Source organism: Aeromicrobium sp. NPDC092404 (assembly GCF_040684095.1).
Classification (GTDB): Bacteria; Actinomycetota; Actinomycetes; order Propionibacteriales; family Nocardioidaceae; genus Aeromicrobium.
In genome coordinates this window covers 168,209-223,999 of record NZ_JBFBFI010000002.1, presented here as the reverse complement: position 1 = coordinate 223,999, position 55,791 = coordinate 168,209, and the positions used below count along the sequence as shown (strand labels likewise).

Below are 55,791 nucleotides of genomic sequence, written 5' to 3'. Positions count from 1 at the left end.
GGCCGGCAAGTTCCCCGGCGTCACGTTCGATGACGCCACCCCGAACCACCTGATCGTGATCCTGCCGAACTGCGGCGGCGGTGGCCTCGGCACGGTCGGCGACTCGCTGAGCTCAGGGGGAAGATCCATCGTCGCGGTCCAGAACGGGATCGGGTTCCAGGTCGGTGCGCACGAGATCGGCCACAACGTCGGACTGGGGCACGCCAACCTCGAGCACTGCGACACCAACGACACCGCGTGCGCCATCGAGGAGTACGGGAACGCCTACAGCGTGATGTCGAGCGCCCTCGCCAGCGCGAACCCCCCGAAGCCTCCTGCCCTGGACTCGGTCTTCCGCAAGGCACTGGAGCTGTCGGACGCGTCGGAGGTCAGACCGGTCACCCTCCCGTACGGCGCCTTCGAGAAGGTCAGGACGGTCGTGCGTCTCGCCCCGCGAGAAGCGACCGCGGGAACACGCGCCCTCGAGGTCACCGATCCGGTGACCGGGCGGAAGCTCCTGGTCGAGTACAGATCCGGCAGCGGTCGGGACGGCCAGACGCTCTACGCAAGGGGCACGTTCTCAGAGGAGCTTGGAGACGACGACACCAAGGCACCGTTCCGTCCCGGCGTCGTGGTCTCGCGGCTCGCCGACTCTGGTGCGAGCAGTGGGCCGGTCAACCTGCTGATGACGGAGCGGATCAGCGACCAGCTGGTCCAGACGTCGATCCGTCCCGACGACGTCGTTCCGTTCGCCCTCGACAACATCGAGGTCGATGTGGAGGCCGCGACTCCGGCCGCGGGCGCCGACGTCGCCGTGACGCTGGACGCCCCGTTCCTGCCGTCCTCGACGCAGCCGACGATGAGCTCTCCCGTGCAGGTCGACAAGCCCGTGACGGTGAATCCGGGCACGTGGGGCAGCGCGACACTGAGCTATCAGTGGTTGCTGGACGGCGTGCCCATCCCCGGTGCCACCAGCAACCAGTACACACCCGCCGCGGCAGGTGGGCAGCTCTCGGTCAGGGTGACCGGACAGCAGGCGGGCTACCGCACCGCCGTCCGTACGTCCGCCAGCGTCGTCGTGGCGCCCGGCGCGTTCTCCGCGCCCATCCCGAGGATCGTCGGTACGGCGCAGGTCGGGCGGACGCTGACGGCCCTGCGCGGGACGTGGTCACCGGACGCGGCGTCCTACAGCTATCGGTGGCTCGTCGACGGTCAGCCGATCGCAGGCGCGACGAGCAAGACCTACGTCATCCCCAAGTCGCGCATCGGCAAGCGCATCAGTGTGCGGGTGACCGGCTCGCGTGCGGAGTACGCCACGACCTCGAAGACCTCCGCCCGGACCACGTACGTGAAGCGCTAGTCGAATCCCGGCGGACGCCGGTCGTGCCACGGCGCGGCTTGTTCCACCTGGGCGCACAGGCTGAACAGCGGTCCGTCCTGCCCGGGCAGCGCCGCGAGCATGACGCCGACCGGCAAGCCTTCCGCGGTCCAGTGCAGCGGCAGGCTGGCCGCCGGCTGCCCACTCATGTTGTAGAGCGCGGTGTAGGGGGTGAAGAGCAGCTCCCGGCGGTGATCCTCGATGGGATCGCTCGACTCGTTGAACCACCCGACCGGTTGCGGCGGCAACGCCAGTGTCGGCGTCAGGAAGGCGTCGTACGCCTGCAGGTTCGTCACGACCTGACGCGTCGTCAGCTCGAGGAACTGCAACGCCCGGGTCAGCTCGATCGCCGTCGAGGCCCGCCCCCGGTCGCGCCAGTAGCGGGTGTTGGCGCGCAGCAGCGGCTCGACCTCCTCCGGGATCGCCGCCGACGCGATGCCGCTGGACCAGATGACGTTGAACTGCGGCTCGAGCTCCCGCGGGAACGGGTTGTCGACGTCGACGACCTCGTGCCCCAGCGACTCCAGCAGGCGGCTCGCGGACTCCCACGCCTCGACGGCATCCGGGCCGGGCGAGACCCCGTCGAGGTGGGTCTGCGACCAGCGCGCGATGCGCATTCGCCGCGGCGCGCGTCGCGCCCACTCGGCGTACGGGACAGCGGGCTCCGGCAGGGGACGCACGTCGCCGGGCTCGGGGTGCGCCATCGCGTCCAGCAGCGCTGCGGCGTCACGGACGGTGCGGGTCAGCGGCCCGTCGCCGGCGAGCCCGCTCCAGTCCGATCCCGCCGGTCCCGCGCTGACCCGGCCGCGGCTGGGCTTGAAGCCGAAGATGCCGCACGCGCTGGCGGGGATGCGGATGGACCCCCCACCGTCGCTGCCCTGCGCGACCGGGACCAGGCCCGCCGAGACCGCGGCCGCGGCACCACCGCTCGACCCGCCCGCGTTGCGTGTCGGGTCCCACGGCGTACGGGCCGGCCCGATCACGTCGTTGTCGGTGTAGGACGAGAGCCCGAACTCCGGGGTGTTGGTCTTGCCCAGGCTGATGAACCCGGCCGCCTCCACGAGGTCCACGACGTAGGCGTTGAGGTCCGGAACGAAGTCCCGCATGCCCGCAGAACCCATCGAGGTCGGGACGCCGCGGGTGAAGGTCAGGTCCTTGAACGCCGTCGGCACCCCGGCGAACGGGGGAGCGTCGCCCGACGCGATCCGCTGGTCGGCGGCGGCAGCCCGCTCGAGCGCCTGCTCCGCCGTCACGGTGACGAACGCGCCGAGCGTGGCGCCGTGCGCCTCGATCCGGTCGAGATGGTGCCGGACGAGCTCGACCGAGGTCACCTCACCGGACCGCAGGGCGGCGGACTGCGCCGTCGCGTCGAGCTCGTGGAGTTCGTTCATGCGTTGAGGGTAGGCGCGCGGTCTCTAGAATTGCCCGGTGGCCACTCCGAAAGTCCTGCTGTTCTACGCGTTCACACCTCTGCCCGACCCCGAGGCGGTCCGCCTGTGGCAGCACACCCTGTGCGACTCGCTCGGTGTCCGAGGCCGCATCATCATCAGCAAGGACGGCATCAACGCGACGCTCGGTGGCGACGTCGTGCAGCTCAAGAAGTACGTCCGAGGCACCCGCGCCTACGCCCCGTTCAAGGAGATCGACTTCAAGTGGAGCGAGGGGCGCGCACTCGAGGACGGCACGACCGCGGACTTCCCGCGCCTCTCGGTCCGGGTGCGCGACGAGCTGGTCACGTTCGGCGCTGCGGGTGAGCTCGAGGTCGACGAGTCCGGCGTCGTGGACGGAGGGACCCACCTGACACCCGCCGAGCTCCACGCCCTCGTCGAGTCCAAGGACGTCGTGTTCTTCGACGGCCGCAACCAGGTCGAGTCGGCGATCGGGCACTTCGCAGGCGCGGTCCGGCCGCCGGTCGAGACGACCCGGGAGTTCATCGCGGCGCTCGACAGCGGGGCGTACGACCACCTCAAGGACCAGCCCGTCGTGACCTACTGCACCGGGGGCATCCGCTGCGAGGTGCTCACCCCGCTCATGAAGAAGCGCGGGTTCCAGGAGGTCTACCAGCTCGACGGCGGCATCGCGACGTACGGCGAGGCGTACGGCGACGACGGCCTCTGGAAGGGCTCGCTGTACGTCTTCGACGACCGGATCACGATGGACTTCTCCGATCACACGGAGCTCGTCGGCAGCTGCGACACCTGTGCGGCACCGACCAACCACGTGGCCGACTGCGGCGACGTCTCGTGCGTGCGCCAGATGGTCAGGTGTCCCGCGTGCTTCGCCGATGGCACGATGTGCGCGTCGCACGCCGCCGTGGCGTAGACCTACGGGCGAATCATGTGGATCAGGCCGACGATGTCGTCGACCACACCCCGGACACCGGGGAGCCGGGTGAGGCGCAGCATCCGGTCGATGATCGGCACGGTCTGGTCGACGAGGTCGCGGGTGCGCTGCTGACCCGTGCTGGTGTCGTGCACCCAGAACAGCACGATGCCCATCTGCAGCAGCCAGAGCAGCTCGGGCAGCTCCTCGCGCAGGCCCTTGGCGAGCTTCAGGTCCGAGCCGTCCACGACCCGGCGGTGCAGCTCGATCGCGGCCTCGCGTGCCGCTGACGAGTCCTCGCTGAACGGCGAGAGCGGGCTGCTGGGCTCGGCCGCGTTCTTGAAGAACTTGCCCGCGAACTCGTGGTACGGCTCCGCGACGTCGACCCAGGCCAGCAGCACTCCACGCAGCCGGTCCGTGAACCCGTCGGCGCCGGCCAGAGGAGCCTCGGCGGCTTCGGCGTGCGCCGCCTGGATCTGGTCGTAGTAGGCCTGGATCAGATGTTCCTTGGACGAGAAGTAGTAGTAGGCGTTGCCCACCGACACACCGGCCTCGTCGGCGATCGCCCGCATCGTCGCCTGGTCGTAGCCACCGGACCGGAACAGTCGCATCGCCGCGTCGATGATCGACTGCCTGGTCTGCTCGGCCTTGCTCGAGCGCGCGGAAGTGTCGGTCACGGTGGCCAATCTAGTCGTCGCGTGAGACTCAGCGCTGGGGCGCAGGCGGGTAGGTCATGTACGGCGGCGGCACCTGCTGTGCCTGCTGGGGGTGCGCGGCATCCCGGCGGCCGCGGCGACGCATCGACGAGAAGACCAGCACGTTGACGAAGTGCACCGCGCCGAGGACGAGCATCACGATGCCGATCTTCAGGCTGAGCGTCTCGAGCAGCCCGGTCAGGTCGAGCACCTCGCCACCCCCGCGCAGGTAGAGCATCACGAACCCGAGGTTGAGCAGGTAGAACCCGACGACCAGCAGTCGGTTGACGGCGTCGGCCAGTGCGTGGTCGTCGTCGAACACGTCGCCGAGGAACACCCGGCCGTTGCGCGAGAGCGTCGAGGCGACCCACACGGTGATCGGGACTGCGACGAGGAGATAGGCGAGGTACGTGATGACGGTCCAGCTCATGATGGCTCCTTGGTATTTGAACGTGTTCAACTCTGACTCTCAGAAGCGTACGCACATTTCTGAACATGTTCAACTCCGCCGGTGAGCCTCAACGGGGACGGCGCCGAAACTTCCCTTGGTGCTGTGTCGAAATCCGGCTTCGCCGGACGACGTACGGGTGAAAGGCTGGCCACCAGGCCGCCACCGACACAGGAGACACCCATGCGCTTCCTCAGCTACATCGAGTCCGATCCCGCCCAGGGCCCGCCGCCGCCCGAGCTGTTCCAGGCGATCGCCGAGTTCGGCGAAGAGCTGTTCAAGAGCGGCGTCGCGATCGACCAGGGCGGCCTCGCCCCCATCGAGGCGAGCCCCCACATCCGGGTCTCCGGCGGCGCGCTCACGATCATCGACGGCCCGTTCACGGAGTCAAAGGAGGTCATTGGCGGATACGGCATGTACGAGGTGCGGTCGATCGAGGAGGCCGTCGAGTACTCGCGCCGATTCATGCAGATCCACCTCGACACCTGGCCGGGCTTCGAGGGGACGAGCGTCGTCCGCCAGGTCTTCGGCCCCGACGACACGGAGGCCTGAGATGCGCTATCTCGTGCTGATCCACGTCGACGAGAACGTCGGTGGCGAGCCTCCTGCGGAGCTGATGGACGCGATGTCCGCCCACGTGGCGGACGAGCGGCACGCGAAGCTCGTCACGGACGCGGGCCTGATGCCGACCTCGGCCGCGACCCGGGTGGCCTCGCGCGGCGGCGACGTCCTGACGACCGACGGGCCGTTCGCCGAGACCAAGGAGGTCGTCGGCGGTTTCATGCTGATCGAGGCCCCGACGCACGACGACGCGCTGGCCTGGACGCGCGGATTCGTCGGCCTGCATGCCGAGCACTGGCCCGAGCTCGAGGTCGTCACCGAGCTGCGACAGGTCGCCGGCAGCCTCAGCGAGGGCTGACCGCGACGCAGCAGAGCGCTGCACACGGCTGCGGCGGTGGTGGTTGGATCGGTGTCATGCCCGATCACGACCTCCACCGCTCGGTCGAGGCGGTGTGGCGGGTCGAGTCGACCCGGCTCGTCGCCGCGCTCGTCCGCATCACGCGTGACGTCGGGCTCGCAGAGGACCTCGCGCAGGACGCGCTCGAGGCGGCACTCGCCCAGTGGCCCGAGTCCGGGGTGCCGGACAAGCCCGGCGCCTGGCTGATGGCGGTGGCGAAGCGGCGTGCCGTCGACACCTTCCGGCGCCGCGAGCGGCAGGAGCGCGCGTACGGCGAGGTCGAGCAGCGGCACGTCGACGTCGTGGCAGGCATCGAGTCGTCGATCGACCACGTCGAGGACGACGTCCTGCGCCTCATGTTCATCTGCTGTCACCCGACGTTGTCGTCAGACGCCCGGATCACGCTGACCCTGAGGCTGCTCGCGGGACTCACGACCAAGGAGATCGCCCGGTCGTTCCTGACCTCCGAGGCGACGATCGGGGCGCGCATCACCCGGGCCAAGAAGGCCCTCGCGGCGGTCGACGCCCCGATGGAGGAGCCGGCGGAGGACGAGCGTGCCGAACGCCTGTCCGCCGTGCTGGGGGTGCTCTACCTGCTGTTCAACGAGGGCTACTCCGCCACCACGGGCGACGACCTGCTGCGCCCGGGGCTGTGCGACGAGGCGCTGCGACTGGGTCGCATCCTGGCGACGCTGGCTCCCGCCGAGCCCGAGGTGCACGGGCTGGTCGCCTTGATGGAGATCCAGTCGTCCCGCACCGCAACCCGTACCGATGGCGCCGGCGCCCCGGTGCTCCTGCTCGACCAGGACCGCTCGCGCTGGGACCATCCGCGGATCCGGCGCGGCCTGGCGGCGCTCGAGCTCGCCCGGTCACTCGGTCGCCCGCCCGGTCCGTACGTCCTGCAGGCCGGCATCGCCGCGTGCCACGCCCGGGCGCGTACGGCGGAGGAGACCGACTGGTCGAGGATCGCCGAGCTGTACGAGTCGCTGGCGGTGCTGTCGGGCTCCGCGGTCGTCGAGCTCAACCGGGCCGTCGCGCTGTCGATGTCCGAGGGCCCGGCGGTCGGTCTCGCCCTCGCCGACCAGCTCCTGGACGTCCCCGCCCTCGAGGAATACCACCTGCTGCCGAGCGTGCGCGGCGACCTGCTCGCCAAGCTCGGTCGCACGGCCGAGGCCCGCGCAGAGCTCGAGCGGGCCGCTTCACTGACGCAGAACGAGCGGGAGCGCGACCTCCTGCTGCGGAGGGCTGCCGAGATGCCTGATTGACCCTCGGACCGCAGGGTATGAGAGACCGCATGTCAACCTCGGCGAAGTCATCGAGTCCTGAGATCGGTCGCATCACCACCGACATCCCCGCCCGCATGGACCGGCTGCCGTGGGCGCGTTGGCACTGGCTCATCGTCATCGGGCTGGGCACGGTGTGGATCCTCGACGGGCTCGAGGTGACGATCGTCGGCAACTTGTCGGACGTGTTGAAGGACCCGGACACGGGACTGGGCCTGTCGAGCTCCGACATCGGACTGGCCGGTGCCATCTACGTTGCCGGCGCCTGTCTCGGCGCGCTGTTCTTCGGCCAGCTGACCGACCGCTTCGGTCGCAAGAAGCTCTTCATCCTCACGCTGCTGGTCTATCTGATCGGCACCGTGCTGACGGCGTTCTCGATGAACCCGGTGTGGTACTTCGCGTGCCGCTTCATCACCGGTGCGGGCATCGGCGGCGAGTACGCCGCGATCAACTCGGCGATCGACGAGCTCATCCCTGCCAAGTACCGGGGCCGCATCGACATCGCGATCAACGGCTCGTTCTGGGTCGGCGCCATGGGCGGCGCGCTGCTGACGATCCCCTTGACGGATCCCAACATCGTCGACCAAGGCATCGGGTGGCGCTTCGCCTTCGGCCTGGGCGCGATCCTCGGGTTCGCGGTCCTGTGGGTTCGCAAGAACGTGCCGGAGAGCCCGCGCTGGCTGTTCATCCACGGCCGCGAGGAGGAGGGCGAGCGGATCGTCAAGGAGATCGAGCGGACCGTCGAGGAGGAGGACCACCTCGAGCTCGGGCCGGTCGACGAGACGATCACGATCCGCCAGCGCAAGACGATCCCGTTCACGACGATCGCGCACACCGTCTTCGCGCTCTATCCGCGTCGCACGATCCTGTGCCTAGCGCTCTTCGCCGGCCAGGCGTTCCTCTACAACGCGTTCTTCTTCACGTACGGCGACACGCTCTCGACGTTCCTCGACGTCAAGCAGACCGGTTGGTACATCGCGGCTTTCGCGTTCAGCAACTTCGTCGGCGCGCTCGCCCTCGGGCCCTTGTTCGACAAGGTTGGTCGCGTGCCGATGATCGCCGGCACGTACATCATCTCCGGGACCCTGCTCGGCCTCGCCGGGCTCAACCTGGACAACTTCACGGCCACGACGCTGACGATCGCCGGCTCCGTGATCTTCTTCTTCGCCTCTGCCGGCGCCAGCGCGGCCTACCTGACCGCCAGCGAGGTGTTCCCGATGGAGACCCGTGCGCTGTGCATCGCGTTCTTCTACGCCGTGGGCACCGCGATCGGCGGCATCGCCGGCCCGCTCCTGTTCGGCCGGCTGATCGACGACGCGACCGAGGCCAAGGACATCACCCAGATCGCCACCGGCTACTTCATCGGCGCGGCGCTCATGGTGGGCGCCGGCATCGTCGCGATCTTCCTGGGCGTCAAGGCCGAGGGCCAGTCGCTCGAGAACATCGCCAAGCCACTCACCGCCGAGGACGCCTGAGGTACGCCGAACGCCTCGTCAGCCCTTGTAGGTGACGCAGGGTGCGACCCCCTCCAGGACACCTTCGCGGAACGCCTGTACCCGGCCGTAGCCGGCGCCCTGACGATCCACGTCGCCGTCCCCACGGAAGACCAGCAGGGCCTTGATGCCCTCGTCGAGGTCGCCCGGCGAGATGCTGAAGGTGCTGGTCTCGGCCCGGTCGTGCAGGATCACGCTGGCGGTGTAGGCGCCGGCGAAGCAGTCGCCCTTCAGGGTGGAGAGCTTGGCGTCCGACTCGTCGCCGAGACGCGTGAGCGCGGCCAGTCCCCACTGGGTCGCGAGCAGCGTCGTCACGGCGTAGTCGCCGCCCTGGCGATAGACCTCCGGCATCGTCGTGACGTTGTCGAAGCCGATGTAGTCCTCGGGCACGCAGTAGAACAACGAGAAGTCCGCCGTCGACTGCCCGTTGCAGGTGGGTGCGCTGGCCGGGTCGAACGGCTCGTAGCCCTTGAGCGGCGTCCACTTCTTGCCGCCGGAGATCTTGGGGAAGACCTGCGTCCAGTAGTCCTCGATGTCGTACGGGACCTTGTTGACGATCGTGTCGTAGTCCTCGTTGCCGCCCGACGCGGCGTCCTCCTCGTCGGAGAACGGCAGCTCGAGGACGATGGGCGTGCCGTCCTTGTACGACGCGCATGTCTCGAGGCCGTCGTCGAAGCCGTCCTGGAAAGCGCTGACGCGGTCGAACCCGCTGCCGTGCGCCGACGCGTCGGCGCTGCTGGTGCCCGGGGTGTCGCGCAGGTCGAGGATCCCGGCCAGGGCGGTGTCGAGATCGGCGGCCGTGACCTCGAACGCCCCGGTCTTCTGGGCGTGCTTGGACCAGGCGCCGGCGAAGCAGTCCGCCTGCAGCTCCGAGGAGACCGTCAGCTCGGTCTCGTCGAAGAAGCCCGAACGCTGCTGCATCGCGTGCCCCCACTCGTGGGCCAGCACGACCGGGATGACGAAGTCCCCGTACTTCTTCTGCAGGCCGGGCAGCAGGTTCTCGGCGTCCCATGCGACGGAGTCGTCGAGCTTGCAGTAGAAGGCGTTGCCCTGGACGTCCGCATAGCCTCTCGCACACTCCGGGCCGGCGGTCGACTCCGACGTCGACGCGAACAGCCCGCCCTTGATCGGCCGGTACTTCTCGCCGTACAGGTCGGGGTACGCGTCGGTCCAGTACGCCTGGAGGTCGGCGATGGCCTTGATGGCCAGCTTGTTGACCGGATCCGAGGCGTCGCCGTCGATCTTGACGCTGTCGATGTCCGGCTTCGTCGCCGTGGGTTCGGCCTTCTCGGCCTTCCCACCGCCGCATCCGGCGACCAGCACGAGCACGGCAACGGCGGACAGCAATCTCCTACGCATGGCCGAGAACCTAGCGGTGGGCGCGATTGCGTGGGCCGGTTTTCGGCATTCGCGCTAGCTGTTGCGGTCGTACTCCGGGATGTCCTCGGCGTCCGACTCGTGCCCGTACGTGCGCTGCATCGCGGCGTTGAGCGACGACACCATGTGCGCGATGACGACGGCGACGTAGTCGTTGACGCGGCTCCGGGCCTGGGTGCTGGGCTCGGGGTCCAGGTCCGAGGCCGACAGCTCGAGCACCCGATCGCTGCCGGCGCGGGTGAGCATCACGGCCGGCTCGTTGGGCTCCTTGGCGACCCAGACGGCAACCCGCGTCTCGACCGACGCCTCGGGGACGTCGCGCGAACGAGCCAGCACGTGCGTCGTGATGACGCCGGACGGCGGCGCCTCGTAGCCGTCGGGCGGGGTCACCGCGTGGATGCCGTGGCCGTCGACCTCGATCTGGGCCAGGTGCGCGATGTCGCGCGAGATCTGGCGCGATGCCGTCTCGGTGACGAGCTCGTGCGCGGTGCGTGCCCAGGCGTCGCTGCGGTCGTCGGCGTTCATGCGGGTCACAGTAGACCCCCCCGCGGGGCAGCGTCAGCCGCCCAGCCTCAGGATTCCCACGTCCACGTCGTGAGGATCGACGTGCTGATGTCCCGACGTTCGGCTGCCGGGACGTCCGGGCTGAACGACAGCGTGATCACGAACCCCTTGTCGTCGTGGGACACGACATACTGCTCCGCCCGGTACTTGGGGGTGCCGAGCTCGAAGTACGCGCTGGTGTGGACGGCCTCCTCGCCGTCGATCTCCACCGCTTCGTGCGTCGTGATGCGGGTGGCGCTGGCGTCGCCGAGGATGTCCTCTGCAGCGTCCTCCAGGTCGGCACCCTCGAGGTCGAGGAAGGTGTCGTCGCTGACGACGTTGATGTTGTCAGGGAAGCCGTCACTGTCCTCGACGTCGACCGCCAACGAGACCGCTCGGGTCTCGGACTCCTCCCAGCCGTCGGGCACGGAGAAGCTGAAGTCGTCGTTCGACACCGCGTTGCCGTCAGCAGGCTCGGAGCTGAGCGGCGTGGACTCGACGGTCGTCGGGGTGCTGGCGCTCGGCTTCGGCTCGCCGCCGCCCTCGGACTCGCACGCGGCGAGGGTCGCGAGCAGCACGGCAGCGACGGCAGTTGCCGCGCGGGCAGGTGACCTCATGTCTGCAACGTATCGGATTCGTCCCCGGGACCCGGAATGAATGCGGCTTGGGCAAAGTTGATAACATCAGACTCAAGTCATTTGACACACATTCTTGAAGTCATCATCAGCACCCAACAGCAGGAGGAAACACCATGGCCAGAGCGGTCGGAATTGACCTCGGCACGACCAACTCGGTCGTCGCCGTACTCGAAGGTGGCGAGCCCACCGTCATCGCGAACGCCGAAGGCGCCCGGACGACCCCGTCGGTCGTGGCCTTCGCCAAGGACGGCGAGGTGCTGGCTGGTGAGGTCGCCAAGCGTCAGGGCGTGACCAACGTCGACCGGACGATCCGCTCCGTCAAGCGTCACATCGGCACGGACTGGAAGACCGAGATCGACGGCAAGTCGTTCAACCCCCAGCAGATCTCGGCGTTCATCCTGCAGAAGCTCAAGCGGGACGCCGAGGCCTACCTCGGTGAGCCCGTCACCGACGCGGTCATCACTGTGCCGGCCTACTTTAACGACCACCAGCGCCAGGCCACCAAGGAGGCCGGCGAGATCGCCGGCCTGAACGTCAGCCGGATCATCAACGAGCCGACCGCGGCCGCGCTGGCGTACGGCCTTGACAAGGGCGACGACCAGACGATCCTGGTGTTCGACCTCGGTGGCGGCACGTTCGACGTGTCCCTGCTCGAGATCGGCGACGGCGTCATCGAGGTCAAGGCGACCAGCGGTGACAACCACCTCGGTGGTGACGACTGGGACGAGAAGATCATCGACTGGATCGTCACGCGCTTCAAGAGCAGCACCGGTCTCGACCTGACCAAGGACAAGATGGCGATGCCCCGCGTCCGCGAGGCTGCCGAGCGCGCGAAGATCGAGCTCTCGAGCTCGTCGTCGACGTCGATCAACCTGCCCTACATCACGGTCGACGCCGAGAAGAACCCCGTGTTCCTCGACGAGACGCTGACCCGGTCGGAGTTCGAGAAGATCACGGCCGACCTGCTCGAGCGCACCAAGGCGCCGTTCAACAGCGTGATAAAGGACGCCGGCGTCGCGCTCAGCGCGATCGACCACGTCGTCCTGGTGGGTGGCTCGACCCGTATGCCCGCCGTCTCGGCCCTGGTCAAGGAGATGACCGGCGGCAAGGAGCCCAACAAGGGCGTCAACCCCGACGAGGTCGTCGCGATCGGCGCGAGCCTCCAGGCCGGTGTCCTCAAGGGCGAGGTCAAGGACGTGCTCCTGCTCGACGTCACCCCGCTGAGCCTCGGCATCGAGACCAAGGGCGGCGTCATGACCAAGCTCATCGAGCGCAACACGACGATCCCGACCAAGCGGTCCGAGGTCTTCACGACGGCTGACGACAACCAGCCCTCCGTGGCGATCCAGGTCTACCAGGGCGAGCGCGAGATGGCCGCCGGCAACCAGCTGCTGGCCACGTTCGAGCTCACCGGGCTGCCCCCGGCGCCGCGCGGCGTGCCCCAGATCGAGGTCACGTTCGACATCGACGCCAACGGCATCGTCAACGTGTCGGCCAAGGACCGCGGCACGGGCAAGGAGCAGTCGATGACGATCACCGGCGGCTCGGCCCTGTCCAAGGACGACATCGACAAGATGGTCAAGGACGCCGAGCAGTACGCCGAGGACGACCGCAAGCGTCGCGAGGCCGTCGAGGCTCGCAACCAGGCCGAGTCGCTGGCTCACTCCACCGAGAAGTTCCTCGCGGAGAACGGCGACAAGGTCGGTGACGAGGTCAAGACCGAGGTCCAGGCCGACCTCGATGCCCTCAACGAGGCGCTCAAGGGCGAGGACAGCGACGCCGTCCAGGCGGCCGTGACCAAGCTCGGCGAGTCCAGCTCCAAGATGGGTGAGGCGATGTACGCCGCTGCCGCCGCAGAGGCGCAGGCCGCCGGCGCGGACGCTCCGACGGCGGACGCAGCCGACGATGACGATGACGTCGTCGAGGCCGAGATCGTCGACGACGAGCCGGCTGACGGCGAGTCGAAGGGTGATGCGAAGTGACCCAGCCCGACGAGGGCTCGGTCCCCGAGCAGGGGGCCTCGACAGGCTCAGCCGGCGAGACGCCGGCCGAGCCCGTCGAGACCCCGGCCGACCCGACACCGGACGACGCCCCGCGGGAGCCCACGCCGGAGGAGCAGCTGGCCGAGCGCACGGCTGACCTCCAGCGGCTCCAGGCGGAGTACGTCAACTACAAGCGACGCGTCGACCGCGACCGTGAGCTCGTACGGGCTCAGGGCGAGGCTGCCGTGCTGCAGTCCTTGCTGACGGTGCTGGACGACATCGCCCGTGCGGCTGATCACGGTGAGCTGGAGGGCGGCTTCAAGGCCGTCGCCGACTCGCTGCAGCAGGCCGTGGCCAAGCACCGCCTCGAGGCGTTCGGCGCCAAGGGCGAGGCGTTCGACCCGTCGCTGCACGAGGCGGTGTTCCACGCGGGCGAGTCCGCCGATGTGGACACCACGACGGTCGACAGCGTCATGCGTACCGGCTACAAGATCGGCGACCGCGTGCTGCGGGCGGCGACGGTCGGCGTGGTCGACCCGGCGACGACGCCGGCCGAGCCGGCCGCAGCGAGTGATACTGAGCAGGACGTCCTGACGGACGAAGCGCCTGACGAGTAACCAGGAAGGAGGACGGGATGGCAGCCAGTGACTGGGCGACCAAGGACTTCTACAAGGTCCTTGGCGTCAAGAAGGACGCGTCGCAGGACGAGATCAAGAAGTCGTACCGCAAGCTCGCGCGCGACAACCATCCCGACTCCAACCCGGGCAACAAGGCGGCCGAGGAGCGCTTCAAGGAGGTCTCCGAGGCCTACGCCGTGCTGTCGTCAAAGGACAAGCGCAAGGAGTACGACGAGCAGCGCACGCTGTTCGGCCAGTTCCGCGGCGGCAACGCCGGCTACCGCCCGCCCGGTGGGCCCGGCCAGCCCGACTTCGACGTCAGCGACCTGTTCGGCGGCCTCTTCGGTGGTCGTGGCCGGGGCCGGCAGCGCCAGCCGCAGCCGCGCAAGGGTGACGACCTCGAGACCGAGGCGACGATCACGTTCGAGCAGGCCGTCGAAGGGGCGACCCTCCCGCTGCGGATGACGAGCGACGAGCCGTGCGGCAACTGTCACGGCACCGGCGCCCGTCCGGGCACGGTGCCCAAGGTGTGCGGCAAGTGCGAGGGCAGCGGCATGCAGACCGGCGCCGCAGGTGGCCTGTTCGCGATGACCGAGCCGTGCGACCAGTGCCGCGGCCGCGGGCTCATCGTCGAGCACCCGTGCGACGTGTGCCGCGGCTCCGGCCGTGCGCCGTCGAGCCGGACCCTCAACGTCAGGGTGCCGGCGGGGGTCAAGGACGGCCAGCGCATCCGGCTCAAGGGCAAGGGCGGCAAGGGCGATGCCGGTGGTCCGGCCGGCGACCTGTTCCTGGTGGTGCACGTCGAGCCGCACCAGCTTTTCGGCCGCAAGGGTGACCACCTGACGATCACGGTGCCGGTCGCGTTCGACGAGGCCGCGCTGGGCGCGCAGATCCAGGTGCCGACCCTCGACGGGCCACCCGTACGCATCAAGATCCCGGCCGGCACCCCCAACGGGCGCACGTTCCGCGCCACCGGCAAGGGCGGTCTCAAGAAGGCCGGCGGGCACGGCGACCTGCTCGTGACGGTCGAGGTGCAGGTGCCGACCGACCTCACCGACGAGGCCCGGGCCGCGATCGAGACCCTGCGAGAGCTGCGCGGCGCGACGTCGCCGCGTGATGGACTGTTCGAGGCGGTGACGACATGAGCTCGAGTCCCTTCAGCCCACCCGGCCCCGAGGCCAAGGTCTTCGTGATCAGCGTGGCGGCCGAGCTGTCCGGCCTGCACCCGCAGACGCTGCGCACGTACGACCGGCTCGGCCTGGTCGAGGCCGGCCGCACGGGCGGCGGCGGGCGTCGCTACTCGCTGCGTGACATCGAGCTGCTGCGCACCGTCGCGCGCCTCACCGCCGAGGGCCTCGGGCTCGAGGGCGTCAAGCGCGTGATCGAGCTCGAGAACCAGGTGCTGGCCCTGCAGGAGAAGGTCGCCGAGCTGCAGGCCGAGCTGGCCCAGTCCAAGCTCCCGCAGAACCTGCCGGCCCTCGTCGCCGACCAGCACGTCGTGATCTGGCACCAGAAGCGCCGCTAGGGTCAACCCAGAAGCAGCGGACGCCGTCGACCACCGTCTCGCTCAGGTGCGTCATGGGTCTCCCTGGTCTGTGCGCCGCACAGCGCGAACGCGAGCCCAACCGCTCGGAGAGCAGCTGTCGGACGATCGTGACGGGATGTTCCGAGACGACCCACGGGCGACCCGTGCGCCGGTACGGTGTGGGTCCGACCGCGATCAGATCGAGGACCACGATGACCGAGCACGAAAGCTCCAGCCAGACGCGTCTCGCTCCGTGGCACGAGCGAGTGCTCGCCTACCTCGTCGACGTGGCGCCGCTCGTGGCGCTGTTCGTCGTTCTCGGCCTGGTCACCGACGACCCGAAGTCGTACGCGCCGATCGGGATCCAGATGACGCTGAACTCGTCGAGCTCGTCCTTCATGATCAGCGGCGTGACATCGCTCGTCTACCTCGCGATCACGCTGGTGTGGTTCGGCTACAACTGGCTGCGCCGCCAAGGCTCCACGGGCCAGACGATGGGCAAGAAGGTCATGGGAATCGCGGTCCAGGACGCTGCCCGCCAGCCGATCGGCGCGGGGCTGACCTTCGCCCGGCAGCTGGCCCACGTGCTCGACCTCCTGCCCTGCTTCCTCGGCTACCTGTGGCCGCTGTGGGACCGCGAGAAGCGGACGTTCGCGGACATGATCATGCAGACCCGCGTGCACCGCGTCTGATCCGAGGTCCTCTGCGTCGGCGCCGGCGGCGTACAGGGCAGACTGTCTCCACCGCACCAGTTCTCTCGGAGGAACCGCATGGCAGACATCTCGAAGCGCCCGTTCGTCAACCACCTGAGGTCGGACCCGACCTCGTTCGTGCTGCAGCTCCGGGCCGGCAAGGTGAAGCGGTCGGGAGCGGGCGTGTCGTTCTGGTTCAGGCCGAGCTCGGCGGCCCTGGCCGAGGTGCCGCTCGACGACCGTGAGCAGGCCCTGATGTTCCAGGCCCGCACGTCGGACTTCCAGATGGTGTCGGTCCAGGCGACGGTGACCTACCGGGTGTCCGACCCCGCGGTCGCGGCCACCCGCATCGACTTCGGCATCAGCCCCCGCACCGGTCAGTGGAACGCGCGTCCGCTGGAGCGCCTCGGCGGCCTGCTCACTGAGCTGGCGCAGCAGCCAGCGCTCGAGTACATCGCCGGGATCTCCCTGGCGGAGGCGCTGTCGCACGGCATCGGTCCCGTACGTCAGCGCGTCGCCGAGCAGCTCGCGGCGGACGAGCGGCTGGTCGAGCGCGGCCTGTCGGTGACCGACGTGCGAGTCGTGGCGATCCGCGCCGAGGCCGACCTCGAGCGCGCGCTCCAGACCCCGACCCGCGAACAGGTGCAGCAGGAGGCCGACCGGGCCACGTTCGAGCGTCGTGCCGTGGCGGTCGAGAACGAGCGGGCGATCGCCGAGAACGAGCTCCGCAACCAGATCGAGCTGGCTCGCCGCGAGGAGGAGCTCGTGCTGCAGCGCGGCCAGAACGAGCGCAAGCGCGCCGCCGAGCAGGCCGAGGCCGACAAGATCGCCACCACGGCCAAGGCCGAGCGGCAGGGCCTCATCGCCAAGGCCGACGCCGATCGCACCCGCGAGCTGGGCGACGCCGACGCAACCGCGGAGACCGCCCGGTTCGCCGCCTACGCCGGGATCGACCAGGACAAGCTCGTGGCGCTGGCCCTGCGGGAGCTGGCCGCCAACGTCCCGCCGATCACGCACCTCAGTGTGACCCCGGAGCTGCTCAGCCCGCTGCTCACGCGCCTCGGTGACCGTCAGGAGACGCCGGACCCGGTGTCCGAGTGAGCCTGCGCCCCCGCGCCGTCGTCGTCCATCGGCGCTCGGAGTACGACGACCTCGTCGCCCGGCACGGGACGCACGGGCAGGCCGAGTTCTACCTGTCGCAGCGCGGTCGCGACATTGCGGAGGTGCAGCAGCGGCATGCCGCCCTGGACGAGGCGAAGGCGACCGTCTCGGCCGGCATCCCGACCGAGTGGCGAAGGGCCGAGGTCGAGAGGTCCGAGCTCGACCGCTTCGTGTTCGGGCCCGAGGACGTCGTCGTGGCCGTCGGCCAGGACGGTCTGGTCGCCAACGTCGCCAAGTACCTCGCCGGGCAACCGGTCGTCGGCGTCAACCCCGAGCCGATGTGGAACCCGGGGATCCTCGTCCCGCACGCACCCGAGGCGTCCGGCGCCGCCATGAGGGCGTACGCCGGAGGGACCGCGGCGCTCGAGGAGCGCACGATGGTCGAGGCGGTGACCGACGACGGGCAGGAGCTCCGCGCTCTCAACGAGCTGTTCATCGGTCATCCCACGCACCAGTCCGCGCGCTACGTCGTCCAGACCGCGGAGCGCCAGGAACGGCACTCGTCCTCGGGCATCCTGGCCGGTACGGGGACGGGCGCGACCGGATGGTTGCGGTCGAGCTGGCAGGAACGGCAGAGCAGCCTGCCGCTGCCCCCGCCGACCGCTCCTGAGCTGTGCTGGTTCGTGCGCGAGGCGTGGCCCTCACCGGCGACGGGCACCTCGTTCACCGAGGGCATCATCGGCGAGGGGCAGGCGCTCGTGGTGGCGTCGGAGTCCGACCGGCTGGTGTGCTTCGGCGACGGCATCGAGCAGGACGCCCTCTCGCTGTCGTGGGGCCAGCGCCTGACGATTCGGCGATCGGCCTGGCGGCTGCGCCTCGTGCGCTGACACCTCGTCCGCAAACATGAGGGAACCCTCGCAATGTGTTCGTGACATGCGAGCGATAGGTTGACCCCGACGTTTCCGCCGAGCAAGGACGATCCGTTGTTCCAGAAGATTCTCGTCGCCAACCGGGGTGAGATCGCGATCCGCGCGATCCGTGCTGCCCACGAGCTGGGCGCGCAGACCGTTGCCGTCTTCCCGCACGAGGACCGGGGCTCGGAGCACCGGGTGCGCGCCGACGAGGCGTACGAGATCGGCGAGCGCGGCCATCCCGTGCGGGCCTACCTCGACCCCGAAGCGATCGTCCAGGCCGCGGTCAGCTGCGGAGCGGACGCGATCTATCCCGGCTATGGATTCCTGTCGGAGAACCCAGACCTCGCCGAGGCTTGCGAGCAGGCCGGCATCACGTTCATCGGCCCGGCCCGCGAGGTCCTCGAGCTCACGGGCAACAAGGCATCGGCGATCGCCGCTGCCAAGGCCGCAGGCGTCCCGACCCTCAGCTCGGTCGAGCCGTCGTCCGACGTCGACGAGCTGCTCGCCGCGTCCGACGTGCTGACATACCCGCTGTTCGTCAAGGCCGTCGCCGGTGGTGGTGGCCGTGGCATGCGCCGCGTCGACGACCCGGCCAAGCTGCACGAGTCGATCGAGGCCGCGATGCGTGAGGCAGACGGCGCCTTCGGTGACCCGACGTGCTTCATCGAGGAGGCCGTGGTCGACGCGCGGCACATCGAGGTCCAGATCCTCGCCGACCAGCGCGGCAACGTCGTGCACCTGCGCGAACGGGACTGCTCGGTGCAGCGGCGCCACCAGAAGGTCGTCGAGATCGCTCCTGCGCCCAACCTCGACCGCGACACCCGCAAGGCGATGTGTGCCGACGCCGTGAAGTTCGCCGAGTCGATCAACTACTCGTGCGCCGGCACCGTCGAGTTCCTGCTCGGCGCCGACGGCCGCTACGTCTTCATCGAGATGAACCCCCGGATCCAGGTCGAGCACACCGTGACCGAGGAGGTCACCAACGTCGATCTCGTGCAGGCGCAGATGCGCATTGCGGCGGGCGACACCCTGGCCGATCTCGACCTCGCCGACCAGTCCGCGATCAAGGCCCGTGGCTTCGCGCTGCAGTGCCGCATCACGACGGAGGACCCCTCCAACGGCTTCCGGCCCGACACCGGCACGATCACGTCCTACCGCTCCCCGGGCGGTCCGGGTGTCCGCCTCGACGGCGGCACGACGTTCACCGGCGCGGTCGTCAGCGCCCACTTCGACTCGATGCTCTCCAAGCTGACCTGTCGTGGCCGGGACTTCGAGGCTGCGGTGACGCGGGCCGAGCGCGCCCTCCGCGAGTTCCACGTCGGGGGCGTCTCGACCAACATCCCATTCCTCAAGGGCCTGCTCGCCAACGCGGACTTCCGCGCCGGTCACGTCACCACGACGTTCATCGAAGGCCACCCCGAGCTGCTCGATGCGCACGGCGCCTCGGACCCGGCTGGCAAGATCCTGTCGTGGCTCGCCGACGTGACGGTCAACAAGCCGAACGGCGCCGCGCCGACGTTGATCGACCCGCGAAGCAAGCTGCCCGAGGTCGACCTCTCGGTCGCCCCGCCCGACGGCTCCCGCCAGCTGCTCGCGCAGCTCGGCCCGGAGGGGTTCGCCGAGGCGCTCCGCCAGCGCGACACCGTCGGCGTCACCGACACGACCTTCCGCGACGCCCACCAGTCGCTCCTCGCGACCCGCGTACGCACGCGTGACCTGGTGACGGTCGCACCGTACGTCGCGCGGACGACGCCGCAGCTGTTGAGCATCGAGGCGTGGGGCGGTGCGACGTACGACGTGGCGCTGCGGTTCCTCAAGGAGGACCCCTGGGAGCGCCTCGCGGCGATGCGCGAGGCGGCTCCGAACATCTGCCTGCAGATGCTGCTGCGGGGGCGCAACACCGTCGGCTACACGCCCTACCCGACCGAGGTCACCGACGCCTTCGTGCACGAGGCCGCGGAGACGGGGATCGACATCTTCCGCATCTTCGACGCGCTCAACGACGTCGACCAGATGCGGCCGGCGATCGAGGCCGTCCGGGCGACCGGCACGGCCGTCGCGGAGGTCGCGCTCTGCTACACCGCCGACCTGTCGAACCCCGACGAGAAGCTCTACACGCTCGACTACTACCTCGAGCTCGCCGACCGGATCGTCGACGCCGGCGCCCACGTGCTGGCGATCAAGGACATGGCCGGGCTTTTGCGCGCGCCCGCCGCCCGTACGCTCGTCCGCGCGCTGCGCGAGCGGTTCGACCTGCCGGTGCACCTGCACACCCACGACACCCCCGGCGGCCAGCTCGCGACGTTGGTCGCGGCGATCGAGGCCGGGGTCGACGCCGTGGACGCCGCCTCGGCGGCGCTGGCCGGCACCACGAGCCAGCCGCCGATGTCTGCCCTCGTCGCGGCGACGAACCACTCCGAGCGCACGACCGGCCTCGACATCGATGCCGTCAACGCCCTCGAGCCCTACTGGGAGGCGACCCGTCGCCTCTATGCGCCGTTCGAGTCGGGCCTGCCGGCGCCTACCGGTCGCGTCTACCGCCACGAGATCCCGGGCGGCCAGCTGTCCAACCTCCGTCAGCAGGCGATCGCCCTCGGGCTCGGCGAGAAGTTCGAGCAGATCGAGGACATGTACGCCGCGGCGAACGACATCCTCGGCAACGTCGTCAAGGTGACGCCGTCGTCCAAGGTCGTCGGTGACCTCGCGCTGCACCTCGTCGCGGTCGGCGCCGACCCCGAGGCGTTCGCCGACGACCCGGCCTCGTTCGACATCCCCGAGTCGGTCATCGGCTTCCTGTCCGGCGAGCTCGGCGATCCGCCCGGCGGGTGGCCCGAGCCGTTCCGCACCAAGGCGCTCGAGGGTCGCAGCACCAAGCCCAAGGTCACCGAGCTGACCGACGACGACCGCCGAGGCCTGGCCGACGACCGCCGGCACACGCTCAACCGCCTGCTGTTCCCCGGACCGACGGAGGACTTCGACAGGGCTCACGTCGAGTTCGGCGACCTGTCGGCCGTACCCACCGGCGCCTTCCTCTACGGCCTCCGCAACGACGACGAGACCGAGGTCGAGGTCGCGGAGGGCAACCTCCTGCTGTTCGGCATCGAGGCCGTGGGCGACGCCGACGAGCGCGGCATGCGCAACGTGCTCGGCACGATCAACGGCCAGCTGCGGCCCACCGAGGTCCGCGACCGGTCGGTGGACTCCAAGGTCGCCTCGTCCGAGAAGGCCGACACCGGCAACCCGCAGCACGTCGCGGTGCCGTTCGCCGGCGTCGTGCACGCGACCGTCGCCGAGGGCGACACCGTCGAGGCGGGCCAGACGGTCGCCACGATCGAGGCCATGAAGATGGAGGCCTCGATCACGACGCCCAACGCCGGCACCGTCGCCCGGCTGGTCATCCCGGACACCCGTCAGGCCGAGGGCGGCGACCTGCTCCTGGTGCTGGGCGACTAGCCCGAGACCGACAGCGTCCGCCCGGTGCCGTGCCGGCCCTCGGCGGCGTCAGCCAGCACGCGAGCGACGCTGAGCCGTGAGATCTTCCGGGCCCCGATCGCGCCATCGGTCGTGACCCGGGCCTCGGCCTCCGGGCCATAGGTCAGGTGCACCGGCTGCACCAGCGTCCACTCCAGGTCGCTGTCCCGCACGACCTGCTCCTGCAGCTCGGTGTCGGCGATCTGCGGCTTGAGCAGCAGCGCGAAGATCGCCCTGTCGGCGGCGCCGAGCAGCGGCCGGGTCGGGCCCACGCCGTACGAGGACTGGACCACCAGCCGGCCCACACCCGCGGCACGCGCCGCGTCCACCGCGACGGCAGTGCCGCGTGAGCGTACGTCCGACGGTGTCGCGGCGGGCCCGCGCAGCCGGACCCGGATGGCCGACTCGCTGATGCCCAGCGTGATGACGATGGCGTCCTGACCGGCCGTCGCGGCGGCGAGCGCGTGGCGGTCGGTCGCGTCGCCGTCAACCGTGATCAGGTCGCCGTCGAGCTCGAGGCTCGACGCATGGCGCGAGAAAGCAGTGACGGTGTGGCCGCGACGGAGCAGCTCGGCCGTGGCCGCGCGGCCGGATCCGCCGGTGGCGCCGATGACGAGGATCTTCATGATGTCTCCTGTGTGGTGAAGGGGTGATGTCTCGACGCTAGATCTGCCGGCCGGGATGATCTATCGTCGAACAACCGCTTGTGTTGATCGATCGTCCGGAGACTGCCATGACTGCCACGCTCGAGTCGCTCACCGCCTCCACCCCATGGACCCCGGTCGAACCGCTCACCGAGGCGCTGTTCCGCGTCCGCATGCACGGGGTCTTCTACTCCTGGACCCGTGCGACCGAGCCGCTCGCGGTGGACATGCCACGGCTGCCGGACTGCCTGAGCTTCCACGTCGTCACGGCGGGAGACGTGTGGATCACCGTCGCCGGTCACGACCCGGTGCGCCTCGAGCCCGGCGACATCGCCCTCGTGCCACGAGGTCTCGGACACGCCCTGGCCAGCGATCTCGGAGTGCCGTCGGCCGGTCAGGTCGACACGCTGCCGCAGGAGATGGTCAGCGACCACTACTCGGTCATGACGATCGGCGACCCGGACCTCCCGGTCCGCACCGCCATGTTGTGCGGGGTCGTCGGCTTCGACTCACCGGCCGTGCACGAGGTGCTGCAGCTCCTGCCGCCGTTGATCCACGTGCGGCGCGACGAAGGGCTGAGCGGGCTGGTGGCGTTGATGGTCGACGAGCTGGAGCGCTGGCGACCGGGCGGCGAGGCCGTCACGACGAGGCTCGCCGACGTGCTGGTCGTCCAGGCCATCCGCACGTGGCTCGAGAGCGACCCGCACGCCGAGCAGGGCTGGATCGCCGCCCTGCGCGACCCCTGGGTCGGCCGCAGCGTGGCCGCCATCCATCGCGAGCCCGGCCGTCCGTGGACGCTGGGCGATCTTGCCGCCGAGGCGGCGTTGTCGCGGTCGGCGTTCGCCGAGCGGTTCACGCGGGTCGTCGGCACCGCTCCGATGCAGTACGTCACGACCTGGCGGATGAACGTCGCCGCGGTGCGTCTCGCCGAAGGTGCCTCCGTCGCCGAGGTCGCGGCAGCCCTGGGCTACGGGTCGGTCGCAGCGTTCAGCCGGGCGTACAAGCGCACCCGCGGCACCAACCCGGGGTCCGACCGCAGTCGCCGCTGATCGGTGCGTGCTCGCTGACCAGCGGCGACGCCCTTCTCGCAAAGTTCACAGGTTCTCCGAAGCGCGCCCGGCCCATACGCCTGCCATGATGGAAGGGCGTAGACAGTCCGTGGCGGTAGGCCCCGATGATGCGTGCACGGTCCTCAAAGGGAAGGGGCCGCACATGACGCAAGAAGCCCAGATCGACACCGCTCCGAACGAGCGGTATGTCAGCCACTTCACCGAGCTGATGCACGACGTCAAGGCATCCGGGCTCCTGGAGCGGGCCCACGTCTACTACTGGCTGCAGATCGGCGCGCACGTCGGTGCGTTCTTCACGATCTGGGCTGGGTTCTTCTGGCTCGGCAACTCGTGGTTCCAGCTGATCCTCGCCGCGGCGCTCGGCGTCATCGTGACGCAGTTCGGCTTCCTCGGCCATGACGCGGCGCACCGGCAGATGTTCACCTCGCCGGCGTGGAACTCCTGGACCGCCCGCATCATGGCCGGCGCGTTCGCCGGCCTGAGCTTCGCGTGGTGGCGGGCCAAGCACAACATGCACCACAAGGGCCCCAACCTCGAGGGCTACGACCCCGACATCGGTCCCGGCGCGATCGCGTTCACGCCGGGCATCGTCGCGCAACGCACCCAGGGGTTCGCCGGCTGGTTCGTCAAGCGGCAGGGCTGGCTGTTCTTCCCGCTGCTGACCCTCGAGGGCCTCAACCTGCACGCCGAGTCGATCCGCGCGGCCCGTGACAAGAGCTCCAACCAGCCCTGGCGCCGGCTCGAGCTGTTCCTCGTCGTCTCCCGCCTCACGGCGTACGTCGCGATCCTGCTGACGTTCCTGCCGCTCGGCAAGGCCGTGGCGTTCTTCGCGGTCCAGATGGCGGTCTTCGGCTTCTGCCTCGGCGCATCGTTCGCGCCGGCGCACAAGGGCATGCCGATCATCCCGCCGGAGATGAAGCTGGACTTCCTCCGCCGGCAGGTCATGGTGTCCCGCAACGTGCGCGGCAACCCCGTCGTCGACTGGGCGATGGGCGGGCTCAACTACCAGATCGAGCACCACCTCTTCCCCAACATGCCGCGCTGCAACCTCAAGAAGGCGCAGCCCCTCGTCCGGGCGCACTGCGAGCGCGAGGGCATCGACTACATGGAGGTCGGGCTCTTCCACTCGTACGCGATCGTGGTCGACTACCTCAACAACGTCGGCCTGCGCGCCCGCGACCCGTTCGACTGCCCCCTGTCGGCCCAGCTCCGCGCCCCCAGCTGACGGCCAGCTTGTGAAGCCTTGCGGCCCACGTCCGTCCGAATCCTGGGCCGCAAGCCTTCACCACGTGGGGTCGGTCAGTTGACCTGGCGGTCGTGGCCCTTCCAGTAGGGCTCGCGGAGCTTGAACTTCTGGAGCTTGCCGGTCGCGGTGCGGGCGAGCTCGTCGCGGAGCTCGATCTTCTTGGGGCACTTGTAGCCCGCGAGGTGCTGCCGGCAGTGCGCGATGAGCCCGTGCTCGTCGACGGGGTCCTCGTCGGGGTCCAGCACGACCAGGGCGGTGATGAGCTCGCCCCACTTCTCGTCGGGGATGCCGATGACGGCGACCTCCTTGACCGACGGATGTGACATCAGGGCGTCCTCGACCTCGATCGACGACACGTTCTCGCCGCCGGTGATGATGACGTCCTTCTTGCGGTCGGCGATCGCGATGTAGCCGTCCTCGAACGTGCCACCGTCACCGGTGTGGAACCAGCCACCGGCCTGCGCCTCGGCCGTGGCCTCGGGGTTGTCCCAGTACGCCTCGAGGTTGTGGTTGGACTGCGCCAGCACCTCGCCTTGGTCGTCGACCATCATCCGTACGCCGAGGGCGGGCGCACCGGCCCGGCCGAGGTTGAGCGCCTGCTGGTGGGGGTCGAGGCCGTCCCACTCCGCGCGCATGCGCGACATCGTCAGCAACGGGGCAGTCTCGGTGAGGCCGTAGATCTGGATGAACTCCCAGCCCAGCTCCTCACGTACCCGCTCGATCGTGCGGGTCGGCGGCGGTGCGCCGGCGACGATGATCCGCACCCGGTCACGACCGGGGATCTCGCCGTCCCACGTCTTCGCCGCGTCCAGGGCAGCGGTCACGACGGCCGGGGCGGCGCAGAGGTAGGTGACGCTGTGCTCCTTGATGCGATTAAGGATCTCGGTGCCGTCGATCTTGCGGAGGACGACGTGCTTGGCGCCCATGCCGGTCGCGGCGAAGGGGTGTCCCCACCCGTTGGCGTGGAACATCGGCAACGTGTGGAGGTAGACGTCACGGTCCGACACCGACGCCTGCCATCCGAACACCGTCGCATTCAGCCAGTTGTTGCGATGCGTCAGCTGAACGCCCTTGGGCCGGGCCGTCGTGCCCGACGTGTAGTTGATCGTCGCGGTCGCGCCCTCGTCGCCGTCCCAGGGCTGCGGCTCGGCCGATGATCCCCAAATCTTGTCGTCGTCCTCGCCGAGCACGAAGGTTCGCTTGCAGTCCACCTCGTCGACCAGGTGTCGCAGCTCCGGGTCGACCATCAGCACCTCGGCGCCCGAGTGCTCCACGATGTAGCGGATCTCGGCGACAGCGAGCCGGAAGTTCACCGGCACCAGCACCCGGCCCCAGCCCGAGACGCCGAAGAACGAGGCCAGCATCCGCGCCGAGTTCTGCGACACGATCGCCACCCGGCCACCGACCGGAACGCCCATCTCGTCCAGCGACGCGGCCTGGGCCCGAGCCCGGCGACCCAGCTCGGCGTACGTGATCTCACCCCACGACTCCGCCGGCTGATCCGGCTCGTCGACCACCGCGACCCGGTCCGGATAGACCGTCACGGCACGATCCAGGAAGTCCATGACGGTCAACGGGTAGAGCACGGTGCCTCCTGGAGTGGCGCGGTCACGTCATGTCTATCCTGCACCCGGCTGCGTGAACGTTGCACTCCCGACGAGGGCGGGTCGCGGTGGGTGACCCGGCGCAGATGTTCTCGCCCGAACGGCGCGACGAGATCTGGGCCATCCAGCGTGGGCTCAACTACTTCTCGTAGCCGTAGAAACCCTGCTGGGTCTTCTTGCCGAGCAGGCCGGCGTCGACCATGCGGTCGAGCAGCGGCGGAGGTGAGTAGAGGGGCTCCTTGAACTCCTCGTACATCGACTCGCCGATCGCCTTCAAGGTGTCCAGCCCGATCAGGTCGGACAACGCCAGCGGCCCCATGGGGTGGCCGCAGCCGAGCACCATGCCGCGGTCGATGTCCTCGGCGGAGGCGTAGCCCGCTTCATACATGCGGATGGCCGACAGCAGGTAGGGCACGAGCAGGCTGTTGACGATGAACCCGGCGCGGTCGGTGGCGTCGATGGGCTTCTTGCCCAGGGTGCCGGTGACCCACGAACGCATGCGGTCGAGGGTCTCGGCTGAGGTGGTCAGCGACGGGATGAGCTCGACCAGCTGCATGACCGGGGCCGGGTTGAAGAAGTGCACGCCCATGACGTGGTGGGCCCGTCCGGAGACCGCCCCGAGCTTGACGATCGGGATCGACGAGGTGTTGGACGCCAGGATCGCGTCGTCCTTGACCAGGATCTGCCCGACCCGACGGAACAGGTCGAGCTTGGTGGCCTCGTCCTCGGATGCCGCCTCGACGACGAGGTCGCGATCGGCCAGGAGCTCCAGGTCCTCGGTGAACCGGATGCGGTTGAGCACGGCGGTGACCTCGGCGGCCTCGATCTTGCCGCGCGACTCGGCCCTGCGGAGCGAGGCCTCGACCCGTCCGGCCGCAGCCTTGGCCGCCTCGGCGTTGATCTCGATCACGATGACGTCGAGCCCGGCCCGTGCGGCCACCTCGGTGATGCCGGAGCCCATCAGCCCTCCGCCGATGACCCCGACTCGATCGATCCCGCTCATGGTTCTCCTCAGTTAGTAGGACGTCATAGTATCTCGCTGGTCCAGCGGTCTCCGAGGCCGCATCCACCGGGGCGCGCCTTCGGCCGGCTCGCCCACGAGCGTGATGGGATGACCTCATGCGTACGTTCGCGGTGGCTCTGTTCCTGGTGCTTGCCGCCTGCGGCGGATCGGGTGACGAGCCGACCAAGGCGGCCAAGACGTCCGCGACTCCGGGCGCCACCACGACCAAGCCGACCGTCGCGCCTCCCGAAGGAACGCCGGCGCCGGAAGCGCTCTCGCGCTTCCGCTGCGCCAAGAACGCCAAGGGTGCCTGGAGCTCGTCGGGCCATCTGGCCAACCGCACCAAGGCCAAGGTGACCTACCAGGTCACGGTCTACATCGGCGAAGCGGCCGGCGGCGTCGAGCAGGCCAGGACCCGTCAGGTGCCCGACGTCGCGGCGGGCGGCTCGACGCGATTCGTCATCAGCAACGTGCCGGCGCCCGACGACGGCGGCACCTGTCACGTGCAGGTCCTCGCGCAGGGCTGAGCCCGACGGCGACCTCACCGTGAGACGGAGACACCCCGGTCGAGGCCATGCCCTCGCTGATGTGCAACCTGCAGAGCCGTCGGGCCTGACCGGTCGTCACGGCCGGGCGTCGCGGCGCCAGTGCCAGATCGCGCCGGCATCCGGGTCGTCGATCGTCCCGACGATCTCGAACCCCAGCTTGCGCAGGACGCCGACCGAAGGGTTCTCGGCTGCCAGCGTGTGCGCGCCGATCTGCGTCGCACCGCCTGCGGCAGCTCGGTCGATGAGCAGCGTCGCGGCCTCGGTGGCATAGCCGTGACCGCGCAGCGCCGGAGCGATCTCGTAGCCGATCTCGGCGACGCCGTCGATCGGTGGCCCCTTGAGCCCGCCCGATCCGACTAACGTGCCGGCAGTGGTGTCGACGAACAGGTACGTCCACCAGTCGGCCTCGTCCGGCTTGTCGCGCAGCACGCCGAGGCTGAAGGGGATCGTCTGCGGGAACTCCGGCCAGCCTTCCGGCACGGCGAGGCCGAGCTCTCGTTCGAGCTCGCCACGGGAACGCGAGGCTGCCTCGAGCAGGGCGACGGTGGGCAGCACCAACGAGACGCGCGGCGTGGGCTGACCTGGCACGGCACTCCTCGAGCGAGGCGGATGGACCGACCCACGATAGCGCCCTGGAGGGAGCGCTAGCTGCGCGAGATGCGCACCATCTCGTCGCGGGGGACGACCTTGACGCGCGTACGGCCGGCGGCCTCGCCCAACGCGAGCTCGTGCTCGTCGAGCTTCTCCCAGCCCTCCCATGTCGTGAACTCGATGCCGCGGCCGGCGAGGTAGCGATCGACTGCCTCGCGCTCGGGCTCCGGGGGCGCGACGAGGCGGTCGACGTCGGCGAGCAACAGGTCGATCGTCTGGGCGGCGTCGGACTTGGTGTGCCCGATCAGTCCGACCGGCCCGCGCTTGATCCACCCGGTGACGTACGCGCCGGGGAGTGGATCGCCCTCGATGTCGATGACCCGGCCGCCGTCGTTCGGGACGATCGCCTGGGTGTCGTCGAACGGGATGCCGGCGAGGTTCTCCGAGCGGTAGCCGACGGCGCGGTAGACCGCCTGGACCGGCCAGTCGACGTGCTCGCCGGTGCCACGGACGTTGCCGGTGCCGTCGAGCTCGGTGATCTCGGTGCGGAGGCCGACCACCTGACCGTCCTCGCCGAGGACCTCGACGGGGTTCTGGCAGAAGTGGATGTGGATGCGGTGCGGCGCGCCGGACGGCTCCTTGGCGAGGTAGTTCTGCAGCACGTCGACGACGAGCTTGACCGACTTGGAGGCCCGGATCGCGTCCATGGAGCCCTCGTCGAGCTCGAAGCCCTCGGGGTGGATGATGACGTCGATGCTCGGTGAGTGGGAGAGCTCGCGCAGCTCCATCGGGGTGAACTTGACCTGCGCCGGTCCGCGACGGGCGAACACGTGGATGTCCTTGGCGGCGTTCGCCTTGAGCCCGGCGTAGACGTTGTCCGGGATCTCGGTGACCAGCTGCTCGTCGGCGGTCTTCGCGAGCATGCGGGCGACGTCGAGGCCGACGTTGCCGACGCCGAGGACTGCCACGGTCTCGGCGCGGGGGTCGAACGGCCAGTCACGGGGAGCGTCGGGGTGCCCGTCGTACCAGGACACGAAGTCGGCCGCGCCGAACGAGCCCTTGAGGTCGATGCCGGGGATGTCGAGGTCGCGGTCGGCGCGCGCACCCGTGGCGAAGATGACGGCGTCGTAGAACTGCTGCAGGTGATCGAGCTTGAGGTCCGTGCCGTAGTCGACGTTCCCGAAGAACCGGATGTCGTCGTTGGAGAGCACGCGCTTCAGCGCCTTGACGATCTCCTTGATGCGCGGGTGGTCGGGCGCGACGCCGTAGCGAATCAGGCCGAACGGGGTGGGGTCGCGGTCGAGGATGTCGATCGTGACGTCGACCTCGGACTTGGTGAGGATGTCGGCCGCGTAGATTCCCGCCGGTCCGGCGCCGATCACGGCGACACGCAATTGCCTGCTCATTCACAACTCCTGGGGGAAGAACGCCACCTGTCTTAGGCAAGGCTAAGGAGGTCGATCAAGGGCTCTGAGCGCGTCTTGCCATGCGAACGGTCATCCTGTGGTGGGGGTCACACGAGGGCGGGCACTAGGTTGAGGGCATGACCACTGCCGTCGTCGTGGGGTCCGGCCCCAACGGGCTGGCCGCCGCCCTGGTGCTCGCCCGCGCCGGCGTCGACGTGACCGTGCTGGAGGCCGAGGACGAGATCGGCGGTGGCACGCGTTCGGCCGAGCTCAACGTGCCCGGCGTCGTGCACGACATCTGCTCCGCGACGCACCCCACGGCCGTCGCGTCACCGTTCTTCCGGTCGCTCGACCTGGCCCGGCACGGCCTCGAGTGGCTGTGGCCCGAGGTCGACGCGGTCCATCCCCTCGACGGCGGGCGGGCCGGGGTGCTGTTCCGCGACCTCGACCGTACGGTCGAGGGCCTGGGCGTCGACGGCAGGGCGTGGCGCAAGCTCTATGCGCCACTGGCCGAGTCGGGCGACGACCTCATCGGTGAGCTGTTCCGGCCGATCCTGCACGTCCCGAAGCACCCGATCCTGATGGCGCGGTTCGGCCTGCGCGCGCTGCAACCGGCGTCCTGGATCGCCCGCCGCTGGCAGACCGACGAGGCGCGGGGCCTGTTCGCCGGGCTCGCCGCGCACGCCCTCCACCCGCTCAACCGGCCGACCACCGGAGGCCTCGGCCTGATGTTCGGCCTGACGAGCCACGCGTACGGTTGGCCGGTCGCCAAGGGCGGGTCCGCGGCGATCGCCCGCGCGCTGGCCGCAGACATCACCGAGCACGGCGGCCGCATCGAGACCGGTCACGAGGTCACCGAGCTGCCCGACGCCGACATCGTCATCTTCGACACGTCGCCCCAAGGTGCCCTGCGGATCGCCGGCGACCGTCTGCCCGGTCGTGTGCGCCGTCCCCTCAAGCGCTGGCGCTCCGGCCCGGGGGTGTTCAAGGTCGACTACGCCGTCGAGGGCGGTATCCCGTGGACCAACGAGTGGGCCCGCAAGGCCGGCACCCTGCACCTGGCCGGGACCTTCGAGCAGCTCAACGCCGCGGAGCGTGAGGTGCACGCCGGCCGCATGCCCGATCGCCCGTTCGTGCTGCTCTGCCAGCAGTATCTCGCCGACCCGGGACGTTCGGCCGGCGACGTGCACCCCGTGTGGTCGTACGCTCACGTCCCGCACGGCTACACCGGTGACGCCACCGAGGCGATCACGAACCAGATCGAGCGTTTCGCCCCGGGCTTCCGCGACCGGGTCGTCGCCAAGACCACGGCGGGACCGGCACAGCTCGAGGCCCACAACGCCAACTACGCCGGCGGCGACATCGGTGGCGGCGCCAACGACGCGTGGCAGCTCGTGATGCGCCCCCGGTTCTCGGCCAACCCCTACTCACTGGGTGCCAAAGGGCTGTACATCTGCTCGGCGTCGACGCCGCCCGGCGGCGGAGTGCACGGCATGGGCGGCTTCCACGCGGCGACCTCGGCCCTGGCCGAGCTGTCCTGAGGCTTGCTGTGCAGAACCTGTGAGTGTGCGCGAAACCCCACAGGGAGGAACTCGGCCTCCCGAGGTCCCGTTCATACGGTTGAACGTTCAGCCAGCCTGTTCCGTTCTCCACATTGCACGCTGATTCCATACCCTCGAGCTCAGGAGCCCGACCGATGAAACTTCCAGCGCACAAGAAGATGCTCTCCGCCGCCGCAGCGGCCTCCGTCCTGCTGCTGACCGCCGCATGTGGCAGCAGCGACGAGCCGACGAGCGAGACCTCGACCTCGTCGGCGCCCGAGGCCGGCGACGCCTCCGGCGACGACACGTCCGCCGACGACGGCGCAGCGACCTACAAGGACGGTGACTACGAGGCTTCGGCGGGCTACTCCAACCCCGGTGGCGAGTCCGAGGTCAAGGTCGAGGTGACCCTGGCCGCCAACAAGATCACCGAGGTCACCGTCACGCCGTTGGCCGAGAACGGGACCTCGAAGCAGTACCAGGAGAAGTTCGCGGGCGGCATCTCCGACGAGGTGGTCGGCAAGAGCCTCGACGAGCTCGACGTCTCCAAGGTCGCCGGCTCGTCCCTGACCTCGTCCGGCTTCAACGCGGCGATCGACGACATCAAGGCCGATGCCCAGGCCTGAGCCGGCTGCCTGGCGGTTCGAGGCGATCGGCACGGCGTGGCAGATCGACACCGCCGTGCCGCTCGCCCCGGACACCGCTGCCGCCGTGACCGGCCGCATCGAGGACTTCGATGCGGTCTGGTCGCGCTTTCGCCCCGACTCGGTCGTGGCCCGGATCGCCACGGACGGCGGGACCTGGGTGCTCGACCCCGACTCGCGCGCCCTGCTCGACCTCTACGTCGAGCTGCACGACGCCACCGAGGGAGCAGTGACGCCGCTCGTGGGGCGTACGCTCGCCGATCTCGGCTACGACGAGACCTACTCGTTGCGCCCGGGTCCCGACCCGGCGGCCGTGCCCGCCTGGGGTTCGTTCGACTGGGCTTATCCGACTCTGACCGCTCATGAGCCCGTGCTGCTCGACGTCGGTGCCGCCGGCAAGGGGCACCTGGTCGACCTCGTCGCGCGCGTCATGGCCGACCACGGCGTGCCCGACTTCACGATCGACGCGAGCGGTGACCTCCTGCACCTGCAGGCCGCGCCGTTGCGCGTCGCGCTCGAGCACCCGGCCGACGCGACCCGCGCGATCGGCATCGCCGAGCTTCCCCGCGGCCGAGCACTCTGCGCGTCCGCGACCAACCGCCGGGCCTGGGGCGAGGGCCTGCACCACGTGCTGGACGGGCGTACCGGCCGGCCGGCCGACGACGTGCTGGCGACGTGGGTCGTCGCCGAGTCCTGCCTGCTTGCCGACGGGTTGGCCACGGCCTACTTCTTCGCCGAGCCGGAAGCGCTGGCCGGCATCTGCCCGCACGAGTTCGTCCGCATGTACGCCGACGGCCGCGTCCAGTGGTCGCCGGGTTTCCGAGGAGAGGTCTTCGCATGAACCCCCTGACAGGCATCCGTGACCTGCTGGACCGCCAGCTCGGCCGGGTGACGATGTACCGGCTCGTCACGATCGTCCTGACCGTGCTGGCCGCGGTCTACGTCATCTTCACGGCGACCGGTGTCATCGACGGGCTCTCGGTCTCCGACCAGCTCATCACCCTGGCCGTCCTGCTCGTGGCGTCCTATGGGAGCAGCCGCATCCTCGGCGCCGTCTGGCGGGTCCGCCCGCACGGGGAGTCGGCGATCATCACGGCGCTGCTCCTGTTCTTCCTCTACGTCCCCCTGCTCGAGACCGATGCGACCAACCTCGCCTGGCTGGCCGGCGCCGCGGTCCTCGGCAACGCCTCCAAGTACGTCCTGGCGTGGCGCGGCCGGCACATCTTCAACCCGGCCGCCGCGGGCGCCTTCCTGGTGCTCCTCGTGCAGGACCTCGTCGGCCGGGAGAGCCCGATCAACGCGATCTGGCAGACCGCCGCGACCGAGAAGCTGTTCCCGTTCGTCGTCGTCGGCGCGTTCGTTGTGCTGTGGCGCACCCGTCGTCTCGACATCGGCATGCTCTTCATCGTCATCGCCGGTGTGCTGATCGTCGTGTGCCTGCTCGATGTGAGTGCCGACCAGTCGTTCGTCGACGTGCTCAAGCTGGCGTTCTACTCGTACCCCATCGTCTTCCTGGCCGGATTCATGCTCAGCGAGCCCTTGACCCTGCCCCCTCGCCGGCACCAACAGCTGGTGGTCGCGGCGGTCACGGCGGTCGTGTTCGCCTACCCGAGCTGGGTCTACCTGCTCACTGACTCCCCTCCGGATTTGGGTGTCTTCGCGATCACCCCCGAGCTGTCGCTCCTCGTCGGCAACCTGCTGGCGTTCGCGTTCGCGCGGCGCCGTGGCGTCACGTTCGTGCTCCAGGAGAAGCGGCAGCTGACCCCCGAGACCCGGGAGCTGACATTCCGCGCCAAGCGGCCGGTGTCCTTCCAGCCGGGCCAGTACGCCGAGCTGACGGTGCCGCATGCCGGGCCTGACGGCCGTGGGAGCCGCCGCTCGTTCAGCATCGCCTCGCCACCGGACCCCGAGGGCCGGGTCTCGTTCGCGCTGCGGGTGCCCGAGAGCTCGTCGAGCTTCAAGAAGGCCCTGCTGGCGCTGGAACCCGGCGACACCGTGCAGGCCACCGGCATCGGCGGCGACTTCCTGCTGCCGCCGGACCCGTCAGTCCCGGTGCTGCTCGTCGCCGGCGGCATCGGCATCACCCCGTTCCTGAGCCAGCTGCGGCACGAGTCGTCGCGTGACGCCGTCCTGGTCTACGGCGTCTCGTCGCCCGACGAGGTGCCGTTCGTCGAAGAGCTGTCGGGGGTGCAGGTCGTGCTCGTCGGCCCGGCGCGCCCCTCGGAGCTGCCGGAGCGGTGGACGTACGTCGAGGCGCCCTTCCTGTCGGCCGAGCTGATCGCCGAGGCGGTGCCGGACCTCGCCAAGAGGCGGGCGTACGTCTCGGGTCCCCCGGCGATGGTCAATGCCGTTCGGGTCGGTCTCGCCAAGCGGAGCAAGGGCGTGCGGACGGACTACTTCACGGGCTACTGACCGGCCGTTCCTTGCTGTTCATCGGCGTCCGACCTAGTGTGATGCAGGACACATCGTGCCTCGCGAGGAGTGGTCGCATGACCGAGATGGCAGCAGAGTTCCTGGAGCCCGACCGCCAAGGGCCTGACGTGCCCAGCGTGCGTGATCGCGGCGCAGACGAGCCCGTGAGGGACCCGCGCACGTCGAGCCAGCCTGAGTCGGACGGACCCTACGGCGACGGTTGAGCCGCCGAGTGGAGCAAGAACGGCAAAGTTGATAGGAATGGACTCAACTTCACCAGCGTTGAGGTGAGTGACACTCGTTCCATTCCAGGAGGACCATCATGGACCTTGCCACGTTCACGACGCGCAGCCAGCAGGCGCTGGGCAGCGCGATCTCCGCAGCCGCTGCCGCTGGTCATCCCGCGGTCGAGCCGGCACACCTCCTCTCGGCCCTTCTCGACCAGGACGGCGGGACCGCTGCGCCCCTGATCCGGGCCGCGGGTGTCGACGTGCAGGCCGTGCGGGCGGGCCTGAAGTCCGCGCTCGAGTCGCTGCCGTCCGCCAGCGGGGCCAGCGTGCAGAACCCCGGCCTCTCGCGCTCGAGCCACGAGGTCCTGCAGCGCGCCAAGGACCTCGCCGACCAGCTGGGCGACGACTTCGTCTCGACCGAGCACCTGGCTGTCGGCATCGCCACCGTCGAGTCGTCCGCCAAGGCGGTGCTCATCGAGGCCGGTGCGAGCCCCGAGTCGCTGCAGGCTGCATTCGCCGCCGTGCGTGGAACCGCGCGGGTCACCAGCGCCGATGCCGAGGACACCTATCAGTCGCTCGAGAAGTACGGCGTCGACCTGACAGCCGTCGCCCGCGAGGGCAAGCTCGACCCGGTGATCGGCCGCGACAGCGAGATCCGCCGCGTCGTCCAGGTGCTGTCGAGGCGTACGAAGAACAACCCCGTGCTGATCGGCGAGCCCGGCGTCGGCAAGACCGCCGTCGTGGAGGGTCTCGCCCAGCGCATCGTCGCCGGAGACGTGCCGGAGTCGCTGCGCGGACGACGACTCATCTCGCTCGACCTGGCCGCGATGGTCGCCGGGGCGAAGTACCGGGGCGAGTTCGAGGAGCGGCTCAAGGCCGTCCTGACCGAGATCAAGGAGTCCGAGGGTCAGGTCATCACGTTCATCGACGAGCTGCACACCGTCGTGGGCGCGGGCGCCGGCGGAGACAGCGCGATGGACGCCGGCAACATGCTCAAGCCGATGCTGGCACGAGGCGAGCTGCGGATGATCGGCGCGACGACCCTCGACGAGTACCGCGAGCGGGTCGAGAAGGACCCAGCCCTCGAGCGTCGCTTCCAGCAGGTGTTCGTCGGCGAGCCGAGCCCGGAGGACACCATCGCGATCCTGCGCGGGCTCAAGGAGCGCTACGAGGCGCACCACAAGGTCTCGATCGCCGACGCAGCGCTGGTCGCCGCGGCGACCCTGTCCGACCGCTACATCCCCGGCCGGCAGCTGCCGGACAAGGCGATCGACCTGATCGACGAGGCCAGCAGCCGACTCCGCATGGAGATCGACTCCAGCCCCATCGAGATCGACGAGCTGCGTCGCGCGGTCGACCGGCTGCGCATGGAGGAGCTGCACCTCGACAAGGAGCAGGACGAGGCCAGTCGTGACCGGCTCGACAAGCTGCGCGTGGAGCTCGCCGACAAGCAGGAGGCGCTGCGGGCGCTCGAGACGCGCTGGGAGCGTGAGAAGCAGGCGCTCAACGCGGTGGGCGAGATCAAGGAGCGCATCGACGAGGTCCGCAGCCAGGCCGAGCGCGCCCAGCGCGAGGGCGACATGGACACCGCGAGCCGCCTGATCTACAGCGAGATCCCCGCCATGGAGCGCCAGCTCGAGGACGCCCAGGCCGCCGAGGCGGCCCACGAGGGCGACGCCATGGTGCACGAGGAGGTCGGTGCCGACGACATCGCCGAGGTCGTGGCGTCGTGGACCGGCATCCCGACAGGGCGCCTGCTCGAGGGCGAGACCGGCAAGCTCCTGCGCATGGAGGACGAGCTCGGCAAGCGGCTCGTGGGCCAGCGGACCGCGGTCGCTGCGGTGTCCGATGCCGTACGCCGCTCGCGGGCCGGCATCTCCGACCCCGACCGGCCGACCGGCTCGTTCCTGTTCCTCGGACCGACCGGCGTCGGCAAGACCGAGCTGGCCAAGACACTGGCCGAGTTCCTGTTCGACGACGAGCGGGCGATCATCCGCATCGACATGAGCGAGTACTCCGAGAAGCACTCCGTCAGCCGGCTGGTCGGGGCACCTCCCGGCTACGTCGGCTACGACGAGGGTGGTCAGCTCACGGAGGCCGTGCGGCGCCGACCGTACTCGGTCGTCCTGCTCGACGAGGTCGAGAAGGCGCACCCGGAGGTCTTCGACATCCTGCTGCAGGTCCTCGACGACGGCCGGCTGACCGACGGCCAGGGACGTACGGTCGACTTCCGCAACGTGATCTTGATCCTCACGTCCAACCTCGGCTCGGTGTTCCTGTCGGACGCGACCCTCGACGAGGCTGCCAAGCGTTCGGCCGTGATGGACGTGGTGAAGGCGTCGTTCAAGCCGGAGTTCCTCAACCGGCTCGACGAGATCGTCACGTTCGACGCGCTCGGGACCGACGAGCTCGCGCACATCGTCGACCTGCAGGTCTCGGCGCTCGCCGCGCGGCTCGCGACCCGGCGCATCGCGCTGGACGTCACACCGGCCGCGCGCGAGTGGTTGGCCCTCACCGGGTGGGACCCGGCCTACGGTGCCCGACCGCTGCGACGGCTCGTGCAGCAGGCGATCGGTGACCGGCTCGCCCGGTCGCTCCTCGGCGGCGAGGTGCGCGACGGTGACACCGTCGTGGTCGACCGGTCGCCTGATGCGGACGAGCTGACGGTGACGGCGGGCTGACCCGCCCACATCGTCGGTGGTGGCGGCCGCGTGATGGGATGGAGCAATGAGCGAACGCCCGAGCAGGCCTCAGCGACTGGCGCGGGCGTGCGTCTACCTGGGTGTCATCGGCGCGGTCCAGCTCATCCAGGCCATGACCGACATGATCGGCTGGTACTCCGACGGCGGCCAGACCAAGGTCGAGCAGTTCACCGATCCGCTCGTGAAGGAAGGCCTCGCGCGCGGCGACGCCGAGACGGTCTACCGCGTCTACCTGGCCATCGTCGCGGTCGTCGCCGCGTCCGTCCTGGTCTTCGCGATCTACACCGCGATGGGCCAGGCCGTCAGCCGCGTCATGCTGACGATCGTGGCACCCGTGATGGTCGTGCTCGGGCTGGGGCTGGGCTCGTTCCTCGCGACCCTGCTGTGTGCCGTCGCGCTGTTCTTCGTCTTCCAGCTCTGGCACCCGGAGGTGAATCGGTGGTTCGCCCGGCTGGCGGGCAAGGAGCCGCCCGTCCCGGTCGCCGCGGGTGCGGCACCGCCGGCACCCTCCCTGCCACCTCAGCACCCGGGACCGGACCCGTCGACCCAGCCGGCCGCTCCACCGTCATGGCAGCCGGGCCCGCAGCCGTACGCCCGGCCGCACCAGCCGCCCGCTGACGCCGTCAAGATCCTGTCGATCCTCACCCTCGTCATCTCGTCGGTCATCGCCCTGGGCTGCGGGTTCTATCTCCTGGTCTACGGCTTCGCCCGCGAGGCGCTCGTCGAGGAGATGCTCAGGTCGGACAGCAACTGGATGGATCTGGGCGAGGCCGAGATCCGCGACAGCATCCAGGACCTGGCCGTGATCTCGTGGGTCATGCTGCCGCTGTGCCTCGTGGCCACCGTCGTCGCCACGGTGCTGCTGGTTCGCTGCCGCCGCCGCTGATCTCCCTGCATTTTGTCCGGACATGAGAGTGGTCACAGCACCCCTCCGCGATGTGCGTCATGGCAGTGCGACTCGATAGACTGAAGGCATGCCAGACAGCACCGCAGCCGGTCAGAAACGTCCTCACGTCGTCGTGGTCGGAGGCGGCTTCGGAGGCATCGCTGCAGTTCGCAAGCTCAAGCGCGCCGACGTCGACGTGACGCTGATCGATCGGCACACCTACAACACGTTCCAGCCACTGCTCTACCAGGTCGCGACCGCCAGCCTCAACCCCGGCGACATCACCTGGTTCCTGCGCGCGATCCGCGCCAAGCAGAGCAACGTGCGCTTCCTCAAGGGCCTCGTCGAGTCGATGGACCACGAGACCAAGACGCTCAAGCTCGACGGCGGCGTCGAGGTCAAGTACGACTACCTGGTCATCGCCGTGGGCGTCACCGCCAACTACTTCGGCATCCCCGGTGCTGCAGAGCTCGCCATGCCGCTCTACCGCCGTTCGCAGGCGCTCGCGGTGCGCGACAAGATGTTCGCCGCCCTCGAGGACGCCGCGGTCAACGGCCAGGACCGCGACCTGCGCATCATCGTCGTCGGTGGCGGCGCCACCGGCGTCGAGACCGCCGGTGCGTTCGCCGAGCTGCGCAACAACGACATGCCGGTGACCTATCCCGAGCTCGACCGCAAGCGCGTGCACATCACCTTGATCGAGATGATGCCGCACGTGCTGGGGCCGTTCCATCCCAAGCTGCGCGACTACGCCCGCAAGTCGCTCGAGAAGCGCGATGTCGACCTGCGCCTCGAGACCGCCGTCAAGGAGGTCCGCGAGGACGGCGTGCTGGTCGAGCACGACGGCAAGCAGGAGTTCTTGCCCGCCGGCATCGTCGTCTGGGCCAGCGGCATCACCGCGCACCCCACGGTGCAGGGCTGGTCCGTGCCCCAGGGCCGCGGCGGGCGCATCGAGACCGATGAGCACCTGCGGGTCAAGGGCATGAGCAACGTGTTCGCGATCGGCGACGTCTCCGTCAGCCCCGACGAGCCGCTACCGCAGCTCGCCCAGCCGGCCATCCAGGGTGGCAAGCACGCCGCGAAGGTCATCCGGGCCGAGCTCGGCGGCAAGACGATCAAGCCGTTCAAGTACAAGGACAAGGGCACGATGGCGACGATCGGCCGTTCCTCGGCCGTCGCCGAGATCAAGTTCCTGCCGCGACTCACCGGGTTCCCCGCGTGGATCATCTGGGTCGGCCTGCACGTCGCGACCCTGCTCGGCAACCGCAACCGGTTCGCCACGATGATCAACCTCACGGCCAAGTACCTCGTGTGGGGCAGCCACAACGCGATCGTCGGCGAGACGCCACCGGTCGTCGCGCTCAAGCCCGTCACGGTCGACGCCCGGGAGCCTCGCAAGGCCGTCTCACGCGCAGCCGCCCGCAAGGCCACAGCGGCCAAGGCCGCGGACAAGAGCTAGTCGAGCGTCGACTCGAGCTCGGCCCGCGCCGTCAGCATCGACGGTCCGTACCAGGTCAGTGATCGTCCTGAGACCAAGCGGGTCGGCGTGTGCTCGAACGCCTCGGGGCCGTCGTCGGCGGTGAAGACGTACGGCTCGTCCGGCAGCAGGACGAGGTCGACGTCGAGGGAGTCGATGTCGGCGAGGTCGACCCTCGGGTATCGCTCGGTGCCGCCGTCGAAGGCGTTGACGAGTCCCAGACGGGCGACGAGGTCGCCGGTGAACGTACGCCCTCCCACGACCATCCAGGGGTCGCGCCAGATCGGGATGGCCACGCGGCGGCCCGACTCCGGGGCCGGCTCGGCCCACACGGCACGCGCCTCGTCGAGCCACGACGGTGAGTCCCACCCGAGGGCGTCGACGAACATCCGCTCCATCGAGGCGAAGGCCTCGTCGACCGTCTCGATGACCGTGACCCACACGGCGATCCCGGCGGCGCGCAGGCGATCGACGTCGAGCTCGCGGTTCTCCTCGCGGTTGGCCAGCACCAGGTCCGGCGCGAGGGCGGTGATCGCGGACCGGTCGGGATTCTTGGTGCCGCGCACCCGCGTCACCTCGAGACCGGCGGGATGGGTGCACCAGTCGGTGGCGCCCACCAGCGCCTCTGGCTGGGTCGCGGCGACCGCCTCGGTCAGCGAGGGCACGAGCGACACGACCCTCCGCGCCGGACGCACCAGGTCGACCGGATGGCCGAGGTCGTCCGACGGGAGGGTCATGTCGTCACCCTGGGCGGGGCCTACGGGATGTCGCGCCGCGTGTCGCGGACGTGCTCGCCCGTGGACCCGTCCTCGAGAAGCGGGTCGTCTCGCCGGCCGTCGCCAGTGAGCTGGTCGTCGCGCGAGGCATCGTCAGCGATGCCTCGGTGTGTGCCCGTGCCGCCGTCGGCCGCCAGGGTGCGATCGTCGACGTCGGGATCGATCTCGTCAGCCTTGGCGAGGCGGTCGCCGGCCTCGGCGCGTACGTCGCCGGCGTCCCGCTCGTGCTGCTGTGCCTGCCGCTCGAGCTGCTCCGCTGCGATGCGGGCCTGCTCGGCCTCGGCGCGAGCGGCGGCGGCGTCGGCCTCTCGGCGACTCGCCTCGACAGCACTGACCTCGGCCTCCTCGCGGAGCTCACCAGCACGGTGCCGATCGCGTTGGACCGCCTTGACGCGGGCCCGGTTGCGCAGGCTGATCGCGATCAGCGCGAGGAGCGCGATGACCGCGAGGGCGATGAGCGCCCACACCCACCAGTTCATGTCGTCCATGTCGATCTCCCTCTCTCGGGCGGCTCGCCTCGTCGCCGAGACGTGCCGATATCCCGTATGACGTACCCGCTTGCGCGATCGTCAACCCGCTCAGCCCTGGAGCGATCCCACGGCACGGGCGATGACGAGGAGGGAGACGAGGAGGGCCGAGGTGGCCTCGATGCCCATCAGGATCTTCGCGCGGGACGTCAGGGGCATCGTGTCGGTCGGGCTGAACGCGCTCGAGTTGGTCAGCGAGACGTACAGGTAGTCGACGAAGGTCGGGATCCAGCCGGAGCCCTTGCTGGCGGACGCGGCGACCTCCTCGACGGCGTCGTGGTTCTCGTCCTGCGAGAACCGCCAGTCCGCCGGTGCCATCTCCTTGTGGGGCTTGACCCGTCGAGCCACGGGACCACCCCGGTCGAGCTCCCAGTACAACAGGGCGAAGCCGATGACGTTGGTGACCCACACCTGCATCGCCGCCAGGAGCAGCGGCTCCCCGGACGAGCTCTTCTCGGTCATCGAGTGGACCAGCATGCCCAGCGCGATCATGTTGGCGATGATCACGAGGCAGGCGAGCGCGATCGACGCATTGCGGGACCACCGGGTCTCGCGGGTCATGCGGCGGGGGTTCGTCGCGACAAGGGCGATCAGCAGTGCGAGCTCGATGCCGGGGATGACGTAGCGCGGCCCGACGAGCAGCGAGGCAGGCAACAGGGCGTACGCGAGGGCGGCCACGACGACCGCGGCCGCCGGCGGGAGGCGGTTCTCTCCGTTGGCGTTGCGGCGTGCCTTCAGCTCCTTCTTGACGGCATCCTCTGCGGCGCTCATGGTTGCACGCTAGACCCGGGCGGGCTCAGGCGCTCGCGCGCCCGGCCGCCGTAGTCTGGAGTCGCCGTCGACCTCGCGCGCTGACGACCACCAACGACGAAAGGCCCGACATGGTTGCCTACTGGATCAACACGTTCACCGCGATCCACGACGAGGAGCGGCTCGCCGCCTACGTCGAGCTCGCCGGCCCGGCGATGCGCGCTGCCGGCGGCACCTTCCTCGCCCGCGGCAACCCGGCGCATGCCTTCGAGGCCGGCACGACCGAGCGCACGACCCTGATCCGCTTCGAGAGCGTCGACGCCGCCGTTGCGGCGTATCACAGCGCCGGCTACCAAGCGGCCCTCGAGGCACTGGGCGACGGCGCCGAGCGCGAGATCCGGGTCATCGACGGGATCGAGTGAGCAGCGCCTGCTCGGTGCCGCTCGACGGTGTGCCGAGCGGTCAGACGTTGCGCCGGTACTGACCGCCGACCTCGAAGAACGCCTCGGTGACCTGCTGAAGGGAGCAGACCCGGGCCGCGTCCATCAGCACCGCGAAGACGTTCTCGTGGTTGATCGCCGCCTGCTTGAGGCGCGCGATCGCCTCGGCCGCCTCGTCGCGATGCGTCTGCTGGAACGTCTGGACGCGCTCGAGCTGCGACGACTTCTCGGCCTCGGTCGCCCGCGCCAGCTCGACCGTCGGCGGCTCCAGGTCGTCGGCGTGGGGGTTGCGGAACGTGTTGACCCCGACGATCGGCAGCGACCCGTCGTGCTTGCGCTGCTCGTAGAGCATCGACTCGTCCTGGATGCGCCCGCGCTGGTAGCCGGTCTCCATTGCGCCGAGCACGCCACCGCGCTCGTTGATGCGGTCGAACTCGGCGAGCACGGCCTCCTCGAGCAGGTCGGTCAGCTCGTCGATGACGTACGCACCCTGGGTCGGGTTCTCGTTCATCGCCAGGCCCCACTCGCGGTTGATGACGAGCTGGATCGCCAGGGCGCGACGCACGGACTCCTCGGACGGGGTCGTGACGGCCTCGTCGTACGCGTTGGTGTGCAGGCTGTTGGCGTTGTCGTAGATCGCGATGAGCGCCTGCAGCGTCGTGCGGATGTCGTTGAAGCTCATCTCCTGCGCGTGCAGGGAGCGGCCTGACGTCTGCACGTGGTACTTGAGCTTCTGCGACCGCTCGTTGGCGCCGTACTTGTCGCGCATCGTGATGGCCCAGATGCGGCGGGCGACCCGGCCCAGCACGGAGTACTCGACGTCCATGCCGTTGGAGAAGAAGAACGACAGGTTGGGCGCGAAGTCGTCGATGTCCATGCCACGCGCGAGGTAGGCCTCGACGTACGTGAACCCGTTGGCGAGCGTGAACGCCAGCTGGCTGATGGGGTTCGCCCCGGCCTCGGCGATGTGATAGCCCGAGATGCTGACGGAGTAGAAGTTGCGCACCTGGTGCTCGATGAACCACTCCTGGATGTCGGCCATCATCCGCAGGCTGAACTCGGTGGAGAACAAGCAGGTGTTCTGGCCCTGGTCCTCCTTGAGGATGTCGGCCTGCACCGTGCCGCGGACGTTCTGCAGCGCGTACGACTTCAGGACGGCGTGCTCCTCGGCGTCGGGCTCGCGGCCGTGCTCGGCACGGAACACCTCGACCTGCTGGTCGATCACGGTGTTGAGGAAGAACGCGAGCACGGTCGGTGCGGGGCCGTTGATCGTCATCGACACCGACGTCGACGGCGACACCAGGTCGAAGCCGTCGTAGAGCGCCTTCATGTCGTCGAGCGTCGCGACCGAGACGCCCGACGTGCCGACCTTGCCGTAGATGTCGGGGCGGAGATCGGGGTCGCGGCCGTACAGGGTGACCGAGTCGAACGCGGTCGACAGCCGGGTCGCGTCGCCGTCCTCCGACAGGAGCTTGAAGCGGCGGTTGGTGCGGAACGGGTCGCCCTCGCCGGCGAACATGCGGGCGGGGTCCTCGCCGTCTCGCTTGAACGGGAACACCCCGGCCGTGAACGGGAAGTGCCCCGGCAGGTTCTCGCGCCGCCAGTAGGACACCAGGTCACCGTGGTCGGCGTGCTTCGGCAGGCTGACGCGACGGACCTTGGTGCCCGACAGCGACTCCCGGGACAGGGCGGTGCGGTTGTCGGTCTCGCGGATCCGGACGACGAGCTCGTCGCCGGAGTAGGTCTCGACGACGGCAGGCCAGCCCTCGATCTGCTCCCGGATCTCGTGGGGGAGGTCCTTCCGGGCGTCCTCGACCAGCTCGCCGAGCTCGGTCCTCGAGCCGGCCGAGAGGTCGTCCTCGGCCGCCACGGCCTCGAGGCGCTGGAGCCGACGAGCCTTGGCGACCAGGTCGTCCGTGGTCGCGTGGTACGCGCGTACGGTCTCGGTGATCTCGGCGAGGTAGCGCGTGCGCTCGGGTGGCACGACCTGGTCGATGCCGCTCGAGAACTTCATGTCGGTGACCGGCAGGATGCCCTCGGACACCGACAGGCCCTCGGGCTCGAGGATCGACACGAGGTGCTGGAACAGTGCCGTCACGCCGTCGTCGTTGAACGTGGCGGCCGAGGTGCCGAACACCGGCATGTCCTCGGGCTTCGAGCCGAACGCCTCGCGGTTGCGGACGAGCTGGCGCCCGACGTCGCGGAGGGCGTCCTTGGCGCCGCGGCGTTCGAACTTGTTGATCGCGACGACGTCGGCGAAGTCGAGCATGTCGATCTTCTCGAGCTGCGACGCGGCGCCGAACTCGGGCGTCATGACGTACATCGCCGTGTCGACGAAGGGCACGATCGCAGCGTCGCCCTGGCCGATGCCGGGGGTCTCGACGATCACGAGGTCGTGCCCGGCCGCCTTGAGCAGGTCGATGACGACCGGCAGGCAGTCGGGCAGCTCGTGGCTGCCGCGGGTCGCGAGCGACCGGAAGTAGATGCGGTCGCCGTCGAGCGAGTTCATCCGGATGCGGTCACCCAGCAGGGCGCCCCCGCCGCGACGTCGCGTGGGGTCGACCGCGATGACGCCGATGCTGAGCTTGTCCTGCTGGTCGAGACGGAACCGGCGCACGAGCTCGTCGGTCAGCGAGGACTTTCCGGAGCCTCCGGTGCCCGTGATCCCGAGGACCGGGGTGCCCGACGAGGTCGCCGCGGCGCGGATGGGGTCGAGGAACGCGGCGTCGAGCTGACCGAGCTCGGCGCCGGTGATGGCGCGGGCCAGGGCGCCCCGATCGCCGGACAGCACGGCGTCGGCGCGGGTCTGCTGTTGGTCCCACAGGTCGAGGTCGCAGGACTCGATCATCGTGTTGATCATCACGGCGAGCCCGAGGCGCTGGCCGTCCTCGGGCGAGAAGATCGTGACGCCGGCGTGGCGCAGCCTGCTGATCTCCTCGGGGACGATGACGCCACCACCCCCGCCGTACACCTTGACGTGTCCGGCGCCTCGCTCGCGCAACGACTCGACGAGGTACTCGAAGTACTCGACGTGGCCACCTTGGTAGGAGCTGACCGCGACGCCCTGCACGTCCTCGTCGATCGCGGCGTCGACGACCTCCTGCACCGAACGGTTGTGCCCGAGGTGGATGACCTCGGCACCCTGCGACTGGAGGATGCGGCGCATGATGTTGATCGACGCGTCGTGCCCGTCGAACAACGCTGAGGCGGTGACGAAGCGGACCGGGTGCGACGGGGTGTGCAGGTCAGGCATCGAGGCTCCAAATGTCTGTGGAAGTCCAATACTAGGACATCCAACTAAAGTCGGTGGTGCGGCCTCACTTCACGCAGCCGCCGGAGCCGCTGACCACGGCACTGCCACGGTCCTCGAAGACCCTGGCGCCGATGGTCTCGCTGCCCTTGGCGAATCGCACGCTGTTGGTTCCGGGGTCGAGCTTGACCTGCCAGCCGTCGGCCTCGTACTGCTCGGCGACCTCGGTCTTGAGACGTCCCAGGGTGCCGGGCTCGACCTGGACGCGGACGGCGTAGTCGAGGGTCTTGCCGGACGCGTCGTCGCCGGGAACGCAGTCGGAGATGACGTCCTGCCTCACCTCGGGCGACGATCCCAGAAGTGCCGCCAGGGCGTCGATGTCTGCGCGCGCCTCAGCTGCTGCAGCCTCGATCGTCTTGTCCTTCATGTCGTCCTCCTGGGGTCCGCATCCCGTGGTGCTCATGAGTCCGGCAGCGATGGCGGCGGTGATGATGAGCTTCCTCATTCGATGTCGATCCGATCGCCTGGCGTCTTCCAACCGGTCTGCTCGGGAGTCCAGCCGGGATGAGGGTACAACGGCGGATCCTCGTACTCGGGCTCGCGATACGTCGTCACGGTGCCGCCGTTCAACACCTCGAGCATGTTGAAGTACGCATCCGACTGGCGCAGGAAGACGTCCGAGTGGGACTCGACCCCGATGTTGGGAGTGCCGTCAGCCTTGTTGCCCGTGTCGAGGCGGATGGTGCCCTCGAACTCGTCAGGATCAGCCCCGTGGCCGATGTTGTCGCCCACCTGGGTGCCTTGGATGTCGCCGATGATGTCGCCCGGCGCAGTCATCGAGTACCGATCGACCCCGTCCTGGGAGTCGGGCAGGTCGTCCGGTGACTGGATGTCGTGGCCCATGCCTGCGGACTCGACATGGAGCACGCGGTCGGCATCGAGCCCCGACAGCTCGGCCCGGCCCACGACGGCGCCGCCATAAGAGTGGCCGAGGTATGTCGTCTGCGCGTCGTTGGGGGCTGCGGCTGAGTGGTTGATCTCTTGGCGGACGTCGTGCGAGAAGTCGGCCAGCGACGGGCCGAGATCGTGTGCGTAGTTGGCGAAGGGGGCATCCTGCACGATGTCGTCAGGCAGGTCACCGCCCATCCACGAGATCATCGCGAGATCGCCGTCGGAGTCGGCCACGAACGCGTCGGACTTGTTGGCGACGCCCTGGAAGCTGGACATGTCGGTCGTGGTGCCTGGCACGCTGACGCCGACGTTCTGGGTGTCGGCACCGATGTCGCCGTGCAGCTCGGCGATCGCGCCGTCGCCCGAAGGGTCGAACAGGATGATCTGGCGGTCGTTGTCGAGGATCGACTCGTAGAGCGCGATGCGGTCCTCGGCGTCGCCGATGTCACCCTCGAGGTCGTCGTTGTTCAACCCGAAGAGGTCCCCGTCCTCCTGGTTGTGGTCGTGCCGGTCCTGCAGGTCGTCCAGGTTGGCCCGCTCGTCGTCCAGGGCGACGACGACACCGACGGCGTTCGCGTCGGCCCGGTACTCGAACGGGACGCCGGACAGGCCCCCGACGGTGCTGGGGAACAGGGTCGCCAGCAGGCTGGCGTCGGCGGGCGACAACCCTTCGAACAGCGCTCGGGCATCATCGCGCCGCTGCTCGTGCAGCTCGCCGGCGCCGCCGGGCGTGGTGAAGGCCGGCTGCACCAGCCCGGCCAGCAGGCCCTCGGGGCCGGTGGCGCCAGGCATGGGCGACTGCTCCATGAGGGTGCGCGCGACGTCGGGATGGTCGACGAGGTACTCGCGGAGCTGCGTGGCATCCATGCCGCGCACCTCCTCCGGGAGCGTCCCGCTGTCGACGAGCCGGTCCATGACGGCCTGCACGCCCTGCGACTGGGCGGCCGCGAACTGGTCGGCCTCGGCCGGGCTGTCGACCGACTGGAATGCGGCGATGAGGGTGTCCTCGGCGCGGGTGAGGGACGTCTGCCAGGACTCGACCCGTCCGACGTACGCATCGATGTCGCCCTGCAGTGTGTTCGCCTCACTGACGAGGGCGGCTTCCTCGTCCTCCTCGTAGGAAGCGGCCCGCCGCGCGAAGTCGTTCTGCCGGTCGGCGAGGGCAGCGCGCTCGTCGATCAGCGTCTCGCGCTGGGAGTCCAGACCGCTGATCGCTGCCTCGTAGCGCTCGCAGGCGGCGGCCACGTGCGCGACGACCGCGACCACCACGTCGAGCTCGGCCGCGAAGGACGTGCGAGCGTGGCTGGCAGCCTCGGCGGCATCGCCCGACCAGTCGGCGGGCGCACCGCTGTCGTGCGCCCAGTCGGCGACCGATGAGGTGGTGCTGCCGGCGCGGCGAAGGGCCGACGACACCGACGAGGCCTTGGGGTCGGCGTCGAGGGGCGGGACGGCCGGGGGCGGTGCCGGGATGACGACGGTGGCCATCAACGCTCCGGCCGCAGGTTGCGGTCGTCCCACGCCAACAGGTTGGCGAGCTCGGCCGACCGTGCCGCGTCGGTCGCGGCATAGGTGGCGGCAGCGTCCGTCAGCGCCGTCGCGTGCTCGGCGGCCTCGTCCACTCGCGCGGCCAGCCCGGTGATCCAGGCGTCCAGGAAGACTTCAGCGGCCGGAGCGACACGAGAACCCAGCTCGTCGACGGACGACGATCCGTCGTGAAGCGCCCGCCGCGCCTTGCGCAGCTCCTCCGCCTGGTCGTCCCACTCGGCGCCGGCCGTCCGCAGACTGTCGAGCCAGACTTCGAGCCCCCCGGTCATGGTGACAGGCTACCGCGATGTCGCCGTCACGAAAGCGGTCAGCCACCGCCGGGTTCCCATACGATGGTGCGGTGCCGACCGACCCGAAGCTGCCGTTCGACCCGATCGAGCGCGCCTCGGAGCTGTGGACCAAGCACATCGGCGACCCCACCTCGATGCGGCTGGCCACCTCGATCATGCGGGTGCAGCAGCTGATCATCGCGGAGCTCGACGCGGCCCTCAAGCCGTACGGCATCACGTTCGCCCGCTTCGAGGTCCTGGTGCTGCTGTCGTTCAGCTCGTCCGGGCGGTTGCCGCTGAGCAAGATCGGCGAGCGCCTCATGGTGCACCCGACGTCCGTGACGAACGCGATGGACCGGCTCGAGGCCCAGGGCCTGGTCAAGCGGGTCGCGGACGTCGAGGACCGCCGCCGGACGTTCGCGGAGCTCACCGCCGAGGGCGAGAGAGTCCTCGCCAAGGCGACCGAGCAGATCATGTCGATCGACTTCGCCATCAAGGGCCTCGACGCCGAGCAGCAGGACAGGACCTACGACCTCCTGCGCCACCTCAGGTCCTCTGCCGGCGACTTCGACTGAACCCAGGGCTGCGCTGACGTCAGCAGACCGCGTGGCTGTCCTCTAGGCTCCCCGCATGGGTTCACGCAGCGTTCTCGGGGGGATCGTGCGCAGGCTGTCCAGCACGAAGGGCTCGTCCGGCGGACCCCCGGCCCCCCGCACTGAGGGCCTCGCGCGGGCTGCCGGGCCCGGTGGGATCCCCGGACGCTGGATCCGGGTCGTGCCCAAGCCGGCCGACGTCGAGCCCACCGTGGACCGCGAGGTCTCGGACCCGACGGAGGCACTGGCCGTGCGCGCGGGCTGGCAGCTCGTCGATGCATACGAACGGCTGTCGGTGCTGGGCGCGCGGCAGGTGTTCGGGCGCGAGGTCGACGCGTGGCGGGCCTACACCGAGGAGACCATCGTCGACCTCAGGTCGCCCGACGGGCTGGGGCCGGCGCACCAGAGCCTCAACAACCGGCTGCGCTTCCGGCGCATGATGGACTTCGCCCGTCCCGGCGACCGGGTCTTCGACGTCGGCTTCGGCCGGGGGTTCCTCGGCGCGCAGCTGATCAAGGGCAGGGGCGTCGTGAGCTATCACGGCATCGACATCGTCGACACCTACATGGCTGACGCGCAGGCATTGTTCGCCACCAACGGCCTGGACGACGCGGCCATGACGCTCGAGAAGGGCGATCTCTACGACCTCACGCGGGAGAAGATCGAGGCCGCCGGTGCCGACCTGGTCATCTGCTGCGAGGTCCTCGAGCACGTGCCCGACGCCGAGCTGGCGCTGCGTACGCTCGCGGACGCGCTGCCCGACGGCGCGGACCTGATCTTCACGGTCCCCCTCATCGGCCGCCTGGAGGGGGTCTGGGGACACGTCTCGGTCTTCGGGGTCGCCCGGTTGAAGCAGATGCTCGACGCGGCCGGCCTCCACGCCCACCACGTCGAGCCGCTGTCGAACGTGTGGGCGTTGGTCGTCGCCAATCGCGATCCCGGGCTGTCGCAGCGGGTGCGTGACGCCACGCATCGTCCGCCCACCCGGGTCGAGGTGCCGCTGACCAGGAGCTTCGACTTCCTCGACGTGTCGTCTGCCGACTACGCCGTCTCGCCGGACGGTGTTGAGCCGGCCGGCCTCGACCTCGAGGACGGCGTGACGGTTGCGACCCGGTTCGCTGCCTCCGGCGGGGTGCGGTTCCCGGTGCCGGGCCTGGAATCCTTGCGCCTGGCCTTCGACTTCGCGGAGGTCGAGGGCCTCGAGAGCGTCACGGTCGTCGCCCGCTCCGGACCAACCGAGACCTGCCGGTGGGAGTGGGTGGTCGCCCAGCCACCCGAGGGCGAGGTCGCCGTCAAGGTACGACCCGGGGAGACGGACTCGCGGTTCGTCTCGTCGCGCCACGACAAGGTCGATCGGACGGATCACGTGGACGTCGCCTTCACCCTGCGCGATGGCGGATCGGTGGCCGTCAGGATCGCCGCCTCGGTCCTGCCCTGACTCTCAGCCGGCAGGTGCCGGGGTGATGGTCGCGCGCGCGTCCTGGGGAACGGTGCGCTGCTGCGGCTCGAGCGGCGGGGTCGGCGCCGGCGCAGGCTCGAGCTCCTCGACGTCGGTCTTCTTCGGGGCCAGGTTCATGACGTGGAACCACAGGTTGGCCGACGGCGGGAGGGTCACGTTGTTGGCGCACACCGGCCGGCCGTTGCGGTAGAGGTAGACGTTCGCGTAGCCGTTGCCACCCGAGGCGCCTGCCACGATCCCCAGCTTGGACAGCGTCTCGTCCTCGTCGACCTCGATGCTGACGATCTGCTCACCCGGTGCCGTGTCGAACAGCACGCGGAGATAGCAACCTCTGACGAGCTCGGTCGCAGTCAGCCCGACCGAGGCATGGGACGGGTTGGTGTGGAGGCTCACGACCTTGCCGAGCCGGACCACCCCGCCGCGGTGGATCAGCTGGTCCTGCACGTCGTGCGCGGGCGACACGATGACCTCGGAGACCGCCACCGTCGCCCCGACGACCGTGATCGCTCCCACCGCAGCACCGACCGCGAGCAGTGACCTCTTCATGGGATTCCTCGATGTGCCTGCCGGGAGTGGTGCTCGTGTGATGAGCCGCAGTCATCCGTGGCGAGGGGTGACGCGCGTGATGAGTCTAGGTGCGATCGGTGCCGCACGAGGGCCATTTGCCGCAAACAGCGAAGGCCCCCACGGTGCGTGGGGGCCTTCGTCAGGTCATGCGTCGTGCGGCGGCTCGGGACTCAGAAGTACGTGCCGCCGTCGTTGTCGCCCTGAACCGACAGCGTCGTCGGGACCAGGACGCGGTAGGTGCGCTTCGACGAGGTCGACCACGAGACGGAACCCTTGCCGTACTTGTTCAGCTTGATCGTCTTGTACGCCTTCCACGTGCCGCCAGACTTGTACTGGAGCCGCGCCGAGGTGATGCCACCGCCGAAGATTCCGACGCTGGGCTTGAACACCTTGATGCTCGCAGTGACCTTGTGGTAGCGGCCCGACCTGTAGTAGGTGGTCTCGCCGCGCGTGGCGTTGCGGACCCGGATGGTGTTGCTGTGCGTGGTGTCCTCGATGTAGTCGCCGGGGGTGTCGCTGTAGAAGATGGCCGAAGGCCCGAAGTCGTACAGGCCGGGACCCTTGATGGACGGGGCCCACACGCCGCCCAACGGTTCCTTGGTTGCAAACCCTGACTCGAGGTAGGGGTTGTAGTCGAGGAACTCGTGGCCGTTCATGAACATCGTCGTGAGGTTGTACTTCGCGGCGGGCTCATTGGCGATCACCACGGTGCCACGCAGGAAGTTGCCGTCGCCCTTGGAGTACAAGACCTGGTTACGAGCCAAGGCGAACGTCGTCAAGTCGGGATCGCCCGGAGCGAGCTCAACGGCCGATCGCTTGAGCGAGGCGCCGAGGTCCAGCTTGACCTTCGGAGCCTTCTTGACCGGGGGCACTTCCGGGACGGTGGTGAACGACTTGTCGATCTGGACGTCCTCGGCGGCGGACGCGGTGCCCGTGCCGAGGCTGAAGGCGAGCGCGGAGGCGGTCAGAACGGCGCCGGCGCGGGCCAGGGTGGATGTACGCAAGGAGGTCTCCCCGAGTGGTGGTGGGTGAAAGGTCGACTCAGTCTTCCACGGCTCGGGGCGTTACGGACACGATTTCTTCAATCGTTCAGCATTGCTGCGTTCAGCGTTCTTTCCGGGACGCCGAATCCCTCGATCAGGGTCAAGGTGTGGGGCCGCAGCTTCTCCAGCAGCTCGTTGACGAGCGAGGTGACGGTCTTGGCGCGGGTGTCCGCGAGGCGGTTGTGGCCCATGAACCAGGCCAGGTCCTCCTCGATCGACGTGAGGGCATAGAGGGAGCACACGTCACGCAACAGCTCCTGGGCCTCCGGGCTCTCGCAGCGGGCGATGCCGGCGGTGAAGGCCTCGAGCACGACCCGCTCGATGTGGACCCGGCCGGCCCGGATGACGTGGTCCTGTGCGGCGTTGAAGACCGCGAACGCCTCGGCCTTGTCGCCGTCGGTCGCCCGGCGGAGGCGGCGCGCTGCGGTCTCGAGCACGTGCTCCTCGCGGTCCTCGAACAGGCTGAGCTGCGTGCCGCGGTCGAGCAGGTCGTGGTCGTCGTCGCTGCGTCCGGGTCGGGCGTCGATGAGGCGCTGGATGAGCTGGGAGGCGGCAGTGCGCTCCTTGACGACGTCGGCGACGGTGCCGGCCGCGAAGCGTACGAGACCGACGGGGTCCAGCCCGCCCACCTCCTGCGCGTACGACGTGAGCAGCTCCTTGGCGACGAGCTGAAACAGGACGTGGTTGTCACCCTCGAACGTCGTGAAGACGTCGGTGTCGCCCTTGAGCGTCGTCAACCGGTTCTCCGCGAGGTAGCCGGCACCACCGCAAGCCTCGCGCGCCTCCTGGATCGCCTGGGTCGCGTGCCACGTCTGAGCTGCCTTGAGCCCGGCGGCTCGGGTCTCCAGCTCGCGCTGCTGGTGCGGCGGCGGGGGCTCGGCGGCGCTCTGCACCTTGTGCATGCGGGCGACGAGCTGGTTCTGCGCGAACCGGTAGGCGTACGACCGGGCGATCAGCGGCAGCAGGCGGCGCTGATGCATGCGGTAGTCCATGAGCAAGATCTCGTTGCCCGGCTCCGGACCGAACTGGCGACGCTTGAGGGCGTAGCGACCGGCGATGCTGAGGGCGACCTCGGTCGCCGCGCTGGCCGAGCCGCCGACGCTGACCCGGCCGCGGATCAGCGTGCCGAGCATCGTGAAGAACCGCGCATTGGTGCTCTCGATGGGCGAGGAGTAGGTGCCGCCCTCGTCGACCTGGCCGTACTTGTTGAGCAGGTTCACGCGGGGGATGCGCACGTGGTCGAACACGATGCGACCGTTGTCGACGGCACCGAGGCCGCCCTTGTGCTTGTCGTCCGAGGTCGTGATGCCGGGCAGGTCGTTGCCCTGGTCGTCGCGCAGCGGCACGACGAAGCAGTGCACGCCGTGGTTCTCACCCTTGGTGATGAGCTGGGCGAACACGGCAGCAACCTGGGCGTGCGCCGCGGCCCCGCCGATGTAGTCCTTGCGCGACGACGGCGTGGGGGAGTTGATGACGAACTCCTGCGTCGCCAGGTCGTACGTCGCGGTGGTCTCGAGGCTCTGCACGTCGCTGCCGTGACCGGTCTCGGTCATGGCGAAGCAGCCGAGGATGTCGAGGTTGATGAGGCCGGGGATGTACTTCTCGTGGTGCTTCTCGGTGCCGAGGTTCTCGATCGCGCCACCGAACAGGCCCCACTGCACGCCGGCCTTGACCATGAGTGACAGGTCGAACTGGGCGAGCATCTCGATGCCCGTGACCGACATGCCCGGGTCGCCGGTGCCGCCGCTCTCCACCCGGAACCCGGCTGCGGGGATGCCGGTTGGCACGAGCTGGTGCATCTGCTCGAGCACCCGGGCGCGAGCCTCGTCGAGGGTCAGGTCGTGGTCGTATGCGAGGTCGAGCTCGGCGAGGTCCTTGCGGGCCTGCTCCCTCACGTGGCGCCACTTTCCGTCGAGGGCGATGCGGACGTCGTCGCTGAGAGCCATGGTCCACAAGGTACTAGCGTCGGGCGCGGTCGGCACGGCATCCTGTTCGTCTCAGCATTCGAACAGGTGTTCGACAATGTCTGGGATCTTCGGTAGTGTGGTGGGTGTCGAGGGTGAAGTCTTCGCAGCAATCCCTCGACTGACTGGATCCGACTGAGACCGGCCCGTGGTGCATCGAGCTTGGGTGTGCCGCACCTGAGAGTGGCCAAGCGTGCGACCGCCGTTTCGATCTCGAGGTCTGTCGTGTCCGTTGCCCCGGTCTCTTCGCTCCGGCACCCGTTGGTGGGTGCTGTCGAGCAGATCGAGGCGGCGTTGGACCGTATGCCGTTGGGTGGCTGGGACGGTCTGGAGCCGGTGACGGTTCGTGGGCTGGTCGAGCGGTTGATGCGCGTCGAGGCCCGGGTCAAGGCCCAGCAGGTTGCTGCGGCACGGGCGCTGGACGCGTCCGGGTTGGCGAAGTCCGAGGGTGCGTCGTCGACCGGGGCGATGCTGGCCGGGTCGTTCGGCGGCGACCGCAGGGCCGGTGACCAGATGGTCCAGCTCGGCAAGGCGTTGCAGACAGCGACCGCGACCCAGGACGCCTTGGGCAAGGGACAGATCGGACCGGCCCAGGCGTCGATCATCGCCTCCGCGGTCGCGGACCTGCCGGGTGACACGACCCCGGAGCAGAAGCAGGCGTGCGAGGACACCCTGATCGGCGACGCCGGCCGGTTCACCTTGAAGGACCTGCGCAACCGGTCACGGCGGGTCACCGACCAGTTCAAGCCAGCACCTGAGGTCGACCAGATCGAGAACGCCGAGCTGGAGTCACGCGAGAAGGCTGCGTGGCGTCGGGCGGAGTTCTGGATGGTCGACAACCGTGACGGCACCCACCGTGGCGGGTTCGTCATCCCTGACGCGCAGGCTGACATGCTCCGCGCCGCGATCGAGGCGATCAGCGCACCACGCCGCGACCACCTGCACGACCACACCCCAGCCGCTGAGTCCTACTACGACCGCGACCTGGACCACCGCCACCGCGCCGGCATGGGACTCGCCGAGCTGTGCGGTCACCTGCCCGCCGACACCCTCCCCGGCAAGGGCGGTCTCGGCGCGACCCTCATCGTGCGTCTCGACCACGACACCCTCACCCGCGGCATCAAGCCCGCCACCTTGTCCACCGGAACCCGCCTCTCAGCCGGACAGACCCGCCAGCTCGCCTGCCGGCTCGGGATCATCCCCCAGGTCTTCGGCGGGAAGTCACTTCCCCTCGACCACGGGCACGAGCAACGGGTCTTCACCAAGACCCAACGTCAAGGGTTGGAGAACCGTGACGGCGGATGCACCTTCCCCGGCTGCGACCGACCACCCGAATGGACCGAAGCCCACCACTGGCGAACCCCCTGGGCCCACGGCGGAACCACCAAGCTCGACGACGGCGTCCTGCTCTGCCCCTTCCACCACCGCACCATCCACGACCAGCCATGGGCCATCCGCATGAATCCCGACGACGGCCCCCCCGAGTACCGCGCCCCCGGATCCGACACCTGGCAGCGGAATCACCGCTGGCGACCCTGAGTCACCCATGCGCGCAGGAACCGGGCCATGACACAGGGTCGCCCGGTCCTAGGCTGGTGCCATGTCCGGGCCCGTCACCGTCTCCATCACGCGACGAGTGGACCCGTCGCAGGAGGACCAGATGCTGGCGTGGCTGCGGGCCGGCACCGAGCTCGCGGAGCGGTTCGAGGGATTCCTGGGCTCGGGCTGGGTGCGCCCCGAGGAGTCGTCGGCGCAGTGGCACATGCTCTATCGGTTCTCGTCGCAGGAGTCGCTCGACGCGTGGGAGCTGTCGGCACAGCGTCGTTGGTGGCTCGACTCGGCGCAGGGCTTCGTCGACGAGGCGGCGCGCGAGCACCGCACCGGCATCGAGGGCTGGTTCGACGAGCCGTCGAGCGTCGACGTGCAGGACCTCCGGTCTGCGCCGCCCGCGCCGCCGCGGTGGAAGCAGATGTGCGCGATCTTCATCGTCTTCTTCCCCCTGAGCCTCGCCGCCAACTACGCCGCGACGGAGCTGGCGGCCGACTGGTGGCTGCCGCTGAGGGTGCTGGCCAGTGTGGCCGTGATGACGCCGCTCATGACCTACCTGGCGCTGCCCTGGATCACCAGGCTGCTGCACGGCTGGCTCACCAAGGCCCGCGCGTGACCGGCTCCCTGCTGGTCGCCGGCACCACCTCGGACGCCGGCAAGAGCATCGTCACGACGGGTCTGTGCCGGGC

At 69.4% G+C, this 55,791-nt stretch carries 52 protein-coding genes (2 of these 52 only partly in view); 31 read left to right on the top strand and 21 right to left on the bottom strand.

Annotated elements, in window-relative coordinates; all coding sequences use genetic code 11:
- A protein-coding gene (locus AB0N22_RS11465) for a M12 family metallo-peptidase (protein WP_364639886.1) crosses the window boundary here: on the top strand, positions 1–1,339 show its 3' portion. Its footprint begins 653 nt before the window's first position; only the last 1,339 of its 1,992 coding nucleotides appear in the window; its start codon lies beyond the left edge, outside the window; it ends in the stop codon at positions 1,337–1,339.
- Here the strand turns inward: AB0N22_RS11465 and AB0N22_RS11460 are convergent.
- The gene (locus AB0N22_RS11460) at positions 1,336–2,748 is read right to left on the bottom strand and encodes an amidase (protein WP_364639884.1); all 1,413 of its coding nucleotides are present in this window, start codon (positions 2,746–2,748) and stop codon (positions 1,336–1,338) included. The two genes, AB0N22_RS11465 and AB0N22_RS11460, sit on opposite strands and share 4 nt — an antisense overlap.
- A gap of 37 nt (positions 2,749–2,785) precedes the next feature.
- Here AB0N22_RS11460 and AB0N22_RS11455 point away from each other — a divergent pair, with 37 nt between their 5' ends.
- Positions 2,786–3,679 carry a rhodanese-related sulfurtransferase gene (locus AB0N22_RS11455; RefSeq protein WP_364639881.1) on the top strand — a complete coding sequence of 298 codons (894 nt, stop codon included), beginning with the start codon at positions 2,786–2,788 and terminating at the stop codon, positions 3,677–3,679.
- Positions 3,680–3,681: 2 nt separating this feature from the next.
- On the opposite strand, the gene AB0N22_RS11450 is transcribed toward AB0N22_RS11455, so the two are convergent.
- Together AB0N22_RS11450 and AB0N22_RS11445 are read right to left on the bottom strand one after the other, a co-directional pair.
- Complete coding sequence (locus AB0N22_RS11450; RefSeq protein WP_364639878.1) at positions 3,682–4,356, bottom strand: TetR family transcriptional regulator; 675 nt, start codon at positions 4,354–4,356, stop codon at positions 3,682–3,684.
- A gap of 28 nt (positions 4,357–4,384) precedes the next feature.
- Positions 4,385–4,804, bottom strand: coding sequence for a hypothetical protein (locus AB0N22_RS11445; RefSeq protein WP_364639875.1), 420 nt, complete (start codon positions 4,802–4,804; stop codon positions 4,385–4,387).
- Positions 4,805–5,005: 201 nt separating this feature from the next.
- Here AB0N22_RS11445 and AB0N22_RS11440 point away from each other — a divergent pair, with 201 nt between their 5' ends.
- The 4 genes from AB0N22_RS11440 to AB0N22_RS11425 are packed head-to-tail and all read left to right on the top strand — an operon-like array spanning position 5,006 to position 8,538.
- Entirely contained in the window at positions 5,006–5,374 is a 369-nt protein-coding gene (locus AB0N22_RS11440) for a YciI family protein (protein ID WP_364639872.1), read from the top strand.
- Between the two features lies 1 nt (position 5,375).
- A complete protein-coding gene (locus tag AB0N22_RS11435) occupies positions 5,376–5,741 on the top strand; it encodes a YciI family protein (protein WP_364639869.1) in 366 nt (121 codons plus the stop codon).
- Positions 5,742–5,797: 56 nt separating this feature from the next.
- Positions 5,798–7,045, top strand: a complete 1,248-nt coding sequence (locus tag AB0N22_RS11430) for an RNA polymerase sigma factor (RefSeq protein ID WP_364639866.1) — start codon at positions 5,798–5,800, stop codon at positions 7,043–7,045.
- A 29-nt stretch (positions 7,046–7,074) separates the two neighbouring features.
- Entirely contained in the window at positions 7,075–8,538 is a 1,464-nt protein-coding gene (locus AB0N22_RS11425; protein WP_364639863.1) for an MFS transporter, read from the top strand.
- Positions 8,539–8,556: 18 nt separating this feature from the next.
- Here the strand turns inward: AB0N22_RS11425 and AB0N22_RS11420 are convergent, their stop codons facing one another.
- Genes AB0N22_RS11420 through AB0N22_RS11410 form a run of 3 tightly spaced genes read right to left on the bottom strand, consistent with a single transcriptional unit; the run spans position 8,557 to position 11,093 of the window.
- Positions 8,557–9,915: a neutral zinc metallopeptidase gene (locus AB0N22_RS11420; RefSeq protein WP_364639860.1), complete on the bottom strand. Its 1,359-nt coding sequence runs from the start codon at positions 9,913–9,915 to the stop codon at positions 8,557–8,559.
- Between the two features lie 54 nt (positions 9,916–9,969).
- Positions 9,970–10,458 (bottom strand): hypothetical protein, encoded by a 489-nt coding sequence (locus tag AB0N22_RS11415; RefSeq protein WP_364639857.1) that lies wholly within the window; start codon positions 10,456–10,458, stop codon positions 9,970–9,972.
- A 47-nt stretch (positions 10,459–10,505) separates the two neighbouring features.
- Positions 10,506–11,093: a hypothetical protein gene (locus AB0N22_RS11410; RefSeq protein ID WP_364639854.1), complete on the bottom strand. Its 588-nt coding sequence runs from the start codon at positions 11,091–11,093 to the stop codon at positions 10,506–10,508.
- 134 nt (positions 11,094–11,227) lie between these two features.
- Between AB0N22_RS11410 and dnaK the strand changes: the two genes are divergently transcribed.
- From dnaK to AB0N22_RS11370, 8 genes are all read left to right on the top strand, one after another.
- Positions 11,228–13,096, top strand: a complete 1,869-nt coding sequence (gene dnaK, locus AB0N22_RS11405) for a molecular chaperone DnaK (protein ID WP_364639851.1) — start codon at positions 11,228–11,230, stop codon at positions 13,094–13,096.
- Positions 13,093–13,713 carry a nucleotide exchange factor GrpE gene (gene grpE / locus AB0N22_RS11400; RefSeq protein WP_364639848.1) on the top strand — a complete coding sequence of 207 codons (621 nt, stop codon included), beginning with the start codon at positions 13,093–13,095 and terminating at the stop codon, positions 13,711–13,713. Before dnaK ends, grpE begins: the two co-directional genes overlap by 4 nt.
- A gap of 17 nt (positions 13,714–13,730) precedes the next feature.
- Complete coding sequence (gene dnaJ, locus AB0N22_RS11395; protein ID WP_364639845.1) at positions 13,731–14,858, top strand: molecular chaperone DnaJ; 1,128 nt, start codon at positions 13,731–13,733, stop codon at positions 14,856–14,858.
- On the top strand, positions 14,855–15,238 hold the full coding sequence (locus AB0N22_RS11390) for a MerR family transcriptional regulator (RefSeq protein WP_364639842.1): 384 nt from the start codon (positions 14,855–14,857) through the stop codon (positions 15,236–15,238). The genes dnaJ and AB0N22_RS11390 overlap by 4 nt, the downstream gene beginning before the upstream one ends.
- Before the next feature lie 212 nt (positions 15,239–15,450).
- Positions 15,451–15,930: an RDD family protein gene (locus AB0N22_RS11385; RefSeq protein WP_364639839.1), complete on the top strand. Its 480-nt coding sequence runs from the start codon at positions 15,451–15,453 to the stop codon at positions 15,928–15,930.
- Between the two features lie 78 nt (positions 15,931–16,008).
- Positions 16,009–17,031 (top strand): SPFH domain-containing protein, encoded by a 1,023-nt coding sequence (locus AB0N22_RS11380; RefSeq protein WP_364639837.1) that lies wholly within the window; start codon positions 16,009–16,011, stop codon positions 17,029–17,031.
- Positions 17,028–17,918 (top strand): hypothetical protein, encoded by an 891-nt coding sequence (locus AB0N22_RS11375; RefSeq protein WP_364639834.1) that lies wholly within the window; start codon positions 17,028–17,030, stop codon positions 17,916–17,918. The genes AB0N22_RS11380 and AB0N22_RS11375 overlap by 4 nt, the downstream gene beginning before the upstream one ends.
- A gap of 96 nt (positions 17,919–18,014) precedes the next feature.
- On the top strand, positions 18,015–21,398 hold the full coding sequence (locus AB0N22_RS11370; RefSeq protein WP_364639831.1) for a pyruvate carboxylase: 3,384 nt from the start codon (positions 18,015–18,017) through the stop codon (positions 21,396–21,398).
- Here AB0N22_RS11370 and AB0N22_RS11365 read toward each other — a convergent pair.
- Positions 21,395–22,042, bottom strand: coding sequence for an NAD(P)-binding oxidoreductase (locus tag AB0N22_RS11365; protein WP_364639829.1), 648 nt, complete (start codon positions 22,040–22,042; stop codon positions 21,395–21,397). The two genes, AB0N22_RS11370 and AB0N22_RS11365, sit on opposite strands and share 4 nt — an antisense overlap.
- Before the next feature lie 107 nt (positions 22,043–22,149).
- On the opposite strand from AB0N22_RS11365, the gene AB0N22_RS11360 reads away from it, so the two are divergent.
- Both AB0N22_RS11360 and AB0N22_RS11355 read left to right on the top strand, forming a co-directional pair.
- Positions 22,150–23,109, top strand: coding sequence for an AraC family transcriptional regulator (locus AB0N22_RS11360; RefSeq protein ID WP_364639826.1), 960 nt, complete (start codon positions 22,150–22,152; stop codon positions 23,107–23,109).
- Positions 23,110–23,272: 163 nt separating this feature from the next.
- The gene (locus AB0N22_RS11355) at positions 23,273–24,355 is read left to right on the top strand and encodes an acyl-CoA desaturase (protein WP_364639823.1); all 1,083 of its coding nucleotides are present in this window, start codon (positions 23,273–23,275) and stop codon (positions 24,353–24,355) included.
- A 74-nt stretch (positions 24,356–24,429) separates the two neighbouring features.
- Here AB0N22_RS11355 and AB0N22_RS11350 read toward each other — a convergent pair whose 3' ends face one another.
- Together AB0N22_RS11350 and AB0N22_RS11345 are read right to left on the bottom strand one after the other, a co-directional pair.
- The gene (locus AB0N22_RS11350) at positions 24,430–25,962 is read right to left on the bottom strand and encodes an AMP-binding protein (RefSeq protein ID WP_364639820.1); all 1,533 of its coding nucleotides are present in this window, start codon (positions 25,960–25,962) and stop codon (positions 24,430–24,432) included.
- A gap of 157 nt (positions 25,963–26,119) precedes the next feature.
- The gene (locus tag AB0N22_RS11345; RefSeq protein ID WP_364639817.1) at positions 26,120–26,983 is read right to left on the bottom strand and encodes a 3-hydroxybutyryl-CoA dehydrogenase; all 864 of its coding nucleotides are present in this window, start codon (positions 26,981–26,983) and stop codon (positions 26,120–26,122) included.
- Between the two features lie 116 nt (positions 26,984–27,099).
- Between AB0N22_RS11345 and AB0N22_RS11340 the strand changes: the two genes are divergently transcribed.
- Positions 27,100–27,510, top strand: a complete 411-nt coding sequence (locus AB0N22_RS11340) for a hypothetical protein (RefSeq protein ID WP_364639814.1) — start codon at positions 27,100–27,102, stop codon at positions 27,508–27,510.
- Positions 27,511–27,606: 96 nt separating this feature from the next.
- On the opposite strand, the gene AB0N22_RS11335 is transcribed toward AB0N22_RS11340, so the two are convergent.
- Complete coding sequence (locus AB0N22_RS11335) at positions 27,607–28,119, bottom strand: GNAT family protein (RefSeq protein WP_364639812.1); 513 nt, start codon at positions 28,117–28,119, stop codon at positions 27,607–27,609.
- Positions 28,120–28,175: 56 nt separating this feature from the next.
- Complete coding sequence (locus tag AB0N22_RS11330; protein WP_364639809.1) at positions 28,176–29,528, bottom strand: FAD-dependent oxidoreductase; 1,353 nt, start codon at positions 29,526–29,528, stop codon at positions 28,176–28,178.
- Positions 29,529–29,665: 137 nt separating this feature from the next.
- Here AB0N22_RS11330 and AB0N22_RS11325 point away from each other — a divergent pair, with 137 nt between their 5' ends.
- From AB0N22_RS11325 to AB0N22_RS11290, 8 genes are all read left to right on the top strand, one after another.
- Positions 29,666–31,069 carry an NAD(P)/FAD-dependent oxidoreductase gene (locus tag AB0N22_RS11325; protein ID WP_364639807.1) on the top strand — a complete coding sequence of 468 codons (1,404 nt, stop codon included), beginning with the start codon at positions 29,666–29,668 and terminating at the stop codon, positions 31,067–31,069.
- Positions 31,070–31,224: 155 nt separating this feature from the next.
- The gene (locus AB0N22_RS11320) at positions 31,225–31,695 is read left to right on the top strand and encodes an FMN-binding protein (RefSeq protein ID WP_364639804.1); all 471 of its coding nucleotides are present in this window, start codon (positions 31,225–31,227) and stop codon (positions 31,693–31,695) included.
- Positions 31,682–32,554, top strand: a complete 873-nt coding sequence (locus AB0N22_RS11315; RefSeq protein ID WP_364639801.1) for an FAD:protein FMN transferase — start codon at positions 31,682–31,684, stop codon at positions 32,552–32,554. The genes AB0N22_RS11320 and AB0N22_RS11315 overlap by 14 nt, the downstream gene beginning before the upstream one ends.
- Positions 32,551–34,125 carry an FAD-binding oxidoreductase gene (locus AB0N22_RS11310; RefSeq protein ID WP_364639798.1) on the top strand — a complete coding sequence of 525 codons (1,575 nt, stop codon included), beginning with the start codon at positions 32,551–32,553 and terminating at the stop codon, positions 34,123–34,125. Before AB0N22_RS11315 ends, AB0N22_RS11310 begins: the two co-directional genes overlap by 4 nt.
- Before the next feature lie 77 nt (positions 34,126–34,202).
- Complete coding sequence (locus AB0N22_RS11305; protein ID WP_364639795.1) at positions 34,203–34,349, top strand: hypothetical protein; 147 nt, start codon at positions 34,203–34,205, stop codon at positions 34,347–34,349.
- A gap of 98 nt (positions 34,350–34,447) precedes the next feature.
- Complete coding sequence (gene clpB / locus AB0N22_RS11300; protein ID WP_364639792.1) at positions 34,448–37,036, top strand: ATP-dependent chaperone ClpB; 2,589 nt, start codon at positions 34,448–34,450, stop codon at positions 37,034–37,036.
- Positions 37,037–37,082: 46 nt separating this feature from the next.
- On the top strand, positions 37,083–37,943 hold the full coding sequence (locus AB0N22_RS11295) for a hypothetical protein (protein WP_364639789.1): 861 nt from the start codon (positions 37,083–37,085) through the stop codon (positions 37,941–37,943).
- Positions 37,944–38,031: 88 nt separating this feature from the next.
- Positions 38,032–39,402 (top strand): NAD(P)/FAD-dependent oxidoreductase, encoded by a 1,371-nt coding sequence (locus tag AB0N22_RS11290; RefSeq protein WP_364639786.1) that lies wholly within the window; start codon positions 38,032–38,034, stop codon positions 39,400–39,402.
- Here the strand turns inward: AB0N22_RS11290 and AB0N22_RS11285 are convergent.
- The 3 genes from AB0N22_RS11285 to AB0N22_RS11275 all read right to left on the bottom strand — a co-directional run bounded on the left by AB0N22_RS11285 (position 39,399) and on the right by AB0N22_RS11275 (position 41,494).
- Positions 39,399–40,157: a helical backbone metal receptor gene (locus AB0N22_RS11285; RefSeq protein WP_364639783.1), complete on the bottom strand. Its 759-nt coding sequence runs from the start codon at positions 40,155–40,157 to the stop codon at positions 39,399–39,401. The two genes, AB0N22_RS11290 and AB0N22_RS11285, sit on opposite strands and share 4 nt — an antisense overlap.
- A gap of 20 nt (positions 40,158–40,177) precedes the next feature.
- Complete coding sequence (locus AB0N22_RS11280; RefSeq protein WP_364639780.1) at positions 40,178–40,684, bottom strand: hypothetical protein; 507 nt, start codon at positions 40,682–40,684, stop codon at positions 40,178–40,180.
- A gap of 90 nt (positions 40,685–40,774) precedes the next feature.
- The gene (locus tag AB0N22_RS11275; RefSeq protein ID WP_364639777.1) at positions 40,775–41,494 is read right to left on the bottom strand and encodes a hypothetical protein; all 720 of its coding nucleotides are present in this window, start codon (positions 41,492–41,494) and stop codon (positions 40,775–40,777) included.
- Between the two features lie 110 nt (positions 41,495–41,604).
- Here AB0N22_RS11275 and AB0N22_RS11270 point away from each other — a divergent pair, with 110 nt between their 5' ends.
- Entirely contained in the window at positions 41,605–41,895 is a 291-nt protein-coding gene (locus AB0N22_RS11270; protein WP_364639774.1) for a DUF1330 domain-containing protein, read from the top strand.
- A 40-nt stretch (positions 41,896–41,935) separates the two neighbouring features.
- Here the strand turns inward: AB0N22_RS11270 and icmF are convergent, their stop codons facing one another.
- The 4 genes from icmF to AB0N22_RS11250 form a co-directional block, all read right to left on the bottom strand.
- Complete coding sequence (gene icmF, locus AB0N22_RS11265; RefSeq protein WP_364639772.1) at positions 41,936–45,166, bottom strand: fused isobutyryl-CoA mutase/GTPase IcmF; 3,231 nt, start codon at positions 45,164–45,166, stop codon at positions 41,936–41,938.
- 64 nt (positions 45,167–45,230) lie between these two features.
- Positions 45,231–45,668 (bottom strand): hypothetical protein, encoded by a 438-nt coding sequence (locus AB0N22_RS11260; protein ID WP_364639769.1) that lies wholly within the window; start codon positions 45,666–45,668, stop codon positions 45,231–45,233.
- On the bottom strand, positions 45,665–47,599 hold the full coding sequence (locus AB0N22_RS11255) for an alpha/beta hydrolase (RefSeq protein WP_364639766.1): 1,935 nt from the start codon (positions 47,597–47,599) through the stop codon (positions 45,665–45,667). The genes AB0N22_RS11260 and AB0N22_RS11255 overlap by 4 nt, the downstream gene beginning before the upstream one ends.
- On the bottom strand, positions 47,599–47,928 hold the full coding sequence (locus AB0N22_RS11250; protein ID WP_364639763.1) for a type VII secretion target: 330 nt from the start codon (positions 47,926–47,928) through the stop codon (positions 47,599–47,601). The genes AB0N22_RS11255 and AB0N22_RS11250 overlap by 1 nt, the downstream gene beginning before the upstream one ends.
- A gap of 71 nt (positions 47,929–47,999) precedes the next feature.
- On the opposite strand from AB0N22_RS11250, the gene AB0N22_RS11245 reads away from it, so the two are divergent.
- Together AB0N22_RS11245 and AB0N22_RS11240 are read left to right on the top strand one after the other, a co-directional pair.
- Positions 48,000–48,503, top strand: a complete 504-nt coding sequence (locus tag AB0N22_RS11245; RefSeq protein WP_364639760.1) for a MarR family transcriptional regulator — start codon at positions 48,000–48,002, stop codon at positions 48,501–48,503.
- A gap of 55 nt (positions 48,504–48,558) precedes the next feature.
- Positions 48,559–49,959, top strand: coding sequence for a class I SAM-dependent methyltransferase (locus AB0N22_RS11240; protein WP_364639757.1), 1,401 nt, complete (start codon positions 48,559–48,561; stop codon positions 49,957–49,959).
- 3 nt (positions 49,960–49,962) lie between these two features.
- Here the strand turns inward: AB0N22_RS11240 and AB0N22_RS11235 are convergent, their stop codons facing one another.
- The 3 genes from AB0N22_RS11235 to AB0N22_RS11225 all read right to left on the bottom strand — a co-directional run bounded on the left by AB0N22_RS11235 (position 49,963) and on the right by AB0N22_RS11225 (position 53,536).
- Positions 49,963–50,526 (bottom strand): hypothetical protein, encoded by a 564-nt coding sequence (locus AB0N22_RS11235; protein ID WP_364639754.1) that lies wholly within the window; start codon positions 50,524–50,526, stop codon positions 49,963–49,965.
- A 191-nt stretch (positions 50,527–50,717) separates the two neighbouring features.
- The gene (locus AB0N22_RS11230; protein WP_364639751.1) at positions 50,718–51,551 is read right to left on the bottom strand and encodes a hypothetical protein; all 834 of its coding nucleotides are present in this window, start codon (positions 51,549–51,551) and stop codon (positions 50,718–50,720) included.
- A gap of 77 nt (positions 51,552–51,628) precedes the next feature.
- Complete coding sequence (locus tag AB0N22_RS11225; protein ID WP_364639749.1) at positions 51,629–53,536, bottom strand: acyl-CoA dehydrogenase; 1,908 nt, start codon at positions 53,534–53,536, stop codon at positions 51,629–51,631.
- A 243-nt stretch (positions 53,537–53,779) separates the two neighbouring features.
- On the opposite strand from AB0N22_RS11225, the gene AB0N22_RS11220 reads away from it, so the two are divergent.
- From AB0N22_RS11220 to AB0N22_RS11210, 3 genes are all read left to right on the top strand, one after another.
- Positions 53,780–55,093 carry a DUF222 domain-containing protein gene (locus AB0N22_RS11220; RefSeq protein ID WP_364639746.1) on the top strand — a complete coding sequence of 438 codons (1,314 nt, stop codon included), beginning with the start codon at positions 53,780–53,782 and terminating at the stop codon, positions 55,091–55,093.
- 61 nt (positions 55,094–55,154) lie between these two features.
- Positions 55,155–55,718 (top strand): antibiotic biosynthesis monooxygenase, encoded by a 564-nt coding sequence (locus AB0N22_RS11215; RefSeq protein ID WP_364639743.1) that lies wholly within the window; start codon positions 55,155–55,157, stop codon positions 55,716–55,718.
- Positions 55,715–55,791 carry the 5' end (the start) of a cobyric acid synthase gene (locus AB0N22_RS11210; RefSeq protein ID WP_364639740.1) on the top strand. 1,408 nt of this gene lie beyond the right edge of the window, so the window shows 77 of its 1,485 coding nt (coding positions 1–77); the start codon lies at positions 55,715–55,717; the stop codon falls past the right edge of the window. Before AB0N22_RS11215 ends, AB0N22_RS11210 begins: the two co-directional genes overlap by 4 nt.

What these genes read in the sequence shown, in the direction of transcription:
- AB0N22_RS11460 (WP_364639884.1), bottom strand. Translation starts at nt 2,748, where the DNA reads ATGAACGAACTCCACGAGCTCGACGCGACGGCGCAGTCCGCCGCCCTG.
- AB0N22_RS11445 (WP_364639875.1), bottom strand. Translation starts at nt 4,804, where the DNA reads ATGAGCTGGACCGTCATCACGTACCTCGCCTATCTCCTCGTCGCAGTC.
- AB0N22_RS11440 (WP_364639872.1), top strand. Translation starts at nt 5,006, where the DNA reads ATGCGCTTCCTCAGCTACATCGAGTCCGATCCCGCCCAGGGCCCGCCG.
- AB0N22_RS11435 (WP_364639869.1), top strand. Translation starts at nt 5,376, where the DNA reads ATGCGCTATCTCGTGCTGATCCACGTCGACGAGAACGTCGGTGGCGAG.
- AB0N22_RS11430 (WP_364639866.1), top strand. Translation starts at nt 5,798, where the DNA reads ATGCCCGATCACGACCTCCACCGCTCGGTCGAGGCGGTGTGGCGGGTC.
- AB0N22_RS11425 (WP_364639863.1), top strand. Translation starts at nt 7,075, where the DNA reads ATGTCAACCTCGGCGAAGTCATCGAGTCCTGAGATCGGTCGCATCACC.
- AB0N22_RS11420 (WP_364639860.1), bottom strand. Translation starts at nt 9,915, where the DNA reads ATGCGTAGGAGATTGCTGTCCGCCGTTGCCGTGCTCGTGCTGGTCGCC.
- AB0N22_RS11415 (WP_364639857.1), bottom strand. Translation starts at nt 10,458, where the DNA reads ATGAACGCCGACGACCGCAGCGACGCCTGGGCACGCACCGCGCACGAG.
- AB0N22_RS11410 (WP_364639854.1), bottom strand. Translation starts at nt 11,093, where the DNA reads ATGAGGTCACCTGCCCGCGCGGCAACTGCCGTCGCTGCCGTGCTGCTC.
- dnaK (WP_364639851.1), top strand. Translation starts at nt 11,228, where the DNA reads ATGGCCAGAGCGGTCGGAATTGACCTCGGCACGACCAACTCGGTCGTC.
- dnaJ (WP_364639845.1), top strand. Translation starts at nt 13,731, where the DNA reads ATGGCAGCCAGTGACTGGGCGACCAAGGACTTCTACAAGGTCCTTGGC.
- AB0N22_RS11390 (WP_364639842.1), top strand. Translation starts at nt 14,855, where the DNA reads ATGAGCTCGAGTCCCTTCAGCCCACCCGGCCCCGAGGCCAAGGTCTTC.
- AB0N22_RS11385 (WP_364639839.1), top strand. Translation starts at nt 15,451, where the DNA reads ATGACCGAGCACGAAAGCTCCAGCCAGACGCGTCTCGCTCCGTGGCAC.
- AB0N22_RS11380 (WP_364639837.1), top strand. Translation starts at nt 16,009, where the DNA reads ATGGCAGACATCTCGAAGCGCCCGTTCGTCAACCACCTGAGGTCGGAC.
- AB0N22_RS11365 (WP_364639829.1), bottom strand. Translation starts at nt 22,042, where the DNA reads ATGAAGATCCTCGTCATCGGCGCCACCGGCGGATCCGGCCGCGCGGCC.
- AB0N22_RS11360 (WP_364639826.1), top strand. Translation starts at nt 22,150, where the DNA reads ATGACTGCCACGCTCGAGTCGCTCACCGCCTCCACCCCATGGACCCCG.
- AB0N22_RS11355 (WP_364639823.1), top strand. Translation starts at nt 23,273, where the DNA reads ATGACGCAAGAAGCCCAGATCGACACCGCTCCGAACGAGCGGTATGTC.
- AB0N22_RS11345 (WP_364639817.1), bottom strand. Translation starts at nt 26,983, where the DNA reads ATGAGCGGGATCGATCGAGTCGGGGTCATCGGCGGAGGGCTGATGGGC.
- AB0N22_RS11340 (WP_364639814.1), top strand. Translation starts at nt 27,100, where the DNA reads ATGCGTACGTTCGCGGTGGCTCTGTTCCTGGTGCTTGCCGCCTGCGGC.
- AB0N22_RS11330 (WP_364639809.1), bottom strand. Translation starts at nt 29,528, where the DNA reads ATGAGCAGGCAATTGCGTGTCGCCGTGATCGGCGCCGGACCGGCGGGA.
- AB0N22_RS11325 (WP_364639807.1), top strand. Translation starts at nt 29,666, where the DNA reads ATGACCACTGCCGTCGTCGTGGGGTCCGGCCCCAACGGGCTGGCCGCC.
- AB0N22_RS11320 (WP_364639804.1), top strand. Translation starts at nt 31,225, where the DNA reads ATGAAACTTCCAGCGCACAAGAAGATGCTCTCCGCCGCCGCAGCGGCC.
- AB0N22_RS11315 (WP_364639801.1), top strand. Translation starts at nt 31,682, where the DNA reads ATGCCCAGGCCTGAGCCGGCTGCCTGGCGGTTCGAGGCGATCGGCACG.
- AB0N22_RS11310 (WP_364639798.1), top strand. Translation starts at nt 32,551, where the DNA reads ATGAACCCCCTGACAGGCATCCGTGACCTGCTGGACCGCCAGCTCGGC.
- AB0N22_RS11305 (WP_364639795.1), top strand. Translation starts at nt 34,203, where the DNA reads ATGACCGAGATGGCAGCAGAGTTCCTGGAGCCCGACCGCCAAGGGCCT.
- clpB (WP_364639792.1), top strand. Translation starts at nt 34,448, where the DNA reads ATGGACCTTGCCACGTTCACGACGCGCAGCCAGCAGGCGCTGGGCAGC.
- AB0N22_RS11295 (WP_364639789.1), top strand. Translation starts at nt 37,083, where the DNA reads ATGAGCGAACGCCCGAGCAGGCCTCAGCGACTGGCGCGGGCGTGCGTC.
- AB0N22_RS11290 (WP_364639786.1), top strand. Translation starts at nt 38,032, where the DNA reads ATGCCAGACAGCACCGCAGCCGGTCAGAAACGTCCTCACGTCGTCGTG.
- AB0N22_RS11285 (WP_364639783.1), bottom strand. Translation starts at nt 40,157, where the DNA reads ATGACCCTCCCGTCGGACGACCTCGGCCATCCGGTCGACCTGGTGCGT.
- AB0N22_RS11280 (WP_364639780.1), bottom strand. Translation starts at nt 40,684, where the DNA reads ATGGACGACATGAACTGGTGGGTGTGGGCGCTCATCGCCCTCGCGGTC.
- AB0N22_RS11275 (WP_364639777.1), bottom strand. Translation starts at nt 41,494, where the DNA reads ATGAGCGCCGCAGAGGATGCCGTCAAGAAGGAGCTGAAGGCACGCCGC.
- AB0N22_RS11270 (WP_364639774.1), top strand. Translation starts at nt 41,605, where the DNA reads ATGGTTGCCTACTGGATCAACACGTTCACCGCGATCCACGACGAGGAG.
- icmF (WP_364639772.1), bottom strand. Translation starts at nt 45,166, where the DNA reads ATGCCTGACCTGCACACCCCGTCGCACCCGGTCCGCTTCGTCACCGCC.
- AB0N22_RS11260 (WP_364639769.1), bottom strand. Translation starts at nt 45,668, where the DNA reads ATGAGGAAGCTCATCATCACCGCCGCCATCGCTGCCGGACTCATGAGC.
- AB0N22_RS11255 (WP_364639766.1), bottom strand. Translation starts at nt 47,599, where the DNA reads ATGGCCACCGTCGTCATCCCGGCACCGCCCCCGGCCGTCCCGCCCCTC.
- AB0N22_RS11250 (WP_364639763.1), bottom strand. Translation starts at nt 47,928, where the DNA reads ATGACCGGGGGGCTCGAAGTCTGGCTCGACAGTCTGCGGACGGCCGGC.
- AB0N22_RS11240 (WP_364639757.1), top strand. Translation starts at nt 48,559, where the DNA reads ATGGGTTCACGCAGCGTTCTCGGGGGGATCGTGCGCAGGCTGTCCAGC.
- AB0N22_RS11235 (WP_364639754.1), bottom strand. Translation starts at nt 50,526, where the DNA reads ATGAAGAGGTCACTGCTCGCGGTCGGTGCTGCGGTGGGAGCGATCACG.
- AB0N22_RS11225 (WP_364639749.1), bottom strand. Translation starts at nt 53,536, where the DNA reads ATGGCTCTCAGCGACGACGTCCGCATCGCCCTCGACGGAAAGTGGCGC.
- AB0N22_RS11215 (WP_364639743.1), top strand. Translation starts at nt 55,155, where the DNA reads ATGTCCGGGCCCGTCACCGTCTCCATCACGCGACGAGTGGACCCGTCG.